The organism is Paenibacillus wynnii (assembly GCF_030812855.1).
In the GTDB taxonomy this organism is placed as follows: domain Bacteria; phylum Bacillota; class Bacilli; order Paenibacillales; family Paenibacillaceae; genus Paenibacillus_AQ; species Paenibacillus_AQ wynnii_A.
Genome location: NZ_JAUSTK010000023.1, coordinates 1 through 57,671, shown reverse-complemented (window position 1 = coordinate 57,671; position 57,671 = coordinate 1). Strand labels below are relative to the sequence as shown.

The window sequence follows — 57,671 nt, the reverse complement described above, 5'->3', positions numbered from 1 at the left end:
TGGAGCTCAGCTGCTTGAGAAGCCGCATGGCGGCAAAGGTATTTTGTTAGGCGGAGTCCCCGGTGTAAGGCCGGCTGAGGTGGTAATTGTTGGCGGGGGAATTGTAGGGACAAATGCAGCCAAAATTGCCCTTGGTATGGGTGCGCAGGTTACCGTGTTGGATTCGAAGGCGAGCCGCTTGCGTGAATTGGATGATATTTTCGGCGGACGCTTAATTACAATCATGTCGGATTCCTACCACATTGAACAAGCGGTTCGGAAGGCAGATCTGCTTATAGGTGCGGTACTGATCCCGGGAGCTCGTGCACCCAAATTGGTGAAGGAGTACATGGTTAAACAGATGGCAGAAGGGTCTGTCATTGTCGATGTTGCTATTGATCAAGGAGGTTCGATTGAGACGATTGATAGAATTACAACTCATGCTAATCCCACTTATGTTAAGCATGGTGTCATACACTATGCTGTTGCTAATATGCCAGGAGCGGTAGCTCGTACTTCGGCACTTGCACTGACCAATGTAACTATGCCATATGCGCTGCTAATTGCTAACCTTGGTATTGTAAAAGCATCCGTACAGAATGCTTCGCTGTTCAGGGGGATAAATGTAGCTGCTGGACACGTAACGAATCTTGCGGTAGCAGAGAGCCTTGGATATGAATTCGCTGATGGTGTAGAGGTGCTGAAAAACTAATTTTAAAAATTATGCTTGCAAGTTTCTTTAAGGTTTGATATACTCATTTTTGTTGTGAAAAGAACATATTTTCATAGTGTATGGCCCGTTGGTCAAGGGGTTAAGACACCTCCCTTTCACGGAGGTAACATGGGTTCGAATCCCATACGGGTCACCATATGCGGTAGTGGTGGAATGGCAGACACGCTATCTTGAGGGGGTAGTGAGCGTATGCTCGTGGAGGTTCGAGTCCTCTCTACCGCATAACACGAAGAGGTAAGGAATCCTTTGCTTAGCAGAGGGCACCTTACCTTTTTTTATTGTCTAAATTTCTAATTCTTAAGAATGTTCTTCAAAGCGCCAGCATATTGGGGATAGAGCTGCCGTATACAATCCGGGCAGATATCATGTGTGAACTGCAAAGACAGCTTCTGCTGCAAGTACTGCTCAATCCTGAGCCACTCCTCTTTATTGTTGCGAATCGATTTACAAGAGGCACAGATGGGAATGAGCCGGAGTTTGTACGGAGGCTTGTGTATGGAGCGAAAGCTTCTGGATGGCTGTATATGACGTTCTTTTAAAACAGGGCCTAGATCCTTCAATGAGATGATAAGGCTGCTGATTGCCGAAGTCAGGTCTGTCATAAGAGGAAAGGCTTCCAACCCTAAAGTTCTACCGCTATTCTTAAAGGTACTTACAGCAGTGAATTTAGTGCTAAATACCAGGCGTTCTCCTTGAAAAATACTTTGTAAGGATTCTAGCAACGTTAGCCATTGATGCTGGTCGGTAATGAACTCCTGAAATAACTCATAGCAATTGGCCCCGACATACTCTCTGCGTGGAGATAAACCGTGTTCTTTACTGTACGTAATCCAACTACTGCTTACAAACTGAATCACTCCATATCTGTCGATAACCCATGTATTCTGAGGCAGAGCTTCTAGCGAATGCGTGATAGAAGATGATACGCTTTCTGACAAAGGTTATCGCTCCTTGAGATCTTTCAGGATGGAAGGCTTAAGACAGTGGCAGGTTGAGCAGTTCCTCGATCTGCCGCCGAAACCGTTCAGCTTTGCGTGTTCCGTGAATCAGATTAGAGAGACGATAGGGCGGGATTCCGTGGATCTGGCAGAAATCCTTCTGGTTCACACACATTTCTGTAAGGCGTTGTTTAATTGCCCAGCCATAGGGGGTTATGGGACTTTTGCTATTCACCGGACTCACCTCTTATCGACTTTCCAGCCCTATGATATAATGAAGTAAGACATAGTATTAGTTAATTATATACTTTTTTACGTCATATTTCAATAAAATATACCTTAAATAAGTATTTCTATGAGTTTGGAAGGCGGTTTTGTGAATGCAATCCATATACGAGCGTATAGAGTATTTGATCAAACAAAAGGGACTTACCAAGAAGTCATTTTGCGAGCAGTTAAATATCAGTACAGGCAACATGGGGGATTGGAAAAGAGGCAAGTCTACCCCGGGAACCCATAAGCTGATTGAGATCGGGGCTTTTTTTCATGTTAGTCTGGATTGGCTCATCCTGGGCAAAAATGCCCCCGAAATCGTTCGCGAAAGTGCAGAGATTTATTTTTTTGAGCAAATACGGCAATTGGATTGCCAAACGGATGAACTTCTCCCAAGTGAGAAGGAGTTTATTAAGGAGTATATTGCCTTTACCGAATTCCGTAAGCTTAAAGCGGCGGACGACAATTCCTAAATCTGCATCTTTACTTTTAGTCGGAGTAGTTTTATAATAATGAATGTTGGCCTCAAACAATTTTTATGTCTTTACTCACCGCGCGGTAGTGGTGGAATGGCAGACACGCTATCTTGAGGGGGTAGTGGGTGTATACCCGTGGAGGTTCGAGTCCTCTCTACCGCATAATGTTTATTCGAAGAAAACCCTTGCTATGCAAGGGTTTTTTTTGTTGCTCTTTTAACGTAACAAGTTGTTGTCCCACTTTGGTTAGAGGCATTTGTTGACGATTTGTTGACCGAAATTGTTGCTCAATTTGTTCGTTTTCTAGGATAGCCTTGAAGGTTACGCTAGGAAGAAAAACCGGGAAAAGGAGGTTGTGGTTGGGCGGTTTGGGCTGGATATAGGCGGGGAGGAGCGAACGCAGCGGGAGATCGCCGTAATATATAAGGAAGTATATGAGATCCATAATCAACTGCTACATATTAATGAAAAAAGAGAAAAGCATCAGGGTCCATATCAGAACCAAATAAATTATTTTAAGAGACAGTTTTTCTTTACAGAAGATATAGTTCAGCGGATTTTTGTATTAAATCAGCTCATAAAAATACATGAGAAGAGAAGGCATATGATTAGCGGGTCATTTTATAAAAACCTAAAAAAGTCATCTCGCAGTAAATAAAGGAATAATCACTCGAATAACAATAATAATTGACAAAAGCTTCTAGTGAAAATATATTATACTGTAAGTAATCGTTTACTCCAATAAACACGGTGGGAAACACAATTGAGGTATCGAGATGCTTAATGCGAAATGAGACAGGTGTAATTTAGATGACTGGAAAAAAGAATGTCAGTATTAAAGACGTGGCTTTAAGGGCTAATGTATCTACAGCTACTGTTTCACATGTCATCAACGGGACGCGTTTTGTGTCCAATGAGACGAAACAGAAGGTGCATTTTGCAATGAATGAGTTGAACTTCCGAATCAATTCGGTAGCCCGCTCTCTTCGTAGCCGCAAGTCGTATATTATTGCGTTTCTTGCACCGATCCTTGCTTCAGAAACTTCTAATTTTTACTTTATGTCGGTAGCAGCCGGAGTTCAAAGCGTATTGAAACAAAGGGGCTATCATCTTGTCTTGAGTGACTCCAGTGACAATATTGAAGTAGAAAACAAAGAAATCAGTATGTTTGATTCACAGATGATTGACGGACTGATCGTGGCTCCGGCCAGTAGGGATTGTGATTATGAACTTTTGTTCGGAGATTATCCAGTGGTTTATATTGATAGGGTCCCTAATGATTGTGAACGAGATTCCGTACTCATTGATAACAAAACTGCGACTAAGGAAGCAATACAAAAAATTCTAGACAAAGGGCACCAAAGAATTGCTTTTTTATCCGGTCCCCTTTCGGTAACAACAACGATTGAAAGGTATGAGGGTTATTCTGAAACGTTAATGAGCGCAGGTCTTAATTTGGATGATTCGTTGATTTGTTTTGGAGATGTAAGCTTTGAGAGCGGATACAGAAACATGGGGGATTTGCTGGAGAGGAATCCAACAGCTATTTTTGTGACGGATAATGTGATGGCAATGGGCGCAATGGCGTATTTGCAAGACCATTCAATTCGTATACCGGACCAGTTAGCCGTTGTTGGATTCGATGATTTTCTGTGGACACGGGTCACTCATCCGCCGTTAACCGTTATCCAACAGCCTTCATTCCAGCTTGGTGTAAAAACTGCTGAAGTGATATTACAGAGAATTGAGGACGGGACTTCCGGAAAACAGGAGTATCGCTTAAATGCCAATATAATAGTCAGACAATCGCTCTGACTTTTTTTTTTATAAAAGTAATCGATTACCTAACAGATTAATTATTTCGCTATAATGAGATTTTCTACACGCAATTCCTTCTTAGGGAAAAGAGTTTGTTGAAATAGGTTGTAAGCGTTATCATTTTCTGTATTGTTTACTGGAATTAAACCTGAGAGGTCTTTAGCCGTTTACTCCGACCCATTCTTTGCTGTCCTCCCAGACATGCCACGTCACCACTTTCGGTGATTAAGGGACTGCGTGCATTGGCCCAACAGCGGGCAACTTTTACACTGTTCGGGATCAGAAGCCTACCGTCTGTCACCCTTACGGTCTGTGTTCGGTAATTAAATCCCCTGTCTGTTTTTCATTTCATAAGCCGAATTTCGAGCTATCGGAAGAAGAGCTTCAAGGAAAGAAAATTAATTGACAACGCTGTCAAAAACAAATATTATAATTATATAAAAACGATTACGTAAACGATTACCCGTCTTTGGAATAAGGGTTTTGGCAAGTGTGTTTTATTTTAGACAAGCTCTTATATTTTAAATAATCGGTGCACATGTCAACTGTACAATTAGAAGCAGGGGAGCTTACAAAGTTATATAAAGAGCTCAAATCTATTACGTAAACGTTTACCTAGAGAGATGGAGGGAAATACATGCTTGGGAAAATGAAAAAGAATTATGAATTATACCTATTGATTTTGCTCCCAGTAGCCTATTTTACAATTTTTAAATATTGGCCTATGTATGGGGTGCAAATCGCCTTTAAAGATTTTGTAGCTTCCAAAGGGGTCTGGGGCAGTGAATGGGTAGGGCTAGAACATTTTCAACGCTTTTTTGAATCATACAATTTTAAGCAAATCGTAGGAAATACTGTATTGCTTAGCTTGCTCAATTTGGCCATAGCTTTTCCCTTCCCTATTATTGTAGCCATTATGTTGAATCAATTAAGACAGCAGAAGATGAAAAAGTTCATTCAAACTGCGATTTATGCCCCATATTTTATTTCAACCGTCGTGTTGGTCGGGATGCTGTTCATCTTCCTATCCCCAAACAGCGGCTTGATAAATCATATAGTAACCGCCTTCGGCGGCGATCCGATTATGTTCATGGGAGAAGAGAAATGGTTCAGACCTCTGTACATATTCTCTTCCGTTTGGCAGGAAACTGGATTTGCGTCAGTTATATATTTGGCTGCACTAGCAGGAATCGACCCCCATTTGCATGAAGCGGCCGTTATGGATGGTGCTTCCAAGTTGCATCGAATTCGTCATATTGATTTACCGGGCATTGCACCTACCATTATTGTTTTGTTCATCATGGCTGTTGGCAATCTAATGAACGTTGGGTTTGAAAAGGCGTTTCTTATGCAGACTGATTTGAATGTCGCTACATCAGAGATTATCCCGACTTACGTATACAAGGTGGGGATTCAGCGAGCGGAATACAGCTTTTCGGCTGCAATCGGACTGTTTAACTCCGTGATAAACCTAATACTACTGGTCATTGTGAATAAAACAACCAAGAAAATAAGCGGCAAGGGCTTGTTTTAGGTGTGAAGAACGCCTGTTAAGAGGAGGAGAGAAACCATGTTAAAGAGAAAAACCAAATCAGATCTAGCATTTGATATTGTCAATTATTTGTTTCTAGGCTGCTTCACCTTAATGATTCTGTATCCCTTATATTTTATAGTGATCGCTTCTATCAGTGACCCAAACAGGATTTATTCCGGTGATGTATGGTTACTGCCGCAAAATATAACCTTTGACGGATATAAAAGAATTTTCAGCGACATTTCAATATGGAACGGTTATAAGAATTCCATTCTCTACGCAGCTCTGAATGGATTAGTCAGCACAGCTCTCGTCATCATGGCGGCTTATCCCCTTTCGAGGAAAGATTTTTATGGCAGAAATGTAATTATGACCTTTTTTATCATCACGATGTTCTTCAATGGCGGTATTATTCCTACTTATCTGGTTGTAAAAGACTTGCATTTGATGAACTCGATGTGGGCAGTCATTCTCCCTGGTGCAATGGATGCATTCCTGATTATTATTGCAAAAACCTTTTTCGAGGAATTGCCTGAAGAGTTGAGAGAGGCAGCCGCCATTGATGGAGCGAGGAACCTTAGATATTTATGGAGTATTGTCCTTCCTTTATCTAAGCCGATTATTGCAGTTCTTGTCCTCTTCGCTGTCGTACGCCAATGGAACGGTTTCTTCGATGCCCTAATCTACTTGAGTGATAGTGATAAGTTTCCGTTGCAACTGGTTCTTCGAAACATCCTAATCCAAAGCCAACCATCCGGAAATATGCTTATGGATATTGATAACATGCTGGCCAAACAGCGAGTGACGGAATTGATCAAGTTCGGAGTTATTATCGTTTCCGCAGTTCCACTGTTAGCCTTATACCCGTTCTTACAAAGATATTTTGTCAAAGGAGTAATGGTGGGTTCGGTGAAAGGGTGAGACCTAGCTTGTTAGATCGTCATAAAGGAGGTGTTGTGGGACTGAATCAGTATGGGACTAGTTAATCCCCGATTAAAAAGTATAAAATAAGCAAATTTAACAGGGAGGTTAAGAAGAATGAACAGAAAAGCTGCGGGTCTATTGGCAGTAATGATGACCGTTTCCGTGTTTGCTACGGCATGTAACAGTAACAATGAAAGCAACAATGTAAGCAACAATGGCAATACAGGTACGAAAACAGAGAATAGTGGAAATCAAGTGGATGAAAGTGCATCCATTCAGTTTCCACTAAAAGAAAAAACCACCTTAAAGGTGGTTGCCCGTAGAGCTCCGCTGGCGCCAAGCGATTATAACGAAATGACCATGGCTAAAAAACTTGAAGAAATGTCAAATGTTCATATCGAATGGAATACAATTGTCGAGACAGATTACAACGAGAAGAAGAATCTGCTCATAGCAAGTGGCGACTTGCCTGAAATGTTCTACGGAGCGACGTTCACAGATACAGAGCTGATGAAATACGGTCAGGACGAGACCATTATACCTCTAAATGATCTGATTGACAAACACATGCCTAACTTGAAAGCTTTATTTGAAAAGAGACCGGATATCAAAGCCGAAGTTACTGCCCCTGACGGCAATATTTATTCTCTTCCGGCAGGTGAGGAGTTAGGCACCGGTCAAGAAGAGATTGGTGCTAACCCGGATTTCTTGTATATAAATGAGGATTGGCTGAAAAAGCTGGATCTGAAAATGCCAACCACTCTTCAAGAATATCATGATGTATTGCTTGCCTTTAAAACCAAAGATCCGAATGGCAACGGAAAAGCAGATGAAATTCCCTTATCCTTCGTAAATGCATTCTGGACGGGTGATATCGGTTATCTGTTCGGAGCTTTCGGTATACCAGACAAAACCTATCAACCCGGTAACAACGCATATGCTGAACATTTAAATGTGGACAATGGTAAGGTTTCCTACTCTGCTATTCAAGATGGATTTAAAGATGCTGTAAACGAGATCGCGAAATGGGTGGAAGAGGGGCTTGTTGATACGGAATCCTTCACTCAAGAATATACGCAATATTATGCGAAAGGGAAGACAGAGCAGGAAACCCTTGGTTCTTTTCTCTGGTGGGATCGTACAGACGTAGTAGGTCCTGAACGTGACAAACATTATCCGATCGTCCCTCCTTTTAAAGATATGGTTGTCAAATGGAACAGTGGTTCCGCACTTAATAGAGGGGGATCGGTTATTACAAAAGAAGCAAAGAATCCTGCATTGATTGCTGCGTGGCTGGATTTGATATACAAACCGGAAACCACTGCGGAAGTACGTTGGGGCCCTATTGGCGAATGGTTTGAGAAATCTGCCGATGGAAAATTGAAACAGAAATCGGATATCAGTAATCCAGGGGAATTCCGTCAAACCGTATCACTAGGTGGAGGGGGAGTATTCACTGGTGAAGACTTCCAGAATATTGCGCCTCCGGAAGCACGGGCACAACAAAGAATGGATGATATCAAAAACATTTTTGTACCACAAATGCAGAAAGAGAAATACCCGAATATCTTCTTTACAGAAGAAGAGTTGAAGACTATTGATAAGCTGAAACCTGAGATACAAACATACACTAACTCCATGCGCGCTAAATTCATGTTAAAAGGGGTCTCTGACTCCGAGTGGAGCGATTACCTGGCCTCGCTTAAAGATATGGGCTTGGATGATTTGATGAAGATATACCAAGATGGGTATGACCGTTATCTCGCAGCTCGGAAATAAAATGTTATAGGTAAGGCATGTAGCAAGCCTGAATGAGATGCCTTCACTCAGGCTTGCTATATATGTTTTCGGATTAGAATCGTATATATAAATGATAGACTAGGAGTGGAAAAACATATGGTTGATATTACAGCAATAGGAGAAGTACTAATAGATTTTACTCCTGCAGGCATGTCTGAGAAGGGGGAGCAGCTATTTGAATGCAATCCCGGTGGAGCCCCTGCGAATGTGGTTGTTGTGTTGTCTAAACTTGGGAAATCCACGGCATTTATCGGCAAAGTCGGTGAAGACCAATTTGGAGAATATCTTACTCAGATTTTGCTTGAAAATGGTGTTAATACAAAGGGTTTAGTGAAGGAAAGTCATGCCAATACAACGCTGGCTTTTGTCCATCTTAAAGAAGATGGCGACCGTTCATTCAGCTTCTATCGTAACCCTGGTGCCGATATGCTTTTAGAAATTGATGATATTGACCCGGAACAGATCAAAGATACAAAAATCTTTCATTTCGGCTCCGTATCAATGACTCATGAGCCTTCTGCAAGTGCAACCCTAAAAGCGTGCATCCAGGCGAAAGAGAATGGAGCTCTCATTTCATTTGACCCTAATCTGAGACCTGCCCTTTGGGAGGATTTGGAGCAGGCGAAAATCAAGATTAAAGAAGGGCTTGTTCTTGCGGATATTGTCAAAATTTCCGAAGAGGAACTTCAGTTTATTACGGGCCTCACTGATTTGGAAGAGGGTAGCCGTCAAATTCAGACCCAATTCAAGGTGAAAGTGATCCTGGTGACCAAGGCTGAAAAAGGTTGCTTTGTTCGGTTCGGGTCCGGCTCCAAATGGGCGGATGTGCCCGGTTTCAAAGTGCATACCGTGGATACCACCGGAGCTGGAGATGCATTCCTTGGCGGTTTCCTCTATCAGCTGATTGAGAGAGGGTGTAGCATCGAGCGGATCAGGGATGAGGACTGGATCCCTATTGTTAGCTTTGCTAACGCAGTAGGTGCTTTGGTAACGACACGAAAAGGAGCCATTCCGGCAATTCCAACCTATCAGCAGGTTATTAAATTAGTTCAGTCAACAGGCGTGGATTTGTCCAAAGAATCCTACAGACCTCAATTCCATTACTCTCCACCAGCTATGTGGATGAATGATCCAAACGGTATGGTCTACTTTGAAGGAGAATACCATCTGTTGTATCAGCACCATCCCGAAAGCACCATATGGGGTCCTATGCACTGGGGACATGCAGTGAGCAAGGATTTGGTGAACTGGGAAACACTTCCCGTAGCCTTGTCACCGGATCATAATGGTGCCATCTTCTCCGGTAGTGCAGTTGTGGATTGGAAGAATACTAGCGGATTATTTGATGGCGGGTCCGGCTTGGTTGCTATATTCACCCATGCGGATATATACCCGGATTCAGACAGACCGAGACAGCGCCAAAGCTTGGCGTACAGTAAGGATAAAGGCAGAAGTTGGACGCTCTACTCGGGAAATCCCATCCTGTCCGATATCGAAATCACCGACTTTCGTGATCCCAAAATCTTCTGGATGGAGGAAGATGGTGTCTGGGTTATGGCTCTTGCGTGTGGTGACCATATCCGCTTTTATCGTTCTGCTAACTTAAAGGATTGGGATTTCGCCAGTGAATTCGGGAAGTCGGATGGTTCACACTACGGTGTGTGGGAATGCCCGGATCTATTTGAGTTACCAATTGATGGATCCAATCAGAAAAAATGGGTATTGATCGTAAGTATCGGAGACAATCCGGATTATCCTGAAGGCTCCAAAACCCAATATTTCATTGGAAGCTTTGATGGCTGGAAATTTGTAAATGAGAATACTCCTGATACGGTGCTGTGGTTGGATGAGGGACGGGATAATTACGCGGCAGTGTCTTGGTCGGATATCCCGGAGGAAGACGGACGGCGCGTAATCATCGGATGGATGAGCAACTGGAAGTATGCCAACTATACACCTACTAGTTCTTGGCGAGGTGCCATGACTCTCCCCCGCGTGTTGTCCTTGACCAACCGAAACGGGAGTGTGGTTCTTACACAAATGCCTGTTCAGGAAATAGAGAAACTGCGCAAAGAGTCTATCTCTTGGAGTGATGTAGCGGTTACACAGGAGTCCCCGTTTATTCACAAGACTAACGATGATCTGCTGGAGATTGAGATCGACATCGATATCCGCTCCGGAGACGAAGTTCATATCAAATTGAGGTCCTCCGGGCAGAGTGAGACGATTATCGGTTATGACCCTGAGCGCGAGTGGTTGTTTATCGACCGATCGAAGTCGGGTCTGACTGATTTTAACTCGTCATTTGCATGCAAGCATGGTGCCAGAGTAGTTCCTGAGAATGGGAGCATCAAGCTGCGTATCTGGCTGGATCGCAGTGTGGTTGAAGTGTTTGCGAATGAAGGACTGGTAGCGCTGACAGATCAAATTTTCCCTGATAAACCGATCGACAATGTCTGGATAAATACAGAAACAGGGAGGGCTGAGCTTAATTCGCTTCATATCCATACTCTTCATTCTATTCATATGCCCGAGTGCAACACAGAGCAGATAGCAAGGAGGGTTAATGTATGAGTGGAGTAAGCGATAATCACGGGCTAATGATGTACTGGGCCTTTGATGAAGGGGCTGGAGCAAGCGCTCTCGAGAGCATATCCCAAATCAAGGATGACATTCAGTATGTGTTTAACCAAGCGGAGTTTACCGAACCTTGTCCTCCCCAGTGGAGACAAGGAGCAATGGGAACCGGACTTCTGTTCGATGGTTACTCGACTTATATTGCCCATCCGTTCAATGAAGGAGATTCAAATGGCGAACCGCAACCTCTTTCTGCGTTAAGTATCGGGATATGGGTTGCACCTCGCTCCTATGAATGGGGGGGAGGAAACAAGCTGGCCGCCCTTGTGAACCGCTACAACGTGGACCGCAAGGAGGGTTATCTGCTGGGCATGTTCCGTCACGGCTCCTGGTCCTTCCAAGTCGGACTAGAGGGAGGGGAATGGAAAGAGCTTTGGTCTCCTGAAGGCTATGCACTGCCCAAGAATGAATGGTCATACGTAAACGCTGTTTTCGACGGGAATCAAGGTGAAATCAAGCTGTATTTGAACGGCAGTGAAATCGCTTCGGCTGAGCTGCCCCGCGGTTCTCGCCTGGTTGAAGCTGCTGACACGGATGTGCTCATAGGAAAGAATAACCATGGTGCCCTGCTAGCTGAAGTGTTCAGTCTTCAAATGTTCAGTGGTATGCTCGATGAGCTTAAGATTTATAATGTAGCCCTAAGCGCGGAAGAGGTAGCCGCTTCTTATCGGCAAGTGCTGAATTCCCGCGGAGGAGTGCACCCGCAATTAAAGTACGATGATATCAAGCTCGACAGAACGCCTCTGCTGCTGGATCGGCACAGACCGCAGTATCATGTCAGCCCGCCGGCCCATTGGATGAACGAACCCCATGCGCCTATCTATTTTGACGGGCAATATCACTTGTTCTATCAGCATAACCCGCTTGGACCGTTCTTTCATCAGATCCATTGGGGACATTGGGTAAGTAAGGATTTGGTGCATTGGCGTGATTTGCCCGTGGCCTTGGCACCCGAGAAAGATCAATTATCACCCGACGGGGTTTGGTCGGGAAGCGCCACCTATGATGCAAATGGTCTACCTGTTTTGTTCTTTACAGCTGCCAATGATAGTGCTTCACCGAATCAGAGCGTGGCGCTTGCTCGAAGTACCTATTCATGGGATAAAAACCCGGATCTTGTTCAATGGGTTAAACATCCGGAACCGCTCATTGTGCAGAAGAAGGGGATCGGTGCATTCGGCGATTTCCGGGATCCTTTTGTATGGAAAGATAATGAAGGTTGGTATGCCTTGGTTGGATCTGGAATCGAAGGCAGAGGTGGGGCAGCATTGGCGTTTGCCTCGCAGGATATGCTGAACTGGACATACAAAGGGTCATTCTTTGAGGCGGATATTCAACAGTATCCTTATCTTGGACCTATTTGGGAACTCCCTGTATTTCTTCCTCTGGGCAGTGACAAGCAAGGTGTGAAAAAGTATCTCCTGCTGGTCAGTCCTGTGGGAGCAGGAGCGGATGTCGAGGTGTTCTATTGGATCGGACAGCTTAATAAGCAGGATCTTTCGTTTCTTCCAGATCAAGAGGAGCCCCAATTGATAGATGTTGGAGATTTCCACTTTACCGGTCCAAGCGGAATGGTTGATCCGATGACGGGCAGAAACATCGTCTTTACAATCGCGCAGGGCGACCGTACATCTGAGCTGGAATACCAATCGGGTTGGGCCCATAACGGCGGCTTGCCGCTAAGTGTGTACTTGAGGGAAGATGGAAGGCTTGGAATCGAGCCGATTCAGGAGCTTCAATTATTGCGCGGCGAGAAGCGGTTATGGATGCAGGACAAGTCATTGGCTGAAGCTAATGTACTTCTCAAGGATGTCCAAGGCGACATGCTTGAGATTCAAGTAGAAATTGAGCCAAGCAGTGCTACTCAGTTCGGAATTAAAGTCCGTAAAACACCGGATGGGGAAGAAGAAACTCTGCTGTATTATGATCTTAATCAGACTATGCTCTTGGCTGATCGGACAAAGACGACACAACATCCGGGTGAGAAATGTAGCGGGGTTCAAGGCGGTAAGCTGGAACTGTCGGGGGAGAATCTGAAGCTGCATATCTATTTAGATCGCTCTATGATCGAAGTCTATGCCAACGGATTAAAGAGCCTTACGACCCGTGCGTATCCGAGCCGTAAGGATGCTCTAGGACTCGAGATCTGGGGGAATGGGGAACTGCTGGTTAAATCCATGGAAATTTGGGAAATGAAGTCCATTTGGTAACAGGAGCGCCTAGGCGCTCCTCACCATTTGTATAGTATCAAACCTTTAAGTCATTATGCCTTTATTGAAGCGCTTTAATGTGGGCTACTCTGCTTCGAAATTCGGAGGGGGAGGTCTTACCCAAAGTCTTGTCCTTGATCTAGCATAATATCCGTGTGAATGCGATCATGCCTGGGAATTTGCTGAGCTCGCCCATGTTCCAGAGCCTCCTGCCTCAATATGCCAAGAAATTGGGTATCTATCTATATTATTAACGGGCTGTTCTATGGAATCTTGAAAAAGATCCAGGAACAGCCTTTTTTGATATGTTACTCCAACCCACCTGTGTGAAGTTAGCGAGGATGTAGTGATTAAGCGGACTGTATAGCCCTTATTTTAGCTCTGGTGATCAGTTGAAAACCTATGCGGACTGAGGTTCTGCTATTCGTTGGGAAACACTCGTTTTTGGTGAATTTCAGTTACAATAACGCCTTCTCAGTCCGGATAGATCGAAAATTAGTGTTTTAGAGTAAATAGCGTCCGCTGTGTCCACTTCGAGGTAAATGTAAAAGGCGTGTGCTATAATCACAGTTATCTAGCAAATTTGGAGGGGACGTAAATGTTACTTAGCATGATACTGGTTGGAATAGTTGCAGCTATACATATCTATATTCTATATCTGGAAATGTTCGTATGGGCTACACCCAAAGGGATGAAGGCTTTCGGTACAACTGAACAAGTAGCTAAGGATTCCAAATCGCTGGCCTTTAATCAAGGCTTATATAATGGATTTCTTGCTGCCGGATTAATCTGGGGCCTGGTCTATCCTGATGAAACTGTGGGTCAACACATTCAATTATTTTTCCTGGGATGTGTGGTAATTGCGGGGATTGTAGGAAGCTTAACTGCCAAGAAATCCATAATCTATATTCAAGCCTTACCTGCTTTTCTTGCTATAATCGCTGTCTTATTCCAATGGTAAGTTAATTTAAGATATGTCCGTAAAAAAAGGATACTCACCCGCCAGTTCAAAAGCTGTTGGGGTGGAGTATCCTTTTTAAAATTGGATCTATTCCAGCAATTTAGCGATGTCGGCTTCAATCTGATCCGGAGTTGTTTGTGGTGAATAACGCTTTATTACACGTCCTTCGCGATCGACCAGAAATTTAGTGAAGTTCCACTTGATGCTTTTGGATCCCAGAATACCGGGGGCTTCCTTGGACAGGTACTTGAATAAAGGATGGGCTTCGTCACCTTTTACATCAATCTTTTCATACATAGGGAAGGTTACTCCATAATTGATCTCACAGAACTCGGCGATATCTTCACCTTCACCCGGCTCTTGTCCGGCGAACTGATTGCTGGGGAAACCCAGTACTTCAAATCCGCGGTCTTTAAATTTCTCGTACACCTCTTGAAGGCCTTTATATTGAGGGGTAAATCCGCATTTGCTGGCTGTATTCACGACTAGTAGTACTTTATCTTTATACTTGGATAACGATTCCTCTTGCCCGCGAAGGGTGATGGCTTCGAACTCATAGATACTCATGAATAATACCTCCCGAACATATATTTATAACAATTTAATTGTACACTATTAATGGTGATAGTCAAACCTCTAGGAACGGGTAGAGAAGGACTTTCATGGCAATAATGGCTAAAAAGAGACAAGATATTCAGAAAGAACTGCAAATAGAGGGCTATAGAGACTGTGTTGGTTGACATCCCCCTTAAAATTCTTTAATATGTCTAGGTATCTGTATATGTCAGTGTGTTCTATTTAACAAACAAAAATTTAAATAATGGGTGATGAAGATGTCTTACAGACCGAATATTACGAATGTTACCAAAGCGAGCAGCAATGATAAGGATGGGTTATTCGAATTCATTATCAAGCTTGCTGATGGAACGGAGTGCCGTGCGTTTTATAATCGGTTTCCGGAATGGAAAATGACGAACATCAGCCGCCTGCTTAAAACACCATGCCCAATTTGCCGCAAAGATTTCATCTGCAAATGCATGGAAGCATTCACTCCTGACTTCGAAGGACAAATGATCGGGGATCAATGGATTGAAAAGGCAATTGCCGAGTAACACATGAACGGAACATGATGCGCGGGAGTTTTCCCGCGTTTTTGTTTTGCCCATTTATTTGGATATACTAATCGTATTATGAAAGGGCGTGGGACTAATGAGCGAAGAACGAAGCCAGGAAGGGTTGCCGGTGGATACGGTAGAGGTAAATTTTACAGCAGGGAAATCCATTGTGCTGATTGACGGTGTATGCCATTTGTGCCAAGGGTTGGTTCGGTTCATAATTCCACGAGACCCTAAGGGCAGGTTCATGTTCGCCTCCCTGCAGAGTGAAATCGCTCAGAATCTGATTCATAAGCATGGCATAGTCTTGGAGCGTGGGCAATTAAGTACGGTTGTATTGCTGGAGAACGGGGTCTACTATACCCAGTCCGTTGCAGTGCTCCGCATAGCCCGTAGGCTGCGATTTCCTTGGTCTGCTGCATATGGGTTCATATTCGTGCCGCCCCCACTGCGTAACGTATTGTACCGTTATGTAGCAAGGAATCGTTACCGCTGGTTCGGGCGTGACGAACAGTGTCTTATTCCCACACCAGATATCCGGCGGAGATTCCTGTAGTGGGGTCTTTTTTTTAGGGATCAACGATCACCTCTGGATGAAACCCGTCTTCTTGGGCGTAATCCTCTACTCTCCAAATGCCTATGGCCTTATCTTGGCTTTTATCTTCTATTTCTTTGAACAAATCTACGTATCGCACATTAGGTGGATAGATATAAGCGACTCGTGCCAGTCCCTGTTTCAGTAAAGCCTCCTGCAGCATAATGCCATCAACGTATACATATGCGAGTAATCGCGAATATTTATCCCGTTCCGGTCCGTCATCGAATTCAAGCTCCAGCATCTCGGCATCTTGTATCATCTTCGCTGTATAGCTTTTGGCATCCTGTGCATAGGGCTCCTTCCCATAAACAGAATGGGACATCTCAGGTGTATCTATCAGCAGCAGTCTCACTTTCTCCTGTTTCCCGTTATAGTTAACAGTCAAGGTATCTCCATCAACCGTACGTATGAGCTGAACTTGGGTTCTATTGGATTTGGTTTCTTGCGGGGATAGCTGACATCCTGCGGCGGTAAAGAGTAATAGGAGCAGCAGCACAGCTTTTAAGGATAATCTATGGATCATATTTCTTTCCCTCCTTATCGTAGATTATAGCTTGATTGCTGCACTAAAGTTTATAAAATCGCTATATAATTGAACTTTAAAACTAAAAAAGAGGAAAGGAGTGACGGAAGGGAATTTTGGAACTGGAGGAGCGACAGCGACCGCCTTTGTCTACGGATTTCTACCGCGAAGAGCGGTATCATTCAAAGAAATCTGTAGACAACAGCGGCCGGAAGTCCAAACATTCACCGCAGTGCGACTAATTCCTTATTCAAAAAACTTAAGTTCAATTTATATGTGAAAAAATAATCATTGATAGCTATCTGTATATATGCTACTATAGCTGTAAATTAAAGGAATAGTAACGGAAGCACCGTTCTATAACCGTTTCACGCGGTTATTGGCGGTGCTTTTTTGCTGTCTTTTTTAGGGGAAGGAGGAGTTCCATGGCCGTAAGAATTGTACTTGCTGTGCGGGAAAGTCAGTATATTGAACCCTTGCTGCATTATGTTCGTCACAGCGAGTACGGGGACAGGCTGCATATTACAGCTTTTAGCCGGATGGATGCTTTTATGGAATACATGAGAGAAGAGGAGGTGCCGGACGCCGTAGTAGGAGATCCAGCTTTTATTGAAGCTTGGTTGGTAGAGGGCAGAGTTGCAGTTCCATGGGCCGTACTTAGCGAGGAAGGGGGGATGATCGGGAAAATTAGCAAGGGCTTATCCGCTGGACAAGTTATCGCCAAGTATCAAGCACTTCCGTCGCTGCTAACCTCTATGCTGCAGCTATGTGAAGTGGAGCGGATACGGACATGCACTACGGTTGAGGGGGAGACCCTTCTGCTTGGGATCGTATCCGGCAGCGGGAGCAGCGGAAAAACAGTGATCGCCTTAAATATAGTGAAGCAGCTAAGTGATCTTGGTTTGTCAGTCTTTTACCTCAATCTGGAGAGTGTGGACAGCAGCAGCCTATATCTCCGTTCGACTAGGGACAATATACCGGGGTTAGAAAGACTGCTCTACGAAATCCAAGCCAACAGAGACTCGGAGGCAGGGATTCAAGGCGAAATACAGAGTTATGCCATACGCCATGAGAACCCGCGGTGTGACGCTTTTAAACCGGTAAGCAATGTAAAGGAAATGCTTCAAATGAACAAGAGGGACGCCTTAGATCTAATGGAGCTTCTAGCGTCCGGGAGACGGTATGACGTTGTAATCATCGATACGGGAAGTATCGGTGAAGAGCGTACGGAGGCTGTTATTGAAAAATGCGGCGTTCTGCTGTGGGTGCTTAGAGATGATGATGTCAGTATACATAAGGCTGGGAAGTGGTTGTCCCATTACACCGCCCCACATGGAGGTATGCCGCCGGGTTTGATCGACAGGAGCAGGTTTGTTATGAATTGCTTTTCGGAGGTGTCCGATGAAAGACCACCACTCGATGGCATACCGTTAGACAGCATCCTGCCGTATATATCGTCTTGGAATCAGCCGTATCGCAGCGAACTGTATCTGAATTCCCCCTACTTTCAGCAGGAAATTCTTCAGCTGTGCAGGAGAATGATAGGGCCTATGCTGCCGCACACATTTGCTATGGAGAACCGCTATGAATGAAGAAATGTTCAGGAAGCTTCGCAATGATATCCGCGAAGGGCTTAATGTTACTTCTACAGTGGATAACCGTGAACTTCTAACTTACATCGAAAGGACAACCTTTGAAAGGGAAAGTCTTCGTTATCTCACGGCTCAGGAGAAGCTTGAACTTGTTAAAAGATTATTCGATTCTTTCCGGGGATTAGATATATTGCAGCCGCTGGTCGATAATCCGGCCATCACTGAAATTATGATTAACAGTCACCGCGATATTTTCATAGAGGAAGAAGGGCAGATTCGCCGGCTTCCTTTGGCTTTTGAATCGGCAAGCAGGCTGGAGGATATTATCCAGAGTGTAGTATCCGGTGTTAACAGAGTGGTGAATGAATCTTCTCCCATAGTGGATGCAAGGCTGAAGGACGGTTCCCGGGTTAACATCGTTTTGCCTCCCGTTGCGCTAAAAGGTCCCGCGATGACCATCCGAAAATTTCCGGAGTCACCGATGACCATGGATGATCTGGTACGCCGTGATGCGCTGAGTCCAGAGGCAGCAGAGCTTCTGCAGATTTTGGTTGCTGCCAAATATAACATTTTTATAAGCGGGGGTACGGGCTCAGGCAAAACCACTTTTCTGAACGCATTGTCCCAATTCATACCGCCTCAGGAACGTGTCATTACTATAGAAGATTCAGCAGAGCTGCAAATTGTAACAGTGCCTAATCTGGTCTCTCTGGAGACACGGAACGTTAACACTGAGGGAAAGGGGGAGATCACAATCAGGGACCTGATTCGTTCATCCCTGCGGATGAGGCCCAATCGAATTGTGGTTGGGGAGGTTCGCGGCGCGGAGTGCCTCGATATGCTGCAGGCGATGAATACAGGACATGATGGGTCGTTGTCAACGGGTCATTCGAACAGTTCACGAGATATGGTCAGCCGTCTGGAGACAATGGTCCTCAGTGGAGCAGATCTACCTATCGCTGTGGTACGGCAGCAGATTGGGTCAGCAATTGATATTTTCGTACATTTATCGAGACTGAGAGATCGGACGCGCCGGGTGTTGGAAATCAGTGAGGTTGCCGGTTTGAAGGACGGAGAAGTGTTGCTAAATCCCTTATACGAATTTCAGGAGACGGGAGAGCATAGCGGACGGGTACAGGGAGGACTGATGCCTACCGGAAACCCGTTGCTGCATACGGATAAGCTTCGTATGTCCGGTATTCATGCGTATCCTTTATCTCACTTAAGGGCTCCGGCCAGGAATGAGGTGGCGGTTGACTAAGATGGACCCAGCTCAATTACTGCCGAACTATACTGTCTATGAACTAACCTTGTTGCAAAAAGTCACAGCCTTAGGTATGGGTGGAGTAATGCTGTTTGGGGTTGGATATCTCTTTTATCATCATTGGATCTTATCGCTTGCGCTGGTTCCATTTGCTGGTTATGCTCCCCGGCTATTAAGAAATTACTTAATGATAAGGCGGCGTGCGGCATTGAATCTGCATTTCAAGCAGACATTGTTTTCCTTGTCCTCCTCGTTGTCCGCCGGAAGATCAGTGGAGAATGCTTTTCGGGAGGCTGTACAGGATCTGCTTATGCTGGACCCCGAAGGCGGCAGCGATATGATAGCCGAGCTGAATATTATTTGTGCCCGGCTGGAGTATGCGCAGCCTGTAGAGGAAGCGCTGCACGACTTCAGCAGAAGAGCAGGAATGGAGGACATTGAACGGTTCGCTGATGTATTCACCGTCTGCAAACGGACCGGGGGAGATTTAGTTGAAGTCGTACGCCGTACCTCAAGCGTTATCAGTGAGAAGCTGGATATTCAGCAGGAAATAGCCGTAACTGTTGCACAGAAGAAATTCGAGGCTAAGGCGCTACTGGTTTCTCCGCTTGCCATGGTGATGTTCATGAGCCTAACAGCTGGTGATTACATGGAGCCCATGTATACAGGAGCTGGTATTGCAATATCAACGTTGGCATTGGCGGCGTTGTTTCTATGTTATCTCTGGATATCCAAGATCATGGACATTCCGCTCTGATGGGGGGCAAACAATGCGTGGGATCTGTGGTGCAGTCATCCTGATTTTGGCGGCTGCATGGTTCATACTTCGTTTGAAATGTGGCAGAAGGTACGTTAATTTGAGGGGCTTGCCTATGGAAGGGATTCGGCTTCGCAAGTTGGGGGAACCGCTGCTCTTGCTAGTTGAGGCGAGTCGGATCACAAGCTATTTTCCTTCAGTGATATTCAGAATCCAACGCTCCATTCAAAAAAGCCAAGGCGCACGGCAGGGTACAGAACGTACTTTGCTCTTCTTGGGAGAGATGCTGAGCTACAGTTGGCTGCTGCTAACAGCTGGTTGCACGCTGTCATTGATTACCGGGGAGCGTATTGGAGTAGTATTGGGTACGTTTCTGGCAGGGGCGCTTCCCATGGCACTGGTGAGTGATCTGCATAAAAAGGTAAAGCTCCGAGAGCAGCTGATTACGCTAGAGCTACCAGAACTGTTGAATAGTATTGTACTACTAGTAGGTGCAGGAGAGACGGTGCAGAGAGCTCTGGTCCGATGTTCAGCTAGCCGAAAAGGGGATATAAGCCACCCGTTATACCGTGAACTGGCGACTATGATCAGTGAATGGGAGAGCGGCTATTCCTTCCAGCAGGCTTTTGAAAATTTTAGCAAGCGGTGTGCGGTACAGGAGGTGGCTCTTTTCACTACAACGGTATTGCTTAATTATCGCAGGGGCGGGGGAGATTTTGCTTTATCCCTGCGTGACTTGTCCCGAATGTTATGGGAGAGAAGAAAGGCGATTAGCCGAACACACGGTGAGCAGGCTTCCGCAAAGCTGGTTTTTCCGATGGTGGTTATCTTTCTGGTTGTAATTGTATTGGTGGGAACACCGGCATTCATGATGTTAAATATGTAGGAGGATGAGACTATGATGTCAACGTTACGGGGATATGCAATGGGATTTTGGAGAGATGAAGAAGGGCTGGGCACCTTGGAAATGATCTTAATCATCGCTGTATTAATAACTGTCGTCTTGGTGTTCAAAGAAGAGATTGTCAAGGTAGTCAAAAGTCTGATCTCCACAGCCGGAGAGAAAAGTCAGGAAGTATTTGAGTAATTTGTGGAAAGAAGATGGCAGCTTTACGATCGAAGCTTCACTTCTCCTGCCAATTATTATGTTTATAACGATGCTGCTGCTATTCTTCTGCCTCTACAGTTATCAGAAATCGATGCTGCTTCAGGTGGCTTCTGCCACTGCTGAACGTGGAGCCTATACTTGGGACAACAGTCACAAAGAGACTACGGGTTCCTTTGCAGCGGGTCAATATGATTCTCTTTACTGGCGTATAGGTGAAGATAACTTGCTGGGTACGCTATTTGGAGCAGGAAGAGGAAGTGTGACGGTATTGCTGCCTGACAAGACTGAAGGCTCTGCAGAAGATCTACCGAAAGTGAAGCTAGGGCAATCGGCTGCGAAGGTTTCGGTTAATATGCCGGGAGAAATAAAGTATACCTTTGGCCTTACCGGCCGAAAAGTAAGCCTAAAGCTTCAACACCTGCTGGACCTTCCTGGACTGGATAAAATATTAGCAGATGGAGGTATTCCGGCAGTTGAAGCTCAATCATTGATAGCTGAGCCAGTTGAGTTCATCCGTACAATTGATCTGATGCGCTACTATGGTGCTAAGTTTCAGGGACGATCTGAAGATGGAAACTCAGGAGCAGCAATGAAACAAAAAGATGCCTCTGAAATGGTAGGCAAACTCAAGAAATGAAGTTCGGAGGCTGGTATGAAGACATTAACACCCCGTCCATCTATTCATCACGTACGTTCCCGGCGGCGTTGGCGGCGGGGAAGACACACAGAGGGTTCAGTTTCTGTATTTCTAATTATGGTTCTGGCCTTTGTATTCCTGTTTGCAGCAGTACTGATTGATTATGCACGCATTGCTGCCGCTAACACGCAAGGAGAACGGCTGGCCCGGGCCGGTATTCGATCTGTAATGTCATCGTATGATATTAAGCTCAAAGAAGACTATGGGTTGTTTGCTTATGGGGATAGCGATGGGAAGCAGTTATTAGCCAGGGTATTAAGTGACAATTTGCGCAAGAGCGGACGAGGAGATGAGTTCAATCTCCTATCTCAGGCTCTGGAATCGTCCTCCTTGGAGTGGGACCGTCCTTTAGGTGAATATGCTATTTTTCGCCGCCAAATTAATGAAGAAATGAAGTATAAGGCTCCGATTGATTTCACGCTGGAATTGGCCGGAAAGTTCAAGCCGGTATCTTCTGCTATGGGGGAGGCCTCAAGAACGATTGATATGTACGGCAATCTTCAGCCGCTGTATGACCAACGTGAAGATGCATTGGATTTAATGCTGGAGCGTCGCAGTCAAGCCGCCGAAAGCGTAAAAGTAATGCTTGAGTTAATCATAAGTCCACCAGGTTCGACCTCAATCCCCTATCAAGGCGTTGGTGGTGTCTCTAATGCAGCGAATATTGTTGGACAATATCGCGATTTCGTTTATAAAGCCTATGCCGACATGGATCTCGAGGAGGATGAGGAACCCAAATACAGGGACAAAATCTCTAATTATTTATCGCAATCCTATGAAGTTACATCCCGGATTCAGGATGCACTAATTACTTTCCGAGAGACTCATTCGAGGTTAATGGAGGAATCGCGCACCGCACTCATTGAGGCTTTGAGACTAAATGACAGTATGAAAGCTGTAATAGAGCAGTCAAGAAATGATAATACGCGCCCTGGGTATACATCTGCTGAAACCTGGGATATTCCCGGGAACTTAGAGGGAACAAACGACACTGCAGTACCCAATCTGCGCGAACAAGGGGATAGCTTGCTCCTCTCTGTCTCTGAACTCAGTAGCTTGGAAACAGGGATATCAGTGCAGGATCGTGCTTATCAATCGGTTCTGCAAGAGGTATCTGGGTTACCGGCAGCTCTTGGGAGCGCCTCAGGTCTGGACGCGGATCTTTCGTGGTTAACAGGTTCTGTGCTAGGGGCCTCGAGAGTGACCTACACATATGTTCAGGAGTATGGGAATGAGGGTGTCCTTATTTCAAGTGAAAAGGCAGCTATTGAAAGTCACCGTACCTCGGATAAATTGCGTAAGGAGACGGAGAAACAGAGCAAGGTCAAATTACGCGAGGCCATGGATGTTATAACGAAGATTCGCGATTTGGGCCAACAAGCGGGAGACTCCCTAAAGCGTTATGATACACTCCGGCAATATTATGATGAGAATATCAGCTTTAATGCAGGTTTGAATCAGAGTTTGCCTGAAGAGGAAAAGGCTTCTACCAATCCTTACTCGGCTGGAAGTGAAGCTATGGACGACATGGATGGAATATATGAAGCGATGGGCAGCGTCTTAGACGGGGCAAGGGATCGACTTTTTCAAAATGAATATTCCGCCCTTTATTTTGAGCATTTTGATGTTTCCGGACTCACGTCTTTAACGGGAGACGGACAAGGGAACAGTATTCAACAGCTGTCAGATCAGATGGACCCCCATCAGCAAGAGCTGGAATACATTTTATACGGATTCCATAATCCCGCAGGCAATGTAGCAGCAGCATATAGTGAAATATTTGCGATGAGGCTTGCGGTGCGGACTATGGAAGGATTTATTGAGAAGGCGACTCTGGGGAACCCATTGGCAATTACGGCTGCGGCACTGTTATACGGACTTAGTAAAGCTATTGAAGACATGGTTCTTCTGTGTAACAAGGGTTCAATCCCGCTATCCAAATATGTACCGGCTGAGCTTACCTACCGTGATTATCTCAGGCTGTTCCTGTTGCTACACGGTGGTGGAGAAGCACAGCTGTCCCGCATGCTGGCTCTTATCCGCTTGAATACAGGGATTAATCCTGCGGAGAAATTTACCTATGCTTCAGCAGAGATTAAGCTGGGAATGCGATTATGGTTTTTGCCCGGTGTAATCAAAGCACTGGATTATACTGCCGGTCTTGCAGGTGATGTGCAGAAGAATACCTATTACAAGGGAATACGGGCGGATTTTTCTTATTAGTGGAAGGGTAGTGGGCTGATGAGGTACAGATGCCGTATAGGGATAGCGGTGAAGAACGAGGGCAGTATGGTTGTTGAAGCTGCAATGGTAATGCCCATCTTTCTGCTGTTTGTTCTATTTCTGATTTTTATAATTCAGATGACCTTGTATTCCACGGCCCTGCAAAGCACTGTCTCCGATACTGTCAAGGTAGTATCTACACATATGTATCCCGCTGCTTTGGCTGCCCAGAAGGCAGAAACTCCCAGTTCTCCAGAATCTGTAGGAGAGACTGCTTCTCTGCCAAACACGAATTGGAGTATTCCCCGTTTGTCACTTATGGATTGGAGTGAGAAGTATGCCGCCTCATTGCCCTCACCATTAGACGATTGGGTCAGAGGTGCAGTACAGAAGGGGGAGGGTCCATTGCAGGAACTGCAAGCGGAGGCTTCACAAAGCGTTTTGGATTTGGCCGTAAAGCCCTTGCTTAAGCCTTATCTGGCGGCAGATATTCTCGAATACCAAAGAATCCATGTAACCAACGTGATCGTTCCAGAGATAAAGGATAATACACGTCCTTATTTCGGGCTGCAGGTTAGCTATGAGTTGCCGATGAAGGTGCCTTTTCTGAACCAGAGAATTGTGCTGGAGGCCAGTGCGGTAGAAAGGCTTTGGATTGGGGATACGGGTGAATACGGTAATGGAGGAGCCGCAGACGATCAGGGCGAACAGGATGCAATTATTATTCTGGAGAAGCCCAATCCTGGGGTTGCTAACAAACAAGGCAAGATCCGTGCGAAAATCAAACCCAATGCTTCCGCAAACTTAACGATTTTCTATAAAAGTGGTAAAAGCAGTGCGAAATATTTGGGCTGGAAGCAAGCGGACAGTGAGGGATATATCGAGTGGGAGTGGAAAATCGGGGTGAATACGACGCCAGGGTCGTGGCCTTTTACCATTCAGACTGATGACGGCCAATTTATTGAAGTCACCTTTGTTGTTGTGAAATAGAAGAGAGGGCAAAGAAGGAGTGAAGCTATGACGGAGTGGGCATTTTGGGGCTGCACACCATTTTTGGCAGCAGCTTTAATTACAGATATACGTTCAATGAGAATACCGAACTGGATTACAGTGCCGGCATTCTTTACGGGACTGGTGCTTCAAGCGTTTGTGCAGGGTTGGCAAGGATTCTTATTTGCAATTTGCGGTGCTGCGGCGGGGTTTGCTCTATTACTTATTATGCATTTCATGGGTGCGGTTGGGGCAGGCGACGTCAAGCTGTTTGCGGGTATTGGAGCCTGGACGGGGATGTTGTTCACTGCACAGGTTATTATGTACTCGGTTTTTATCGGAGCCTTAATTGGTTGGATCATTGTGTTATATCGTCGCGAAACAGGAACTCGATTACGAAATAGCTTTAGCAGAATTACCGGTTTTTTTGTATTGCATGACTTGAACTTTCTAAAAGGAAAGGGAAAAGAACAGCTGCGTTTTCCCTTTATGCTGGCTGTCATTCCCGGTTCGGTGTGTACGTATCTATATTTTTAAAATAGGGGTGATTGCTGTTGTTTGGATTGACCTGTGATTTTATACAACGGGATGGCATATGTATGGTGCTTGATGAGCCCGATGGATTGTCAGTGGGCAAGCTCAATAAAGTACAGACCCGGATGATGGTAAATACGAAAATTCCCAATCACTTAAAGTTATATCTCAAGGAAATTGATTTGAGAGTTACGCTGGAATACGCAGTCACCGGCAAGAAGATGCTCTCACATCTTTTGAAAAGTGAAAGGTTATCTATGAATGCCTTCTTCGGGCTTCTCTTGCAAGTGGCTCAGGGTATGGAGGAAGGGAGGCTGTATATGCTGGACCCGATGATGTACGCCTTGCACGAGGATTATATTTTTATAGAGGGGTCGCTGCAAAACGGCAAGGTGTACTTGGCCTATATTCCATTGGATAATCCTGCTGCAACACATAAGCCCGGGGAGAGCATGCGATCCTTGATTATGGTGCTAATGGCCTCAATCACTGAGCTAAGGGGAACCGGAGTGCAAAGGCTTCTACAGTATTGCGGGGAGGAAGGCTTCTCATCGGGCGGACTTAAGGCACTGCTTGCCGAACTGCTGACGGAAGGCGGGGAATCTGTAAAAGTAAATCCCATCTCCACCGTGGAACGGGGAGCAACAATAACTGCTGAACCTTTGGAGGAACAGACGATCTCCAATCGCTTTGCCGGGTGGACAGGCGGGTACCCCAGTTTTAAAAATATGGAAGAAGATAGTCTTATCAACAAGTCCGACAGCGGAAACTACGAGCCCACTACTACGACATCCAGCTCGAAAATATACATTGTACTGGGTTGTCTATTGGGAGACGCACTGTTATGGAAATTTCTATATCTCGACAAGCCGAACTCACTGACATTTATTATTTGCGGAGCGGTGAGCATTGTATTAGCTGTTATTAGTGGTATGGCTTGGCTAGATAGATTGCGTCTAGGAGGGAGTAACGGTGAAGCAGATGAAGATGAGGAAGCGGAGATAAGGATGCCAATGACTGGTCTTAAACTAGGTGATGGAGAGCGGAGATTTAGCAGGCCTTCGCTGAATAGCAGTGGGCCGAGTGCAATGCCCAAGCATGATCCTGAACCTAGAGCAGCCTCTCGCAGCGGCCCGAGTCCTGTTAATTTTCTAGCCGATGTAGAGGCCTCAGACAAGCATCAGCTAACCATGGCACCCGCGCAAGTGGCTGCATCCATCCCAATGCCGATTCCACCAACCGCTCTGTTATCCAGAGAGAAGCCTAAGGTGAAAGAACAAGGGTTAGGGAACGCGCAGCACCAAGTGCCATATTTGGAGAGGTACGACGATGAGGGAGACGGTCTTCGGGAAAGAATTGAGCTTAATCGCCCCAGCTTCATTATCGGCCGCTCCACAGAAGTAGCACAATATATTGAAAGGTCAGAAGGAGCTTCACGCGTACATGCGGAAATCTCCCGAAGTACAGGCGGGTACATACTTAAGGATCTTGATTCACGAAACGGTACCTTTTTTCAAGGAGAGCCCATGATTCCGTATAAGGAATATCAGCTTGCAGAAGGGGATGTATTTACCATTGTGAAAGGCAATTATATGTTCCGATCTGCATGATATTTTAACTGCTCCATAGCACCTTGAAGCTTAGGGAATGCATAGGTGAACCCATGACTTAATGCCTTTTGCGGCAGAACACGTTGTCCCTTTAACAAAATCTCAGAAAGCTCGCCAAGTGCTGTCTTGAGTAAGAAAGAGGGCAGAGGAAACCAATGCGGACGATGGTACACTTTTGCGATTGTTTTTCCAAATTCATCATTAGTGACAGGCTCCGGGGCAGTTGCATTCACTGGACCGAATATCTCACGGTTAGCAATACAGAAGTCAATCAAGGTTATGATGTCAGTGAGATGAATCCAGGGTACCCACTGGCGGCCACTGCCGATTTTACCTCCAAAACCAAGTAGGTAGGGCAGCTTCATTTTGGGGAAAGCTCCGCTCTTGTTGCCAAGAACGACTCCGGTACGCAGTTTAACTAGTCGAACACCTTTGTAGGAACGGTCTGCCGATTCTTCCCAATCTCTTACCACTTCCGAAGGGAAATCCATTACACGGGCTGGTGAGGATTCATCAAAGGTGTCCTTCTCGGAAGTGCCATAAATGGCAACCGCAGAGGCTTGTATAACAACGGATGGTTTATGCTCAAGAGACTCGATGAGTTTAGCGGCTGCGGTAACGGTTTCAAGTCGTGATTGTCTAATCGCTTGTTTTCCTTTCGAACTCCAACGCTGGCTGAGTGAAGCTCCGGCGAGGTTAACCAAGGCATCGCAACCTTCGACGGGATTGGGATTTGAGGCTAGATGATCCCAGGTCACGTAATGAAGCAGCGGGTTATTCGAGGGTGTGTCCGGTAGTTTCCTTCCGATAACCACAACCTCGTGTCCAGCCTGAAGCCAGTATTTAGTAAGAGCACTGCCGATAAATCCGGTTCCTCCGCAAATTGCATATTTCAACCTGGAGTCCTCCTTTGGACTATACTTACTTCATCAAATGGCGGTAAGGAGAGTAATCAATGCCGTTCTTTTCAAGGAAGCTGACCAGAAAGCGATTATCACGTCTTGGTGTGGCAACAATGTAGCCCTTAATACAGTGATCGCGTGTTACTTCCGGCGCATGGGTCTCCACTGCAATCTTGCCTATTTCGGCAGCAATGGAGTGCTTGGCGATATCGCGGAACGGTGAGGGTACAGGTTGAACCAACTGATCCAGAAAGGCTTTGGATTCAACGCTCCATAGAGGTCTGCTGCGTTCTACCCAGTAATTTTGCCAATCTAACTTTGATTTTCCGTCAGCCTTAGGGAGCACCTTCAGAAATTTACGGAACATAAAGTAACCACCTATGCACATGGTGCCCAGCAGTAAAAACGTCCAAAATGCGATGGAGTTCATAAACCAGTTGCTCGGTGATACGGATAATAAGCTCAGTTCTAATTTAATAGACATGTATAATTCACCTCGACAATGATTATTGTCACAAATTATCTTTGACCTAAATTATAACGTATTTATATAGTTTTGCGTAGCGGAAAAGGGGATACCCCGGCTTGCCTAGATTTATTTTCTTAATCACGTTAGAATAAGGTTTAATTCGTGAAAGAAAGAGGGAAGTCGCATGCTGAAAATAGGTTCTCATGTGTCCTGCTCACCTAAGGGATTGCTGAGCGCGGTGAATGAGGCAAACGAGTACGGCTCCAGCACATTTATGTTCTATACCGGAGCGCCGCAAAATACACGCCGTAAGCCAATTGATGACTTGTATCCTATAGAAGGAAAATTAGCTATGGAAAGTAGCGGCATCGAAGAAACCATCGTTCATGCTCCATACATTATTAATTTGGGCTCTTATAAGGAAAGCATATATAAGCTGGCCGTTGATTTCCTTAAGGAGGAGATCCGTCGTACGCATGCGTTTGGAGTTAAACACATTGTGTTGCATCCCGGAGCATTTACGGATAAGGATGCGGAATACGGTATTCAACGGATTGCTGACGGACTTAATGAGGTCTTAGGCGGAACGAATGAAACTGAGGTTCATATTGCTCTGGAGACCATGGCTGGAAAGGGTACAGAAATGGGCCGCAGCTTCGAGGAAATCGCCTCTATGATCGAGAAAGTAGAGCATAAGGAGCGGATATCCATTTGTCTCGACACCTGCCATATTCATGATGCCGGGTATGATATCGTGAACAATCTGGATGGAGTGCTGGAGCATTTTGACCAAACGATAGGATTGGATCGTATCGGAGTGGTGCATGTTAACGACAGCAAAAATCCTTGCGGGGCGGGTAAAGACCGTCATACGCCGGTAGGTTCAGGTTGGATTGGATTTGAAGCCCTTAATAAGGTGGTAAATCATCCAGCACTAGCAGGTCGGCCATTCATACTGGAGACACCTTGGATCGGTAAAGATGCAAAAACTCAACGCCCAATGTACGAGGTGGAAATTGCTCTGCTGCGGGGAAATGTGGAAGAGCGCTTTGGTCCGGAATTCGTAGCGGATGTTCAAAAACTGCGCAGCTTCTTTGCAGAGCTTGAGCTTGATCACCGTCAATATGTTCTTGATATCTGGACGGTGCTGAAAAACGATGCCAAGGCTAAAAAAGAAGATCCGCGCGAACCGCTTGAGCGACTATACGATTATGTAACTGCTGCTGAGCTTTTCCCAGACTTAAGTGAGGAAGCAATCAATCATCGCTTGATTGCTTGGTTGGCAGGAACTGTATAGAATCAAGCGATTCGAATACCTATAGATAGCGTAAGTAGATGAGAGGATGGAATAGAAGTCATGGAATTACATGTTAAGAGAGAGAGTTCCTCAGGGGATAAACTGAATCCAAACCGAGCGCGTATGCTTATCTCCTGCCCGGACGGGCCTGGTATTGTTGCGGCGGTCTCACAATTCCTGTACGAAAATGGTGCTAACATTGTACAGTCGGACCAGTATACTATGGATCCCGAAGGTGGGATGTTCTTTATGAGAGTAGAGTTTGACCTGCCTGAGCTGGAGGAGCGTCTGGAAGAGCTGCGTAATTTGTTCAGTTCAATAGCTGAACGTTTCAGCATGGATTGGCAAATTTTCAATGTGAGCCACAAGAAGAAGCTGGCTATCTTTGTTTCCAAAGAAGACCATTGCCTGGTTGAATTGCTGTGGCAGTGGCAAGCTGGAGACCTGGATGCTGAAATTGCCCTGGTAGTCAGCAATCACACCGATATGAAGGCCTACGTAGAATCTTTTGGTATTCCTTTTCATCATATCCCAGTTACTGCAGACACTAAGGTAGAAGCTGAGGAGCGGCAACTTGAAGTGATCGGCAATCATATCGACGTCATTATATTGGCACGTTATATGCAGATCATTTCCCCGTCGTTTATCGAGCATTACCGTCACCGGATTATCAATATTCATCATTCCTTCCTTCCGGCATTTGTTGGAGGTAAACCTTACGCCCAGGCTTACAAGCGTGGTGTGAAAATTATCGGAGCAACCGCCCACTACGTTACAGAGGAATTGGACGGAGGCCCGATTATTGAGCAGGACGTTCAGCGTGTAAGTCATAGCGATGATGTAACCGAACTGAAGAGAATTGGACGAACTATCGAGCGTGTAGTATTAGCGCGGGCCGTAAAATGGCATATCGAGGATCGTATTCTCGTTCACCACAATAAGACTGTTGTTTTTAACTAATCTTTATAGATAGTATATCGGTGAAAAGAAACCGGGAAGAATCTCATTCTTTTCACCGAGTTTCATCACCCCACAGATCATACTCATCAACTCCCCACTAATCTAATAACCCCTTACGCATAACAGGTAAAAAAGCATTTTACCAGCATTTTGGATAACTACGCCAAAGTGCATTTTGTCATGCGCAAAATTTCTCGAATAGGATCAAAATTCAAAGGAGGCGGCGGGTTGTCTTATCAGCGGGGTCACCTGTTAAAGCGTAATTATTTATTTGCTTTTCTTATTCTACTTGTCGGCTTCGGCGGTCTTCTAGGCTATGATCTCTACTTCAAGCCATATGTGCTCTCGCAAACAGTGGTGAAGGTCAAAGTGGAGGAGGGGAAGATCCTGCCCAAAAACTATGAACTACAGGGATCCGATCTCTATTTGGATACAGTGCAGACAAAGGATATTCCATATGCAGTGATTACAGAGATATCACAGGTCGAGCATAAGGTTACGAATGTAAATCTCACCAACGGCAGTATCTTAACAGAAGCCTTAATTGATGTGAATGAATTAGAGCCCACCCGGGATGAAGGGGTTTTTCCTATTCCGAAGGAGGCTATCTATGGCATTAATGGATCTTTACGCAGCAGGGATCAGGTAGATATTTATCTGGTTAAAGAAGAAAAGCAAAAGAATAACACTCAAGGTGAGGTCGATCCTCCAGTTTCAAGGGATTCCGTGCCACTTAATCAGCCTGGGCAGCAGGCTTTTCTCACCGGCGTAACCGTCAATTACGTCCGTACAGAGGATAACAATGATGTCTTGGACACGGAGCACGGGAATAACAATAATCGGCTGACCTCTACCGGGAAGGTTGCCTCACCCGAGCTTAAACTGAAGAAAAGTGAAGGTGAGCGGCTGAAAGGCTATTTGGAACAGGGCTTTAAGCTTTGGATTGTACGAGTGGAATAGGAAGGAGGGAGCAGCAAATGAAAATATTTTGTCTAGGCATGGATCAGTTGACTATAAACGATATTAAAAATGCCGGATATACCGTTGTAACCCAAACTGTGTTGCCCGATCCGCTGCAGACTGAGGGTCACATATTTATCGTAACTAGTGATATAACTCCGGTTTCAGAGCTAGGTGAACTCCGCACCAGATATAAGAACACCACCCTGATCTATATGTTTTTGAACAAGGGAGTGAAGGGATATCAGGCAGTACATATGCTTTGCGAAACCCTGAGCATCTACTTCTTACCACCGCGAACTACGGCAGCAGGAATTATTGAGAAAATTCAATTTATTGTAGAAGAGGAGGGAGAAGCAAGCAGCAATTGGATCGGTTTTTTCGGTTCTGGTCCAGGTATTGGCTGTACGACTGCTGCCAAGCTGTTCGCAAGGCGAATTGCGGCAACGGGTCAGAGAGTGATTTTACTGGGGCTCGACCTTTATGACCCGGGTTATGACCGAAAAGCTGTAATTAGTCTCGACAGACTGCGGCCGAGGATTACAGGAAAGATGCTGAACGACGATGATTTTGAAGCTTTCATTAAACAGGAGGGATATTTATATCTGCCGGGCAATTATGACTTTCTAAGCGCTCAGGATTATCAGGAGGATGAAATACAGTATTTGTTGGCTAAAGCGGGTGAGAATGCCGATGTGGTTATTGCTGATTTCGGTTCTATACCCGAAAGCGCCGCTTGGTACGTAGGTATGCAAAGTTCCGCTCTGCGCATGATGGTTACTCATCCGAAGCACCAATACAGATTGGAACCTCTTCTCGAGCTGGCAGGTCAGCTGGATCTGCATGCGCATGATTTTAACTTTATAATCAATCGCTGCAATGTGGAGGAAATGCTCTCCCCGAAAAATATGGCGCTCCGACTCGGCAGTGAGATTTTACTGGAAATCCCGTATTATCCGCCCTTTCAGGACAGTCTTCCTATGGGCAAAAAAGAACTTCAGCTCGTCGACGGAAAGGTTCAATCCCTCCTCGTAGCCTTGGGTTTAGTACCGGAAGCGAGAAAGAAGGCGGGTTTTCTGTGAACATGCATGAAAGGCCGATAATGCCAGTGGATTCAGCGCCTCAGCATTCGCCATTCTCTCTTAAACAAAGCATGCAGCGAAACCGAAAACCCGGTAACGAGGATTTCAATATTTTCCTGCAGCAAATGAAAAGAGACATGAATGTTGGTCTTGAACGGGAGGACGAGTACTATTTCGAGCTTAATGCCAAGGCACTGATAGGAGATCCTCAGGCAGTCAGTTTTTTTATGAATGAAATTGAGAAGTACTTACGAAAAACACCGTTTACCGGAAGAGTTCCAGAAGCTTATCAAACTGCGGCAGAGGCGCTTTTTCATGAGTGGAAGGGCTTTGGCCCGGCTTACCGTTGGTTTACAGACCGCGCATACAGCGAATCTACGGGGCTGCAAATGATTGGACGGCAAATCTTTTATAACCATAGGGGCAAATTTGTTGTTTACCCTTACGAAATGCCCTCACTGGATCGGGTTGAACAATTAAAAAGATCCTTGCTCAAAAGCGATCAAAACAAAAAGCTGAATAAAGATAATCCTTCCGTGGAGTTCAAAATGGATGATCCCCTTTGGCCCGGCCGCTTCATACGACTTGCGATTTGGGTTTCCCCCCGGGTTTGGGAGGGGTTTACGACGATTTCGCTAAGGAGGCAGGTGGTAGAGTTTCTAGATCTGGAAGATCAGGCGGGGACCGAATGTATACCGGCAGAGGCAGTGGAATTAATCAGGTCGCTATCAGGTACCTTTCGCAATACGATCATAGCGGGTGCTGTCGGCTCGGGGAAAACAACCTTTGCTAATACCATTGTTGGCGAGCAACTGCTCGGATCTACATCCTGCATGGGTGTCGTCATGATCGAAAAGCATCCCGAGTCGATTCTACCCTATCAGATTAAAGGGCACCGTATTATCCCCATTCAAGCGAGCAACGAAGAGTTGATGGAGGTGGGTGTGGAGTCACTGCGGCATGATCCGAATATTCTTTATATGACCGAGATGCGCTATAACGAATGGGAGTTTTATTTATGGAGCGGAGAAAAAGGTTATGACGGCATTACCGGAACTTTTCATACTGTAGATTCGGAGGATATACCTTATCAAGGCGCGTTTGCGGTTTCTACCCGGATTGGCGGAAGTCTGAAAGGGCATCTCGTCTCCGCATTGAAAGCCTGTGAGCTGGTTTTTATTTTGGAGAGTGTTCAGGAGGGGAAGAAGCGGCTTACTCGGATATCCGAGGTGTTTTATGATGAGGAACGCAATTCAGTGTTTGCGAACGACCTCATGCGCTGGGAGGCTGATCAATCGGGGTGGACATATAATGACAAGCTGACCCAAGAGCTTTTAACAAAAATGAACAAAAAGGATGCCGCTACTGCCAGAGTGCTACAACGGGAACTTGAACAACTTGCAAAAGTAAAACCGATGAAGTTTCCCATGAAGGAAAGCTTGAAATCACGGATTGTTCTCAACGAATAGGCGGTGAAACCTTGGAACTTTTATTTTATATGCTTCGTTTTATCCTTCATTTGTTGATTGTTCGCGGATTATGGCTGCTGGTTAAGCCACTGGTAGAACGAAATTTAAGGCATGTCGGTCATAAGGTCGATTTCAGAATCAGCCTGGGGATGCGTGGTTTTGGCAAAAAAGTAAACAAGAGCAATAAGGGGTTATGGATCTACCGACATTTCGATAACCTGTTGTATTTTGCAGACCGAAGGTATGAGCCGGGAATAAGCGTAATCCGCTTCCTTTTACGAACAGGAATTTTGTTTATCGCTGTCTTTATGTCGGGTCTGCTAACGCTCAGCGAACTGCCGGGACATTTGAGCTTTCAAAATCCTTTTTTGGAGGGGATGAATTTTAATGAAGGAGTTTCAACCGAGAGGGCGTGGCGTTTTCCATTTTTTATAGCTGGTATTGCAGCGAGTCTTCCCTATTTTCGAATGAGATACATCTACGCGCAGAGGAAGGTACGGGGCAGCTACGATCTGCTGGATGTCGTTAAAATCTCTACCAAGTTTACGCATCTGCCGGTGGATGCTCTTCTTACAAAAACAGCTGATTTTTTAACTACAAATAATGTCCTGAAAGTACCTCTGAAACTATTAGGGAACGCATTTGCTAATTATAGCAATGAAAGAGAGCTTTATGAGGAAGCGGGACGATTCTCAAGAACCATTGGGACAACCTTTGCCGTTGAATTCTTATCAGACTTGCTTTATTCAGAGAAGGAGGGGACGGTTTATTTGAAAAACTCGCTAATGATGTTGAACCGTTCAATGGAACAGCAGCGAGAGACTATTCTGACAGTTAAAGCGGGAAGCAGAGATGCCATCAGTCTCGGGTTGTACGGTAATCTTGTAGTGCTGGTATCTTCGGTCGGAACCTTTATCTACATGCTTAAGCCTGATGTGTATTTCCGGTTACAGTTTCAGACTTCGGTTGGTCTAACGTTTCTGGCAGTGATTGTCGCGGGATTATTTGTCTCTTTTATTATCAGTACCATTCTTGCCAAACCCAAATTGGACTACCATTAAGGTGATGAACTATGGATAGATGGTTAGTGTTAATCGCTGTATTCGGTGTCGTCTACTTAGCAATACTTGTGTTCGTCAGCAGCAGCACTAAGCAAGAACGATACCTGCAACGGTTAGAGCTTAGGTGGAACAACTTCGGCAACCGCAAGGGCAATGAACGTCTTCAGCAATTGCTGCATAATGGCGGGTTATCGATTTCCGCGCGAAAAGTTACGATGTTCCGTTACACCGCAGCACTTTTTTATTTAACTATGCAAGTCTTGGGCGACTATATTCACCACGATGTATTTTCAGGATATGATGTCCTCGTCACTTGTCTAATCCTCATAATTACCAGTCCTTCGCGGTTTCTTCCGTTTGGCTGGCTGTTGGCCTGGCTTCATCAAAAAACAAAAATTCAAAAAGACGGCGAGCTGATATCCTTCATCCGTCTATATGAGAATAATCGTCTTCGCAGGGACGGGTATATGCAATTTGGTGCATTCTGTGCAGGAACCGCCGCGCATTTTCAGTACATTCGTCAGGATTTGTACGAGCTGTCGGAGGGGGCCATAGATGAAGGGGTGGAACGGGCAATTGAAGCTTTTTGCGCTAAATTCCCTGAGAATCATGCTTTTATCAATGATATTAGGTCGATCTTACTTGCAACAGAAGGGATGGATGATGATGTGGAGGCGGCGCGGTATTTGCGTGAACAAGGCAAGATTATATCTAAAATATCAAGTGATCAGTACTTGAAAAAATGGTCCTTTATTGGGGATATCTCTTCTATTATCACTGTGATCCCGTCTATTGCTACCTTTTTGATGATCGTTTCATTGGCGATGCAGTACATTATGTTGATCAAGGGGAATTTTAACGGAATTGCTTTATTTCAATAAAATTATGTCATATTCAAACAACTTATAAAATTATAAAATAAAAGGGAGATTTTAACAATGAAGAAGGACGCTATTTCTACAGGTTTGTTTATTGCTATAGGATTTCTGTGTGTTGCCATTGTAATTGCCATTTTGGTTCCGGTAGTTCGAGATGTGATAGGTGATGCGGATGATAATAAACCTGCGATCCCGGCAGTAAGTATGGTTGAGACTGTAGGTTCACCGCTATGAAAAAGGACTCTATCTCTGTCGCTATGTTCTTAGCCATTGGTTTTGTCATTGCCGGGATCTTTATCTCGGCAGCAACGAATATTATCGGCAGCAGTCAAGATGATGTTATCACGCATACCAAGCAAATAGAGCAGTATTAGGAGAGGGGCATATTCTTTGAAGGCGACCGTCCTCCGGGCTTTGTTCATGTGGCTTGTTCTTTTTATTATTCTGCAGCCTATCTTTACCTACATAGATTATTTGCTAGATTTGCAGATCAAAGCCAACACGTCCTACCTTACCCAAAAAGCAGCTACAGAGGGGATGGTCACCGCTGCCATGAGGAATGAAGTCACCTCAAATCTGAAGGCTATCGGGTTCTCCGAAGACTCCATCGAAATCACCAGCAGTACCGAGATTATCCAGGAACGAAAAAAAAGACTGGATGTATATATCAAAGCGCCGCGTGTTCATCTTTTTCCGTATAACTTTTCAACCGTATCGCAGCCCGTTAACTACTATGGACATGGCTCCATTATGAGTGAATATCTGGATTGAACAGCCAGAGGGAGTTAACTTAGGAGTGTGAAGCTTAATGGACTATATAGTAAAACTTGCGTTTGTTCTGTTGATCTTCATCTATACATGGTTTTTTCAGGTACAAAATCAAGAATGGGATATAGAAAGGGGGTTGCTTAAAGATGCCAATAACATGGCGGTACACGATGCTGTTCAAGAAATAAATGAAATCGAACGCTCACAAGGCCGCTTAATTATTGAACCCGTCATTGCGTATGAGACATTTCAAGAAACACTCCAACTTAACCTGGGACTGGATGATGACTTAACCCCTAAATCCGGCAGTCGGCTTCACGACAAGGTAACAATTGTGAAATTCGTCATTATAGACGAGTCTTCGGGTGTATCCTTTCCTTTTTTATATGAAGATGCACAATACGGAATTACAAAATACATACAGGGACCGTCCGTTATCTCCGTTATAGAAACGAAACATCCCGTTCTTATTAGCAGGACCAAAACCCAAGAAGCGATTCGTGTACCAGCCATTCAGGAATATAAGTACGATAAGTAAAATGATAATACTAAAGGGAGAGATTCACATGAAAAAAACAATTGTAAAAACAGTGATGGCGGCATCCATGTTGTTCAGTATGGTTTTAGGGCAAGGAGAGGGAACTGTAGCAGTAGCAGCTACTTCAGCAACTACAAAAGCTCCGGTAATGACGGATAATTTGTTCAAATATGGATTGAAAAAGGATGTTGAGCTTCCGGTTACTGTTACGGCTGGGGGGCTTAGTTATACGCTGGAGAAGATTATGATTTATGATATTAAGTCTGCAACGGCTCAAGAGTTGATTAAGAAATATGGGTATAATAACTATGGAAAATATTTTGTTTGGACAAAAATTACAATTGAAAATAAAGGAAAGACAGTAATTGAAGAAAGCGCAAAAGATCCCAATCCTAAATGGTCTATTGGGGTAGGTGATGGTGGAGTTCTTTTGCAAGACATGCCTTTAGTTAATGTTCGTAAAAAGAACAGCAAGGAAGCATTATGGGATTATACCCTAAAACCAGGAGAAAAATTAACCACGTACCAAGGGTTCTTAAATACAGGATCGTTCAATCATATTGTAATTTGGTTAGATGTAAAGGGAAGTTCGGCAGAAAAATATATTGTAAATCGTAAAGAGTAGGTAGAAGAAATGAAAAAAAAATTTGTTCTACTTTTTCTTAGTTTTTTGCTAATAGTCCCGTTTTTCACTTGCTCTGCCGCACAGGCAACGGATACAAAATCAGCAACCATAGGTATACCTACCTCAATTGGTTTAACCGGGGTAGATAATAGCGCAAAGGCTTTTTATCTGGATTTACCCAGCGGCGTAAGTAGTTCTGCAATTAAGACAGGAACACTTAAATATTCGGGTGCGAATACTCTCGTGGGGAATATTACTCTTGAAAATGGGAAGATAAAAGTTACTCTTAAAGGCAACGGAAGTACGCAAACGATAAGTAATGTTCAGGGATTTAGCGGAGAGTTTAAAAAACCTTTTAAGACCACACCGGGTAATTCTATCTGGCTGTATTCGAATGGACGTCGCTGGCAGATTAATGAATACAAGGCATTAACGGACACCATGGACTCCTATGACTTAAATGCAGATGACAACATAACTCCATCTGCTAACCCACCATTAAGGCTAATTACTACCAAATCTAATCTCTCAGCAGAAGGACTTATTTGGTATAACAACTCTTCAAGAGTGATTATAGATCCAGATTCAATCATTCAATCCACAGTGAAACCATTGGAATTTTCTAGTGATCTGTATATAAGAACTCCAAATATAAAAACTGTCCAATTTAAAGATAATCGAATTATTGTAGATTATATGATTCCTAGAGCTAGCAATGATAAGAATAGTTTTCGCACAGTATGGAAAACCGAACCCGATGATGGCAAGCACGATTTGTCTGGACATGCAGAAGGTCGTCGCTATCAAATCACGGAATATTATTATTATCTGGCAGACGCCAAGCTAACAACCTACAACTACGCAGGCAACATCACCTTCGACTATAACCTCCCTACCGACGCAGAACTCAACGGAACGGTAAGCGTTCTAACTCCCAATCCAAACCCAACTAAATATGCTGACAAGGATGTACCTGTACAATTATCGCTCCGAGGCGAATTATTAAGATATACCAACACATCGAATATCTCCGAATGGGTGTTTTATGCCAAGGAGAAGGGTAAGGGTGATACGCTTCAAACTAAGAAGGACTATAGCAAGACATTAAATACGAATAAGGTGTTTGATTTCACCATTCCTAAATCAAGGGTGACATCAGATAACTATAAACAAGAGTATGAACTGACTGTCATTGTAAGATTCAGCAATCCGGTAACGACCCAAAGCGGTACCATTACATACCTGCAGCAACCCTTATCGGCAATGGTAGAGGTCTATAAAAATCATTCCTCAGTAATCTACCCAAGTACCCCGCCAGCGCCGGCACCAAAGGGAGAACCACCGGTAGCAGTTTTAATGGTTCCTCCAGTTGTCAAAGCAGGGGAGGATGTTGTTGCTAGAGGTGGAGGTTCGTATGATCCGGATGGGGAAATCAAGAACTATTTCTTTGAAGCACCAGGATCTATTAGTCTACCGACACCTACGGAATCAACATCAACGTTCTGGTATCCTGTCGAGAGCATTGGAGAGAACACGGTCGGACTAACCGTAGTAGATAATGATATGATGACCGGCAGCACTGGAGGATTTATAAATGTAGTTCACCCTACTCCGGATGCCAAGATTGAAATCACAGGGACGAAAAAACAAAATCGAAAAGTAATCCTAACCAGTAAAAGTACAAGCCCTTTTTACTACCCATTAGATCAAAGCAAAACAATAATCACCATTGAGGCCATGTCTGGAGGAACGAATGCAGATATTAAATATGCCGGAACGTTAAGTGGGATAACGGCCAATCCCGTACTTTTTAAAAAGCCCGGTATTTATAGGGCAAGCATTTATGTGGAGAACACGCTAGGTTACAGCGCAACAGATGTCGTGACTTTTGAGATTGTTCCGGACGAACCACCCGTTGTTTATTTTTCAATGCAAGGTAGGGCATTCCGCGACCCTTTAAATGGGAACCAAGCGGTCATATCGATAGATGATATGTCCTATTCTCCAGACGGGGATATCATAGATCAACGGTTATGGGAATATCGGTACGACTCCGATAATGATGGCAACTTTGAAGAGGAAGCATGGGTTATTTTCAGTAATGAGAATAAAGACCGACTAACTCTTACAGTAACCGAGGTAGGTAAATATGAGATTCGCCATACTGCTTATGAAACCTTTGGTCAGCCTACGATTGATGCCTTTATCACTTCAGCGGATCGAAAGTATGCAGATTCTAGCGGCCAGAACACCATCGAAAAAATAGTAGATGTTAAAAATCGAGCGCCACAGGCTGATTGGTCATGGTAGAGAAAGGGGACAGAATGAAAAGAAAAGTATATAGCTTCATCAAACTTACGATCTGTTTTACACTGCTCTTACCGATTTTGGTGTGTGGAGGTTCGCAGAAAGTAGAGGCCGGCACAGATCCTAATATAATAGAATATGCGGGTTATGAAATGCCAGCCTATGATGGATATGCGCCGTATGTCATTGATCCATATCAACCTAGTTTAAGTGATGATAATTACTGGTCAAAAATTTACACTCATCGAGATGCAGTTTCTGTAACTAACATAAAATATAACAAACTAACCAAAAGGATTAGTTACGATATCAGTCAAATTCAAACTATGGCAGATACCTATAGAGGGAGCGATACCTACGATAACTATCCTGATTATGTGAATGATGACTATGAATGGAATTCGAATTTAGTATATGGCGGGCTTATTCATGGTCTCGCGGCAGATGGGGCTATGCGCACCAATCATACTGCCGGAACCTATTTCGATCTTGATACCTATAGCTTAAGCAGTTTTACACACTCTTTCGCCCAAAAGACAATCGCTCCTGCAAGTATTAGCCTGTCATTGTTAAATGGATGGATTCAAGATTACGATATTCTAGATCCTAAATTTCTAGAGATTGTTATTGGTTGGTCTTCATATACGAGACATAATGATGTTTGGGTATCTAATCGCGTCATGGAATCCCATATGATTCCACTAATCGTTAACAGTGCGCCACAGTTATCATTGGTTTCTCAGGACAACATGGTACTGATTAACGAAACTGGACTTAGTACATTAAATGTAGAAGGGTTTGCTCAAGATCCCGATAATGACGATTTAGAGGTGATTGTAGAAGTGCCGAATGTGTTTTATCGCAAGATTAAAGTCACCGGCACGAAATCACCTAAGTACTTTTCAGTGCCTATAGATGTAATCAATGATTCGATCCCTCCGGGGAGCTATCAAGTCAAGGTGAAGGTTGTAGACCCGTATAAATATAGGGCAGAGGCACCTCCACTAAACTTTACGGTCCAGAATCGGTTGAAGAGAAATGCCTTTGTCCTTATTAATTCACCAATTACCAGCCCAACGGTTTATACGGATTCAGAGGGCGATCCGAAATATGCTGAACGGTACAAATATGAACATGATCCAGCTTTTTTTGATAACAGCATGGGACTCATTTCGGACTCGGGTCAATGGAGAAGTGGGGCCTATGCTTCTTTCCCTTACACGGGCCAATATGTGGCTACGGTACAGTTCAAGGATAACCCCAAAACCAATAACCAGTTTGATAGTTACCGCTTGTGGAGTAGAGACAATTTATCCTCTTTAGCTTTTCAGGTTCACCGTAAGCCCATTGCAATCTTCGCTGCCAAAATCGTAAACGGTAATCTGCAGCTCACGGATAGCTCGTACGATTTGGATCACATTAGCCGAAATGATAAGGGGCTTAGTGTTTGGCAATGGCAGTATAAACTTACAGCTGATGAGTTTTGGACAGAGGGCCAACCCCCTGCGCAACTGCCTAAAGTTGAAAACTATGATATACGACTGCGGGTGAGGGATATAGACGGTGAAAATGGGAATGGGGTTTGGAGTGACTGGTGCCTGCGTACCGTGGGCAAATCTGCAGCGAATCTTCCACCGGTCGCCTTATTTACCGCCGATCCCAACATCGTCTCCTATAAAAAGACCACATTAATAACGGACAAGTCCTTTGATCCCAATAATGACCCCTTGGATATTTATGAGTGGATCGTCCGAAAGAGTGGAGCGATCATTTGGAGTTATTCAGGCACACCGACTTTACCGCCGAGCATAACCGGATATGGCGTTGGGAGTTATGAAATCACTCTAAGGGTACATGATAATCTGGGATTATGGTCCGAACCTTACACTCAAAATGTTAATGTAGTCAATCATCCACCGATTGCGGCCTTTGAAATGCCTACCGAAGTTTACCGAGATACCTTGATTACACTGCAGAATAAAACACGGAATCCGGATGAGGATGGGGATGCATTAACGTTTGGATGGAACGCACATATTGACGGAGGGACTTATCGATATGTGGGTGGCAATGAAAACCAGAGCTTAACGGTTAGGGATATACTAAGCAAATACGGGATTTCACAGCAGCAGGCAATCTCGAATGGTTGGGAAATGCGCTTAGAAGCTTGGGACGGGACTTATAACTCTTTCGCTACAAAGTCATTTTCGGTAATTAACCACGTTCCGACAGCTCAAATTACGGGGCCGGTCAACGTATACCAGTACGATAGCAAGACCTATACCTCGACCGATACGGATGACGACTCTGCAGATCAGAGCAGTCTACGGTATTACTGGAACGTGACGGACAGCAAAGGGGATATCAAAACCTACTCCACCCCAAACATTATAGTGAATTTTGATGAACCGGGGAAGTATATACTTCAGCACTGGGCAGTAGACCAGATTGGTGATAAATCGAACATAGCGGTATTGAATGTAACAGCAGAGGAGAACCTGAGACCTTCGATGACGATCACCTCCCCTGCAGGAACCATTGACAGTCCAACGGTATTACTCTCGGATCCACTAATGAAATGGGCATATTCCGATCCGGAAAACGATGCTCAGGAGAAGTATCGGTTCGAGTTTTTCACGATGGATAGCCTATTGGCCCAGACGATTGAGAACATCGACACGGATGGGACATGCCGGCAATATCAAACACCAGATCTAACCTTTGAACGGTTTGTGTATTATACGGTTAACGGTCGTGCGGCCTCACGGGGCCAGTGGTCCGAGGTGTCAAACGAGAAGGCTTTTATCATCGATACGCCTCCCGTTCCTGGCTTTACCCTAAATCAGAGTTCGGGGCATCGAAATGAGGACTTTATCATCACCGGCACGGCTACTGATGCAGATATCATAAAAGGGGATAGTATTACCTACAAATATTACCTGAAGCCCTTTGGGGGAACGGAAGCACTTCTCAGCGCATCGAGTGATTTTGTTAAGCAGTTTACGACCCATGGATCTTTCACGATTAGACAGGTTGTAACCGATTCGCTTGGGATTTCTAGTGAAACCTCACGGAGTATCACCGTAAGTAATCAGATTCCAACAGTGAACATCACTTATCCGGGTAGCAGTAACTCTGCAAGCCCTACGGTAGCCAGTACACTTACACCTATTCTCCAATGGACTTACCAGGATGGAGACAGCGATTTGCAGCAGCGCTTCAAGGTGAGGGTCATTGATTTGGCGACAAATAATATCGTTGCACAGTCAGGTGAAACCGTATCTTCAGCCAAGCAATGGACCGTTACAGGTGGGACGATTGTAGAGAACAAAAAATATGCGGTGGAAGTTGAGGTGTTTGACGGCTACGAATGGAGCAGCATATCACCTCGCAAATATTTTATGGTAAATTTACTGACCATCCAGGGTGGTGTCAAACATACTACGGAGTGGAATGATAACCGTATCGGTTACAACTTGAAAAAGAGCGGCAATCCAGACAACCCAAGAGACTACAATGTGTTTTGGGCAGGTGAGCGGTTTATCCTGCAGGCGGATACAACGGGGTTACCAGACACCGTAGAGGTAACGATGCCGGGCGGTTACCATACGCAACTTAGCGCTACTAGTGGTGCCAAGACCTTATGGACGGGTGAACTGTATGATCCCTCTTTCGAGAATCTGCCGAATGGCCCGATTACTTTTACCTTTACTGCGCAAAATGAATTCAATACAAAAGTAGACACAGTTACTGTAACGATTTCGGAAGAATGGTCGGAGTATTTTAGAAGTCACAGAACAAAATAGGTTCATCTTTCATAGAACGGTAATTAAAAAGACGACTATACATTTGGTTTTCGAATGTAAGTCGTCTTTTTAGTAGATTATCGATCCCTCAGCTTATGACTCTAAGGTCAAGGATGGTTACACAACCCCTTCAACCCGTTCCTCCGCGCCTCTTATGATCCGTGCTGTAGCTGTCGCTCCCGAGACCGGAACGGAGTTATGTACAGCAGATGGACGGGCTGAAATACTAGGTGCTCCGCGTAAATAATAGGATAGCTTGCCGCTGTAAATTTTATGAGGGCATAACGAAAGGGCGAAATCTTCAGGAGTCACGAAGCACGAGGGCTTATTGACCGGATGAAACTCTGTATTTTCAAATAGGGATGCTACAAAATGAGAGCAAAAATAAGCGTCTTCCCGATCGATTTTAACGTTAAGCAGCACGCCTACTAAACCTAATAGATGATACTTATAACGTTCCTGATTCTCCATCATCCCTGTAACATGGTTGTGCATCGTATCATATTCCTCGCGGCTTACCCGCAGACGATAGATGGCACAGTCCGCTCCATTATAGAAGGGGTCAACAAAATTCTCTTGAATCAAACCAGCAATGAACGGATTATGCATCTTTTTCCGACCAAAGCTATACACTTCCCGCAATTCGCTGTCAAAAGCAATCGAAGCATGATTCAGATCGGCCTTTGTGAACCATCTGATTACACCGCTGAAGGCGGTACCCGTTCCGGTGAGCACGATAAAGATATCCTTTTTTGGTGTCATGAACGAATTCCTTTCTCCTATACAAGGTAAGATACCGGTAAATTTATTTATTAATAATTCTATCTTACTGTATATTCCAGTTTTATAAAACAAACTTTAGTCGCAACTAAAAACTAGACTTAAGGCTAAGTCCAAACCCGCCCTTTGCCCGTATACATTGACGTATATAATTGTATTGAAAATGCTAAACATAGAGTGTTGGAATATGGAGTTTTCAAAAACAATTGGAAATGCTTCCACACAAGTGATACAATAAGAATATCAAAATGACATTCTTGATATTTTAGAGGAGGATATTTGAAAATGAGTGAACAAAGTCAAGCGATCCAAAAGGAAGAAAACTCTACAATTGATAACCTGGCAATTACTACGATCCGTACGTTGGCAATTGATGCCATCGAGAAAGCAAACTCCGGACATCCGGGTATGCCAATGGGTTCCGCACCTATGGGATACCAACTATTCGCTAAAACAATGAAACATAATCCGAACCATCCAACATGGGTAAACCGTGACCGTTTTGTATTGTCTGCAGGACACGGCTCTATGCTACTATACAGCTTGCTGCACCTAAGCGGCTATGATCTTCCAATGGAAGAGTTGAAACAATTCCGTCAATGGGGCAGCCTTACACCAGGTCATCCGGAAGTTGGGCATACAGCAGGTGTTGATGCTACTACGGGTCCACTTGGACAAGGTATTGCTATGGCTGTAGGTATGGCAATGGCTGAAGCTCAATTGGGGGCTACTTATAACAAGGATGAGCATCGTGTAGTTGATCATTATACTTATGCAATTTGCGGCGATGGAGACCTTATGGAAGGAATCTCTTCTGAAGCTGCTTCGCTGGCTGGACACTTGAAACTGGGTAAGCTGGTAGTTCTGTACGATTCGAATGATATTTCACTGGATGGTAAGCTGAACCTGTCCTTCTCTGAGAATGTAGCTAAGCGTTTTGAGGCATACGGCTGGCAAGTGCTGCGCGTAGAAGACGGTAACGATCTTCCAGCAATCGAGAAGGCTATTGCTGAAGCACAAGCAGACAGCAGCAAGCCAACATTGATCGAGGTTAAGACTGTTATTGGTTACGGAAGCCCGAACAAGCAAGGTAAAGGCGGCCACGGCGGTACTCACGGTTCCCCGCTGGGTGCTGATGAAGCTAAGCTGACAAAGGACTTCTACAAATGGGTATATGAAGAAGATTTCTATGTACCTGATGATGTTCGTACCCGTTTTGCTCAAGTCAAAGAAAGTGGCATTGCAGCGAACAAACAATGGGACGAGCAATTTGCAGCTTACAAAAAAGCTTATCCAGAGCTGGCTGCCCAATTTGAAACAGTAACGAATGGCGATCTTCCAGAAGGTTGGGATGCAAAGCTTCCTATGTATACCACTGAAGATAAAGCCGTATCTACACGTATTGCTTCCGGTAATGCGCTGAACGGTCTGGCAGCGGGAGTTCCTCAGCTTGTAGGCGGATCTGCTGACCTTGAAAGCTCCACAATGACTCACCTGAACGGCTTGACTTCATTTACCTCAGAATCCTATGACGGTCGTAACATTTACTTCGGTGTACGTGAATTTGGTATGGCTGCAGCGATGAACGGAATTGCCCTGCACAGCGGACTGAAAGTATTCGGCGGTACGTTCTTCGTATTTACGGATTACTTGCGTCCTGCGATTCGTTTGGCATCTATTATGAAGCTTCCTGTAACGTATGTACTGACTCACGATAGTATTGCTGTTGGTGAAGATGGCCCTACTCATGAGCCGATCGAACAACTGGCTTCGCTTCGTATCATCCCGGGTCTTACGGTTATTCGTCCGGCTGATGCTAACGAGACTTCTGCGGCATGGGCTTATGCATTGGAAAACAAAGCTAACCCGGTAGCACTGGTATTAACTCGTCAAAACCTGCCGATTCTGCCAGGAACCGTAGAAGGCGTGCGCGATAACATCAAACGCGGCGGTTATGTTGTCTCTGATGCGAAGAACGGTAAACCACAAGCACAAATCATTGCTACGGGTTCTGAAGTACAGCTTGCTGTGAAAGCTCAAGCCGCTTTGGCCGAAGAAGGCATTGAAGTACGTGTAATCAGCTTGCCGAGCTGGGATTTGTTCGAAAAACAGGATAAGGCTTACCGTGATTCCGTGATCCTTCCTGAAGTTAAAGCTCGTCTTGCTATAGAAATGGCTCAAACCTTTGGTTGGGAGCGTTACACAGGAGACCAAGGCGACATTCTGGGTATCACTACCTTCGGTGCTTCTGCACCTGGCGATACTGTTATCAAAGAATACGGCTTTACCGTGGAGAATGTTGTCAGCCGTGTGAAGGCTCTGCTATAATCGACAGAATACTCACAAGGGGGAGAACATATAATGAGTCAGTTTAACAACGCAACGGTTGAAAAAGCAGCAAACGTGTACTATGGGGGAAAAGTGACAAGCCGTACAGTCATTTTGCAGGATGGCACCAAAGTGACATTAGGAATTATGCTGCCGGGTGTGTATGAATTCGGTACAGAAGGTCCTGAGATCATGGAGATTCTGTCTGGCGATCTAAAAGTGCTGCTTCCCGGCTCTGAGATTTGGCAGGAGATTAAAGAAGCAACGACATTTAATGTTCCTGGCAACTCCAAGTTTGCGCTGGAAGTATTCGAAGTAACTGATTATTGTTGTTCATACCCTGTTCTGTAATATATTCATTTGAAGAAGTCCCACGTTATCGTTATCGTGGGGCTTTTTTTCATACCCTGAAAGTCAAAGATCATGAGTTTGCAACATTCCCGAGTTTGATTCCGTTACATGATAGAAGGAATAACGCCGTAAGGGGGCCAAGTCGTGAGAATGGTGATTGCAGTTTTAATGGTCTGCTTTTTTATTACAGGATGCAGGAATGATGAAATGAAAATTTCATCTGCGCAGATTATAGATTCATTCGCAAGCCAAGAAATTAAATTACAAAAGCAAACGGAAACGAATCCAAATTCTGTGTTTTCTAGAGCCTATAATGATGTCACTCCTGAAGAATATTTAATCGATGAGAATCAATCCATCAGTTTATATATTTATTCATCTAGCAAAGAGGCTATAAAGGGTTTAAAGGATTTTGAATTTCACACAGAAGCAGCAGATGTTGTGCCACACCGAATAGTTCAGGTAGCCAACGTATTGCTTTTTCATATCGCCGACGACGCAAATCAAGATGATCGTGTTCATTTGGTTATGGAGAGTTTACAGATTGAGAAGTGATATAGTCTTAGAATAGGTTGAAAATAAAGACCGTCCCTAGGGCTCAAATGAGCATACCCCTGTCAAGTAGACAGATGAAAAAAGCTAAGCAGCCAGCGCGTGCCGATACTCAATCGGCGCGCGCTGTTTAAGTTTAGACTGAAATCGCTGGTAGTTATAAAAATAGATATATTCCTCGACGGCTTGATGGATCTCTGCTTCTGATTTACACTGATGAAGGTACAACTTCTCTGTCTTGAGATGCGAAAAAAAGGATTCGATGCATGCGTTATCTAGGCAGGTTGCTTTGCGAGAGTGGCTGCCTTTGACGCCGAATGCCTCTAATAGTGTGTTGTACGCCTGAGACGTATATTGGAAGCCTTGATCCGAATGGAGTACGGCTTCCGAGACGTCTCTTTTTCGTGTCCACTGCTCCACCGTATCCAGAACCAGGTTTACATCGTTACGGTTGGAAATTTTCCAAGCGACAATCTCATTGTTAAAAAGATCCTGAATCGCAGACAGGTAGTAAAAATGGGTGCCATCTGAAATGTAGGTAATATCGGTGACGAGCTTCTGCTGAGGGCCAATAGCATGAAACTGGCGCTTCAGTCGGTTAGGATACACCACGGAAGGTGTATAGTTGGAGCGATTTCGTTTCTTTCGAATCACCGATTGGATTGCCAGTTCTTTCATGAGTCGCCATACTTTTTTATGGTTGACGAGGTATCCTGCTTCCCACAGGGCTGTTCGCATTCGGGGGTATCCGAATTCTGGATGCGCCAAGTGAATGGCGACCATGTGCTCTTTCATTTCGTGATCTCGCCTGTGCACTTCATTTCGCAGATGCCTTGTGGATCGCCACTTATAGTAACTGGCTCTAGGTAGCCCTGCAATAGCTAATAGACGTGTGACACCGTGTAGGTCACGCAGTTCCTCAATGGCTTGGTACTTGACCTGTTGTTTCAATTTCTCTCCTTTACTAGATTTGGATACCGCTTTTTTAGGTAGTCCACCTGTGCTTTCAAGTAATCCCGCTCTTCTTCAATGCTAGCAAATGTTGTACGAGGGCGTCCTTTCATGGGACTAAATGAGCCCTTACGTGTATCGAACGCTTCTCCATCTCGATGCTTTCTTACCCACATTTTCAGTTGGGTACTACTACGAATACCCAACCTTTCTGCTACTACATTATAGCTGGCTGATCCCTCAATTCCCTGACCGCCGCCATCTTGAATTCTTCCGTATACTGTTGAAATACTTGTCCTTTTCTGGCCATAAAAATATCCCCTCCAAGTTGACTCGTTCCTAATAATAATAACATTAGGCTTTTTACGAGTGTCTACTTGAAGGGGATAATACCACAAATGAGCATAGGGACGGTCTTTTGGATTATACACATGTCAAACTCATAATGCGAAAATTCGATATAACACCAAATACAAAATTGCTCCTGAAGCACTGCCTGCGCTCGAAATCCTGCACAAAATACAATAAAATTGCTCCTGAAGCACTGCCTGCGCTCGAAATCCTGCACAAAGTACAACAATTCCGCTCCTGAAGCACCGTCTGCGACTGAAATCCTGCACAAAGTACAACAATACTGCTACTGAAGCATCCTTTGCGCTCGAAATCCTGCACCTACAGGCACTGATGTTTATACGGTTTTTATCTGGTGAGAATTGTTTATGAAACTGACTCATACGGATATCATTGTCGTCTAATGAGTGCTCGTAAGCTTAGTCTTTCTTTCCAGCAGCTTGTTCGCCCATCTTCTGGCCGATCCATGCCTCATAGCATTTAACCACAGCGGAGAGATCCTCGTCGCCGTAGCCTTGGTTGAACCCGGCTTGGAACATGCTCTTTGCCAAGCCCAGCATTGGGGATGGAACGCTTGTGGAATCGCTAAGCGCGGAAGCAAGCTTCAGATCCTTAAGCATGAGAGCCAAGGAGAACTGGTTGGTGAAGTCGTTCTCGATGATTTTGCGGCCCTTGAGTTCAGCTTGTTTGCTTCCTGCGGAACCGTTCATCACTAACTCCAGGAACTTGTCCGCCGGCACACCGGATTTAACGGCTATAGCGAAGCCCTCCGCTAGAGCAACGTTGTGGATGCCAACCATGGCATTGTGTGCCAGTTTTGCTGCTGCACCGCTGCCATTCTCGCCCATGTGCAGAAGCTTTTTGCCCAAGGTGTCGAAGATGTCCCGGTTAGATTCAATAACGTCTGCGCTGCCACCGACCATGAATACCAGAGTGCCTTCTATTGCGGCAGGCTTGCTGCCGGTTACAGGGGCATCAAGGAATTGGCCTCCATGTTCTGTCACTGCAGCAGCAATCTCACGTACCAACCCAGTAGAGATGGTACTTGAATCAATAACTACAGCCCCATGTTTCAATGCCCCCAGAATACCGTCCTGACCGTAAAATACTTCACGGATAGAATCATCGTTGCTAATCATGGTAATAATAACGTCCTTGCCTTCTGCAGCTGCATGTGGTGTAGAGGCAGTTTGTGCGCCTTCATTGACAAGAGGTTCACACTTGGAAGCCGTGCGGTTGTACACGGTAACTTGATATCCTTCACGCAGAAGGTTAGAGGCCATAGGCGCTCCCATTGTTCCGAGTCCGATAAAGCCGATTTGTTTCATTACATTTCCACCTTCGCCTTAGGGTCTCATTAGAACTGTAGTAGCTTCTAAAGTCATACGTTCTTTTCATTTTAACACGGGCTTATAGCATGTTCCACAGTACAGAATCCATATGTATTCGTAACGCTTCCACAAAAGCCTCAAAAACATAAGGCTGGAGTCCTTGATGTGCCCTAAGACCTTGCCAGTCCCGCGAAATTAAAGTATCCTATTATAAAGTTCTTACAAACCGTGTCAAACTAAAGAGACATACAGGAGGTTACCATTACCGTGTCCAAAAAGATTAATTTTGACTACAGTAAAGCCCTTGATTTCATCAACCAGCAGGAAATTGACTTTCTTGCAGCGCCGGTTAAACTAGCCCATGAGCAACTACATAACGCTACCGGAGCGGGTTCAGACTACCTAGGTTGGATCGATCTGCCAAATGCCTATGACAAAAGCGAGTTCGCTCGTATTCAGGCCGCAGCCAAGAAGATTCAAGGAGATTCGGATGTACTGATCGTTATCGGTATCGGCGGTTCCTACTTGGGAGCACGCGCAGCTATCGAAGCACTCTCACACTCCTTCTACAATAACCTGTCTAAGGACAGCCGCAAGACACCGGAAGTTTATTTCGCCGGTAACAACATCAGCTCGACGTACATCACACATTTGCTTGACCTTGTAAAAGGTAAAGACTTCTCTGTGAATGTTATCTCCAAATCCGGAACAACAACCGAACCGGCTATCGCATTCCGTATCTTCCGCGCTGAGCTGGAGAAGAAATATGGTAAAGAGGAAGCCCGCAAACGTATTTATGCTACTACAGATAAGGAAAAAGGCGCTCTCAAGAAGCTGGCTAATGAAGAAGGCTACGAGTCATTTATTATCCCTGATGATGTAGGTGGACGTTATTCCGTGCTGACACCGGTAGGATTACTGCCGATCGCTACAGCAGGTATTAACATTGAAGAAATGATGCAAGGTGCAGCCGCAGCTGCTGATGAATTTAATAATCCGGATGTTGCGACTAACCAAGCCTATCAATATGCAGCAGTTCGTAATGCTCTATACCGTAAAGGCAAGGCCATTGAAATTCTGGTCAACTACGAGCCATCCCTTCACTTTGTATCCGAATGGTGGAAACAGCTTTTCGGCGAAAGCGAAGGCAAGGATTTCAAAGGAATCTATCCTTCTTCCGTTGATTTCTCTACGGACCTGCACTCCATGGGACAATTCATTCAAGAAGGCAGCCGTAACATTTTCGAGACGGTTATCCAAGTGGCTAATGTAGAGCATCATGTAACAATTGAGAGTGATCCTGATGATCTTGACGGTTTGAACTTCTTGACTGGAAAGACCATGGATTTTGTAAATAAAAAGGCTTTCCAAGGTACGATGCTTGCACATACTGACGGACAAGTGCCGAACCTGATTGTAACTATTCCGGATCAAACTCCATATACTTTCGGATACATGGTATACTTCTTTGAAATAGCTTGCGGAATCAGCGGATACTTGCTTGGAGTGAATCCGTTCGATCAACCGGGTGTAGAAGCCTATAAGAAGAACATGTTCGCATTGCTGGGCAAACCAGGCTACGAGAAAGAAAAAGCCGAATTGGAAGCCAGACTTACAGAATAGTACTCACCTAGAGATTTATCATAGCAATGCAATTTAACAGAGGAGCAGTCCATAGGTAATTCATACCCTGGGCTGCTCCTAATATATATCAAGAGTTCAAGCCATCATGCACATATAAGGAATGGAATGAAATGCTGGAACAATATCGGACGGTGCGTTCTTCCGGCTCCTTGGAAGTCGTAATCCGTAAATCACGCTTCATTGGTCATGTTATGCCGGTGGAGAACGAAGATGAAGCAGTGTCTTTTATTGAGGACATCAAGAAGAAGCATTGGAACGCCACACATAACTGCTCTGCCTATACGATCGGTGAAAGAGACGAGATTCAGAGACAGTCAGACGACGGTGAACCGAGTGGAACGGCCGGTAAACCGATTTTGGAGGTAATCCGCAACCAGGGAGTTAAAAATGTTGTAATTGTAGTCACCCGCTATTTCGGAGGCATTATGCTGGGAGCAGGAGGATTGATCCGGGCTTATACGGATGGCGCTGTGTTGGCGCTGGAAGCCGGAGAAGTAATCACCCGTGTACTGCGGCGAGAGGTGTTCGTAGAAATCGACTACACTTGGCTAGGCAAAGTGGAGAACGAGCTTAGAGGACGAGGGGTTAAGACAGGCGAGACTTTATTTACCGATAAAGTAACACTTACATGTCTGCCTCGGAATGATGAAGGTGACCCATTTATGGCATGGATAACAGACTTGACCCAGGGTCAGGCTCGTGTAACGGAGGGCCAGCGGCTTTACTACAGCGAAGGGGAATAAGATAATGGCAAGAAGAGCAGTGGAACAGGAGTTGTCGAGGGAAAGGATATTGGAGTCGGCTAGGCATCTGTTCATTACCAAAGGGTACCGGGCCATTTCAATGCGCAGTATCGGACAGCATTTGGGATACAGCCACGGCTCCTTGTACTATCATTTCAAGGAAAAAGCAGAATTATTCTACGCTATTGTTGTCGAGGATTTCAATCATGTAGCCAACCTGTTATCCCAAGCTATGAACAAACCTCCCGAAGAAGGTATGACTCGGGTGGAACAGCTGCTCATGGAGTTTATTAGATTCGGAATTGATCATCCGTATCAATACGAGATCATGTTCATGATTCGCGATGAAGAGCTGCTGGCATACTGTCGAGCGGAACAGGGACGCTGCTTTGAACTATTTTCAAGTATAGTACGCCGCCATATGAAGGAAGAAGGATATGTAGCTGAGGATTGGCAGAATGTACCGTTGACGTTGTTTTTATCTGCCCATGGATTTATTTCCTATTATATTCAGGATAAGGTCTCATTCGAGGATGTAAGACCAGCTGCTGTATCTCATATAAAAGTACTATGCCGCAGTCTATAGCTTGATGTTTTTTTTAGCCTATTCCGCTTTAGAGCGTTGCATTGGTATAACTTCGCATGGTGAAAGTGAAAGTTGCTATAATTTGTATAGAGGGCCGCTCTAAGTGAATATCTAGAGCGGCCCTAAATATGTCTTAACCTTCTATAATTTTTATATAACACTGGCGCCGACGGGGTCCATCGAATTCGCAAAAGTAAATACCCTGCCAGCGTCCGAGCAGCAGCTCCCCTTCATGGATGATCAAGCTTTGAGAAGGACCGCTGGTGATGGATTTCAAATGGGAGGCCGTATTGCCTTCAGCATGACGATACTTTGGGTGCTCCCAAGGATAGACTTCATCTAATTTCATAAGTACATCATGCTTCACATCAGGATCCGCATTTTCATTAATGGCAATCCCTGCGGTAGTATGTGGACAATAGACAACAACAATTCCGCTTTGAACTCCGCTTTTTTTTACATAGGAGACAACTTCTCGGGTGATATCACGCATTTCATCCCTTTTACTGGTGGAAATCTCAATGGTGTGCAGCATATTTTTCTCCTCTTTTCTGATATTGAATGATGGACTAAGGATAAGTTAGGCGCATAGATTACTACGTATAATATATTTTACCCAAAAACAACTCGAAAGTAATTGACGGTTATAAGCTGCTTTTGGTAAAGTAGTGATTATATTAAACCAAGTATATTAATAGGAATAATCTATGAAAGTAGTTGAAAAGAATACCGACCGGTTTGCCGGAGGTGGGGGGTCATAATCGTTGAATTCATTACTCAGACACAAAGGATGGACCTGGGGATTCCGTACTACAATCCTGTTATATTTTGTAGTATTAATCGTATTGCCAATTCTCGGTGTTTACTACAACTCTTTTTCACTCGGGTTCCGCAGCTTCTTCGAGAGTGTTACTGACCCAATTGCTTGGAAATCGGTATTATTGACACTGAAGCTGGCTATTATTGCTACTCTTATTAATGTGTTTGCGGGGACTATGATCGCCTGGGTGCTTATTCGGTACAAATTCCCCGGAAAATCGATCTTGAACAGCTTGGTTGATTTGCCGTTCGCTTTGCCCACGGCTGTAGGCGGACTAATGATATTGCTGCTGCTCGGACCCGGAAGTTTTATTGGGAAAGCGGCAGAGGCACTGGGCTTCGAGATTGTTTTTCACCAACCTGCTATTGTGATTGCCATGATCTTTGTAACTTTTCCGTTTGTAATACGCGCGGTACAACCGCTGCTAGAAGAACTCGATCCCTCTGAAGAGGAAGCGGCTTATACTATGGGAGCTAAAGGCAGCCGGGTCTTCCGTAAGGTCATACTGCCCTCCATGTTGCCAGGTATGATTAGTGGAGGAATGCTGGCCTTCTCGCGTGCACTGGCTGAGTTCGGTGCTGTCGTCCTTGTAGCCGGGAATATCCCGGGCCGTACGCTTGTATCCTCCGTTTTTATATTTGGAGAGGTAGAGAGTGATAACCCGGTTGGAGCTGCTGCTGTCTCTGTCATCCTCTTGACCTTGTCTTTTCTCATCCTATGGCTGATTAATATGGTGCAGATGCGGGGGAGAAGATCATGAGGAGATTATGGATCGCCCTTACTTACCTTGTCTTTTTTCTACTTATCATTGCACCACTCAGTAAGATGACTACTGGAGCTTTTAGTAATGGTTTTGATGGATTCTGGAATGCCTTAACCCGTCCGGAAGCGCTGCATGCGTTAATGATGACCGGACTTGTTGTTATAGTTGTTACACTGCTCAATACCCTGTTTGGAATTATGATGGCTCTATATCTCGTTCGGGCCACTTGGATAGGACGCCGCCTTAAGGGGCTGCTAAATAGTATTGTCGATCTTCCTTATGCGGTATCTCCTGTAATCGGGGGGTTGATGATTGTTCTGTTACTGGGTCCGGATAGCCCGCTCGGAGTCCTGTTTGAGGAAATCGGAGTAAAGATCGTCTATGCCTTTCCTGGTATGGTAATTGCTACCCTGTTCGTTACGTTTCCACTGATGGTGCGTGAGGTGATGCCGGTACTTCAGGAGATCGGCTCTCAACAAGAGGAGGCGGCTTCAACGCTAGGTGCCTATGGCTGGACTACCTTTTGGAAGGTAACTTGGCCATCGATTCGCTGGGCTGTGATGTACGGCGTTATTTTAACTGTCGCCCGTTCTTTGGGAGAGTTCGGTGCTGTGCTCGTGGTCTCAGGCAATATTATGAACAAAACCCAAACGGCAACTACGCTGGTATATCAAGATGTGGAGAATTTTAATGTAGCTGCTGCGGGTGGTGTAGCGCTTGTACTGGCTGCTTTCTCAGTAGGATTGCTTCTGTTAATGGAATGGACGAAGAGACGAAAGGGAGTGCACTGATATGCATGTTGAAGTGCGGGGGTTGAACAAGCATTTTGGAGATTTTCATGCGGTCAAGGACGTTAATTTCGGAATCACCAAAGGTCATTTAATTGGTTTGCTCGGCCCCAGTGGCGGAGGCAAAACCTCTATCCTGCGCATGCTGGCTGGGCTTGAGACACCGGATAGCGGAGATATTATTTTTCATGGTCAGACGGTAAACAGCCTCCCTCCTCAGGAGCGGGGGATCGGCTTCGTATTCCAGAACTATGCACTATTCAAACATATGACTGTATATGAGAACATCGCATTCGGCTTGAAGGTTAAAAAAGCGAGCAAGACAGCCATTCGTGACCGGGTAGCCGAACTGGTGGAGTTAACGGGTTTAAAAGGCTTCGAAAGCCGCTATCCTCACCAACTGTCGGGCGGGCAACGTCAGCGGGTTGCGTTCGCACGGGCTCTTGCACCTGAGCCCCAACTGCTGCTTCTGGATGAGCCGTTCGCTGCTATTGATGCCAAGATCCGGCAAGAGCTGCGTTCCTGGCTTCGTGAGCTGATTGAGCGCGTGGGAATAACCTCAATCTTTGTAACCCATGACCAAGACGAAGCGATTGAAGTGGCGGACGAAATTATGATCATTAATCAAGGGCGTCTGGAGCAAAAAGGTACACCTTGGGATATTTATAAAGAGCCGAAGACACCGTTTGTGGCAACCTTCATTGGCGAATCTACCCTGATTGAGAGTGCCTCTGAGCTAAAAGGCTTCGAAGGTGCTGGAGGGGGCAAGCCCACCAAAGCACTCATCCGTCCGGAGTATATAGAAGTAGGCAGTCTGCATGAATTCAAAATGGCCTCGGCTACCGAGCAAGGCACTGTAAAACACCTGCATTTCCGCGGCAGTGAATGGCTGGTAGAGGTAGAAGTGAACGGCAATAAGCTGGTCACCTACCGATCCTTGGAGAAAGAAACCCTGCAAGTGGGTCAGGGCATCTCCGTACTGGTGCACCGGGCTTATCTGTTCAATGACAATCGTAGCTGGATTCAGGAAAACCGCCTCAAAGAAGATCCAATGCCTGTGTTTATTTAATAAAAAACTAAAGTTTAACAGTGCGGTGTCGGAGTGACGAAGGGGAAGTTTGGAGCTGTAGAAGCGTTAGCGTTCGCCTGAAAGCTTTCCGTATGGAAAGCTAGCTTCGAAAGCAGCGTGCCCAGCTAAGCACGCAACCTCTAGCCGGTGAAAGTCCGGTCGCGGGAGGGGCCAAGCCCCCGCGTAGCTAGGATGCCT

53 protein-coding genes, 3 tRNA genes and 2 pseudogenes (1 of these 58 running past the window's edge) are annotated in these 57,671 nt (G+C 45.0%); 48 read left to right on the top strand and 10 right to left on the bottom strand.

Annotated features, from left to right (window positions below; all coding sequences use genetic code 11):
* From ald to J2T20_RS18925, 3 genes are all read left to right on the top strand, one after another.
* Positions 1–691, top strand: partial view of an alanine dehydrogenase gene (gene ald, locus J2T20_RS18935; RefSeq protein ID WP_307590901.1) — the 3' portion only. It extends 431 nt beyond the left edge of the window; the window shows 691 of its 1,122 coding nt (coding positions 432–1,122); its start codon lies beyond the left edge, outside the window; the stop codon is at positions 689–691.
* Positions 692–773: 82 nt separating this feature from the next.
* Positions 774–848 (top strand) — tRNA-Glu (locus J2T20_RS18930).
* 3 nt (positions 849–851) lie between these two features.
* Positions 852–934 (top strand) — tRNA-Leu (locus J2T20_RS18925).
* A 68-nt stretch (positions 935–1,002) separates the two neighbouring features.
* Here the strand turns inward: J2T20_RS18925 and J2T20_RS18920 are convergent.
* Both J2T20_RS18920 and J2T20_RS18915 read right to left on the bottom strand, forming a co-directional pair.
* Positions 1,003–1,650 carry a hypothetical protein gene (locus tag J2T20_RS18920; protein WP_307590900.1) on the bottom strand — a complete coding sequence of 216 codons (648 nt, stop codon included), beginning with the start codon at positions 1,648–1,650 and terminating at the stop codon, positions 1,003–1,005.
* Positions 1,651–1,687: 37 nt separating this feature from the next.
* Complete coding sequence (locus tag J2T20_RS18915; protein WP_307590899.1) at positions 1,688–1,885, bottom strand: XRE family transcriptional regulator; 198 nt, start codon at positions 1,883–1,885, stop codon at positions 1,688–1,690.
* Positions 1,886–2,030: 145 nt separating this feature from the next.
* Between J2T20_RS18915 and J2T20_RS18910 the strand changes: the two genes are divergently transcribed.
* From J2T20_RS18910 to J2T20_RS18860, 10 genes and pseudogenes are all read left to right on the top strand, one after another.
* A complete protein-coding gene (locus tag J2T20_RS18910; RefSeq protein ID WP_307590898.1) occupies positions 2,031–2,396 on the top strand; it encodes a helix-turn-helix domain-containing protein in 366 nt (121 codons plus the stop codon).
* An 82-nt stretch (positions 2,397–2,478) separates the two neighbouring features.
* Positions 2,479–2,561: transfer RNA gene (locus J2T20_RS18905), tRNA-Leu, on the top strand.
* Positions 2,562–2,739: 178 nt separating this feature from the next.
* Positions 2,740–2,814 (top strand): annotated as a pseudogene (locus tag J2T20_RS18900) (RNA polymerase subunit sigma-70); the annotation flags it as partial.
* 395 nt (positions 2,815–3,209) lie between these two features.
* Positions 3,210–4,214, top strand: a complete 1,005-nt coding sequence (locus tag J2T20_RS18895; protein WP_307590897.1) for a LacI family DNA-binding transcriptional regulator — start codon at positions 3,210–3,212, stop codon at positions 4,212–4,214.
* Between the two features lie 640 nt (positions 4,215–4,854).
* Positions 4,855–5,751 carry an ABC transporter permease gene (locus J2T20_RS18885; RefSeq protein WP_307590896.1) on the top strand — a complete coding sequence of 299 codons (897 nt, stop codon included), beginning with the start codon at positions 4,855–4,857 and terminating at the stop codon, positions 5,749–5,751.
* Positions 5,752–5,787: 36 nt separating this feature from the next.
* Positions 5,788–6,672 carry a carbohydrate ABC transporter permease gene (locus J2T20_RS18880; RefSeq protein ID WP_307590895.1) on the top strand — a complete coding sequence of 295 codons (885 nt, stop codon included), beginning with the start codon at positions 5,788–5,790 and terminating at the stop codon, positions 6,670–6,672.
* A 117-nt stretch (positions 6,673–6,789) separates the two neighbouring features.
* The gene (locus tag J2T20_RS18875; protein ID WP_307590894.1) at positions 6,790–8,454 is read left to right on the top strand and encodes an extracellular solute-binding protein; all 1,665 of its coding nucleotides are present in this window, start codon (positions 6,790–6,792) and stop codon (positions 8,452–8,454) included.
* Between the two features lie 117 nt (positions 8,455–8,571).
* The gene (locus J2T20_RS18870) at positions 8,572–11,049 is read left to right on the top strand and encodes a PfkB family carbohydrate kinase (RefSeq protein WP_307590893.1); all 2,478 of its coding nucleotides are present in this window, start codon (positions 8,572–8,574) and stop codon (positions 11,047–11,049) included.
* Positions 11,046–13,322: a GH32 C-terminal domain-containing protein gene (locus J2T20_RS18865; RefSeq protein WP_307590892.1), complete on the top strand. Its 2,277-nt coding sequence runs from the start codon at positions 11,046–11,048 to the stop codon at positions 13,320–13,322. The genes J2T20_RS18870 and J2T20_RS18865 overlap by 4 nt, the downstream gene beginning before the upstream one ends.
* A 598-nt stretch (positions 13,323–13,920) precedes the next feature.
* Positions 13,921–14,283 carry a DUF1304 domain-containing protein gene (locus J2T20_RS18860; protein ID WP_307590891.1) on the top strand — a complete coding sequence of 121 codons (363 nt, stop codon included), beginning with the start codon at positions 13,921–13,923 and terminating at the stop codon, positions 14,281–14,283.
* An 87-nt stretch (positions 14,284–14,370) separates the two neighbouring features.
* Here the strand turns inward: J2T20_RS18860 and J2T20_RS18855 are convergent, their stop codons facing one another.
* A complete protein-coding gene (locus J2T20_RS18855; protein ID WP_307590890.1) occupies positions 14,371–14,850 on the bottom strand; it encodes a glutathione peroxidase in 480 nt (159 codons plus the stop codon).
* Positions 14,851–15,116: 266 nt separating this feature from the next.
* On the opposite strand from J2T20_RS18855, the gene J2T20_RS18850 reads away from it, so the two are divergent.
* Positions 15,117–15,395 (top strand): hypothetical protein, encoded by a 279-nt coding sequence (locus J2T20_RS18850; protein WP_307590889.1) that lies wholly within the window; start codon positions 15,117–15,119, stop codon positions 15,393–15,395.
* 97 nt (positions 15,396–15,492) lie between these two features.
* Positions 15,493–15,954 carry a thiol-disulfide oxidoreductase DCC family protein gene (locus tag J2T20_RS18845; RefSeq protein ID WP_307590888.1) on the top strand — a complete coding sequence of 154 codons (462 nt, stop codon included), beginning with the start codon at positions 15,493–15,495 and terminating at the stop codon, positions 15,952–15,954.
* Between the two features lie 13 nt (positions 15,955–15,967).
* On the opposite strand, the gene J2T20_RS18840 is transcribed toward J2T20_RS18845, so the two are convergent.
* Positions 15,968–16,519, bottom strand: coding sequence for a thermonuclease family protein (locus J2T20_RS18840; protein WP_307590887.1), 552 nt, complete (start codon positions 16,517–16,519; stop codon positions 15,968–15,970).
* 425 nt (positions 16,520–16,944) lie between these two features.
* Here J2T20_RS18840 and J2T20_RS18835 point away from each other — a divergent pair, with 425 nt between their 5' ends.
* From J2T20_RS18835 to J2T20_RS18790, 10 genes are all read left to right on the top strand, one after another.
* Positions 16,945–18,111, top strand: coding sequence for a hypothetical protein (locus tag J2T20_RS18835; protein WP_307590886.1), 1,167 nt, complete (start codon positions 16,945–16,947; stop codon positions 18,109–18,111).
* Complete coding sequence (locus J2T20_RS18830; protein ID WP_307590885.1) at positions 18,104–19,372, top strand: CpaF family protein; 1,269 nt, start codon at positions 18,104–18,106, stop codon at positions 19,370–19,372. Before J2T20_RS18835 ends, J2T20_RS18830 begins: the two co-directional genes overlap by 8 nt.
* Before the next feature lies 1 nt (position 19,373).
* A complete protein-coding gene (locus J2T20_RS18825) occupies positions 19,374–20,132 on the top strand; it encodes a type II secretion system F family protein (RefSeq protein WP_307590884.1) in 759 nt (252 codons plus the stop codon).
* 13 nt (positions 20,133–20,145) lie between these two features.
* Entirely contained in the window at positions 20,146–21,018 is an 873-nt protein-coding gene (locus J2T20_RS18820) for a type II secretion system F family protein (RefSeq protein WP_307590883.1), read from the top strand.
* 12 nt (positions 21,019–21,030) lie between these two features.
* A complete protein-coding gene (locus J2T20_RS18815) occupies positions 21,031–21,219 on the top strand; it encodes a Flp1 family type IVb pilin (protein WP_307590882.1) in 189 nt (62 codons plus the stop codon).
* 1 nt (position 21,220) lies between these two features.
* Positions 21,221–21,877 carry a TadE family protein gene (locus J2T20_RS18810; protein ID WP_307590881.1) on the top strand — a complete coding sequence of 219 codons (657 nt, stop codon included), beginning with the start codon at positions 21,221–21,223 and terminating at the stop codon, positions 21,875–21,877.
* 15 nt (positions 21,878–21,892) lie between these two features.
* Positions 21,893–24,160 carry a hypothetical protein gene (locus J2T20_RS18805; RefSeq protein ID WP_307590880.1) on the top strand — a complete coding sequence of 756 codons (2,268 nt, stop codon included), beginning with the start codon at positions 21,893–21,895 and terminating at the stop codon, positions 24,158–24,160.
* A gap of 18 nt (positions 24,161–24,178) precedes the next feature.
* Entirely contained in the window at positions 24,179–25,150 is a 972-nt protein-coding gene (locus J2T20_RS18800) for a TadE/TadG family type IV pilus assembly protein (RefSeq protein WP_307590879.1), read from the top strand.
* 27 nt (positions 25,151–25,177) lie between these two features.
* On the top strand, positions 25,178–25,687 hold the full coding sequence (locus J2T20_RS18795; RefSeq protein WP_307590878.1) for an A24 family peptidase: 510 nt from the start codon (positions 25,178–25,180) through the stop codon (positions 25,685–25,687).
* A 62-nt stretch (positions 25,688–25,749) separates the two neighbouring features.
* Positions 25,750–27,294 carry a DUF6382 domain-containing protein gene (locus J2T20_RS18790; RefSeq protein WP_307590877.1) on the top strand — a complete coding sequence of 515 codons (1,545 nt, stop codon included), beginning with the start codon at positions 25,750–25,752 and terminating at the stop codon, positions 27,292–27,294.
* Here the strand turns inward: J2T20_RS18790 and J2T20_RS18785 are convergent.
* Together J2T20_RS18785 and J2T20_RS18780 are read right to left on the bottom strand one after the other, a co-directional pair.
* Entirely contained in the window at positions 27,273–28,190 is a 918-nt protein-coding gene (locus tag J2T20_RS18785; RefSeq protein WP_307590876.1) for a TIGR01777 family oxidoreductase, read from the bottom strand. The genes J2T20_RS18790 and J2T20_RS18785 overlap by 22 nt on opposite strands.
* A 25-nt stretch (positions 28,191–28,215) precedes the next feature.
* Entirely contained in the window at positions 28,216–28,680 is a 465-nt protein-coding gene (locus J2T20_RS18780) for a DUF2621 domain-containing protein (RefSeq protein ID WP_307590875.1), read from the bottom strand.
* A gap of 169 nt (positions 28,681–28,849) precedes the next feature.
* Between J2T20_RS18780 and J2T20_RS18775 the strand changes: the two genes are divergently transcribed.
* The 14 genes from J2T20_RS18775 (at position 28,850) to J2T20_RS18710 (ending at position 44,416) form a co-directional block, all read left to right on the top strand.
* On the top strand, positions 28,850–29,962 hold the full coding sequence (locus J2T20_RS18775) for a deoxyribonuclease IV (RefSeq protein ID WP_307590874.1): 1,113 nt from the start codon (positions 28,850–28,852) through the stop codon (positions 29,960–29,962).
* A gap of 60 nt (positions 29,963–30,022) precedes the next feature.
* On the top strand, positions 30,023–30,922 hold the full coding sequence (gene purU / locus J2T20_RS18770) for a formyltetrahydrofolate deformylase (protein ID WP_307590873.1): 900 nt from the start codon (positions 30,023–30,025) through the stop codon (positions 30,920–30,922).
* 228 nt (positions 30,923–31,150) lie between these two features.
* On the top strand, positions 31,151–31,882 hold the full coding sequence (locus tag J2T20_RS18765) for a hypothetical protein (protein WP_307590872.1): 732 nt from the start codon (positions 31,151–31,153) through the stop codon (positions 31,880–31,882).
* 17 nt (positions 31,883–31,899) lie between these two features.
* Positions 31,900–32,964, top strand: a complete 1,065-nt coding sequence (locus tag J2T20_RS18760; protein WP_307590871.1) for a hypothetical protein — start codon at positions 31,900–31,902, stop codon at positions 32,962–32,964.
* A complete protein-coding gene (locus tag J2T20_RS18755; RefSeq protein WP_444939703.1) occupies positions 32,961–34,433 on the top strand; it encodes a hypothetical protein in 1,473 nt (490 codons plus the stop codon). Before J2T20_RS18760 ends, J2T20_RS18755 begins: the two co-directional genes overlap by 4 nt.
* A gap of 11 nt (positions 34,434–34,444) precedes the next feature.
* A complete protein-coding gene (locus J2T20_RS18750) occupies positions 34,445–35,494 on the top strand; it encodes a hypothetical protein (RefSeq protein ID WP_307590870.1) in 1,050 nt (349 codons plus the stop codon).
* An 11-nt stretch (positions 35,495–35,505) separates the two neighbouring features.
* Entirely contained in the window at positions 35,506–36,375 is an 870-nt protein-coding gene (locus J2T20_RS18745; RefSeq protein WP_307590869.1) for a hypothetical protein, read from the top strand.
* Between the two features lie 57 nt (positions 36,376–36,432).
* Positions 36,433–36,606 (top strand): hypothetical protein, encoded by a 174-nt coding sequence (locus tag J2T20_RS18740; RefSeq protein ID WP_307590868.1) that lies wholly within the window; start codon positions 36,433–36,435, stop codon positions 36,604–36,606.
* Positions 36,603–36,746: a hypothetical protein gene (locus tag J2T20_RS18735; RefSeq protein ID WP_307590867.1), complete on the top strand. Its 144-nt coding sequence runs from the start codon at positions 36,603–36,605 to the stop codon at positions 36,744–36,746. The genes J2T20_RS18740 and J2T20_RS18735 overlap by 4 nt, the downstream gene beginning before the upstream one ends.
* A 16-nt stretch (positions 36,747–36,762) precedes the next feature.
* Entirely contained in the window at positions 36,763–37,143 is a 381-nt protein-coding gene (locus J2T20_RS18730; RefSeq protein WP_307590866.1) for a hypothetical protein, read from the top strand.
* 37 nt (positions 37,144–37,180) lie between these two features.
* Complete coding sequence (locus J2T20_RS18725) at positions 37,181–37,678, top strand: hypothetical protein (RefSeq protein WP_307590865.1); 498 nt, start codon at positions 37,181–37,183, stop codon at positions 37,676–37,678.
* Between the two features lie 28 nt (positions 37,679–37,706).
* Positions 37,707–38,303, top strand: coding sequence for a hypothetical protein (locus tag J2T20_RS18720; RefSeq protein WP_307590864.1), 597 nt, complete (start codon positions 37,707–37,709; stop codon positions 38,301–38,303).
* Positions 38,304–38,312: 9 nt separating this feature from the next.
* The gene (locus tag J2T20_RS18715; RefSeq protein WP_307590863.1) at positions 38,313–40,613 is read left to right on the top strand and encodes a hypothetical protein; all 2,301 of its coding nucleotides are present in this window, start codon (positions 38,313–38,315) and stop codon (positions 40,611–40,613) included.
* A gap of 14 nt (positions 40,614–40,627) precedes the next feature.
* The gene (locus J2T20_RS18710; RefSeq protein ID WP_307590862.1) at positions 40,628–44,416 is read left to right on the top strand and encodes a hypothetical protein; all 3,789 of its coding nucleotides are present in this window, start codon (positions 40,628–40,630) and stop codon (positions 44,414–44,416) included.
* A 117-nt stretch (positions 44,417–44,533) separates the two neighbouring features.
* Here the strand turns inward: J2T20_RS18710 and J2T20_RS18705 are convergent, their stop codons facing one another.
* Entirely contained in the window at positions 44,534–45,178 is a 645-nt protein-coding gene (locus J2T20_RS18705) for a hypothetical protein (RefSeq protein ID WP_307590861.1), read from the bottom strand.
* Positions 45,179–45,481: 303 nt separating this feature from the next.
* Between J2T20_RS18705 and tkt the strand changes: the two genes are divergently transcribed.
* From tkt to J2T20_RS18690, 3 genes are all read left to right on the top strand, one after another.
* Positions 45,482–47,524 carry a transketolase gene (gene tkt, locus J2T20_RS18700; RefSeq protein ID WP_307590860.1) on the top strand — a complete coding sequence of 681 codons (2,043 nt, stop codon included), beginning with the start codon at positions 45,482–45,484 and terminating at the stop codon, positions 47,522–47,524.
* A gap of 33 nt (positions 47,525–47,557) precedes the next feature.
* Positions 47,558–47,875 (top strand): pyrimidine/purine nucleoside phosphorylase, encoded by a 318-nt coding sequence (gene ppnP / locus J2T20_RS18695; protein WP_307590859.1) that lies wholly within the window; start codon positions 47,558–47,560, stop codon positions 47,873–47,875.
* Positions 47,876–48,019: 144 nt separating this feature from the next.
* The gene (locus tag J2T20_RS18690) at positions 48,020–48,430 is read left to right on the top strand and encodes a hypothetical protein (protein WP_307590858.1); all 411 of its coding nucleotides are present in this window, start codon (positions 48,020–48,022) and stop codon (positions 48,428–48,430) included.
* An 84-nt stretch (positions 48,431–48,514) separates the two neighbouring features.
* On the opposite strand, the pseudogene J2T20_RS18685 reads toward J2T20_RS18690, so the two are convergent.
* Both J2T20_RS18685 and J2T20_RS18680 read right to left on the bottom strand, forming a co-directional pair.
* Positions 48,515–49,688: pseudogene (locus J2T20_RS18685) on the bottom strand (IS3 family transposase).
* Between the two features lie 460 nt (positions 49,689–50,148).
* Positions 50,149–51,057, bottom strand: a complete 909-nt coding sequence (locus J2T20_RS18680; RefSeq protein WP_307590857.1) for an NAD(P)-dependent oxidoreductase — start codon at positions 51,055–51,057, stop codon at positions 50,149–50,151.
* A 270-nt stretch (positions 51,058–51,327) separates the two neighbouring features.
* Here J2T20_RS18680 and J2T20_RS18675 point away from each other — a divergent pair, with 270 nt between their 5' ends.
* The 3 genes from J2T20_RS18675 (at position 51,328) to J2T20_RS18665 (ending at position 54,033) form a co-directional block, all read left to right on the top strand.
* Complete coding sequence (locus J2T20_RS18675; protein ID WP_307590856.1) at positions 51,328–52,683, top strand: glucose-6-phosphate isomerase; 1,356 nt, start codon at positions 51,328–51,330, stop codon at positions 52,681–52,683.
* Between the two features lie 131 nt (positions 52,684–52,814).
* The gene (locus J2T20_RS18670; protein ID WP_307590855.1) at positions 52,815–53,447 is read left to right on the top strand and encodes a YigZ family protein; all 633 of its coding nucleotides are present in this window, start codon (positions 52,815–52,817) and stop codon (positions 53,445–53,447) included.
* 4 nt (positions 53,448–53,451) lie between these two features.
* Positions 53,452–54,033: a TetR/AcrR family transcriptional regulator gene (locus tag J2T20_RS18665; protein WP_307590854.1), complete on the top strand. Its 582-nt coding sequence runs from the start codon at positions 53,452–53,454 to the stop codon at positions 54,031–54,033.
* Between the two features lie 133 nt (positions 54,034–54,166).
* Here the strand turns inward: J2T20_RS18665 and J2T20_RS18660 are convergent, their stop codons facing one another.
* Positions 54,167–54,568, bottom strand: a complete 402-nt coding sequence (locus J2T20_RS18660) for a secondary thiamine-phosphate synthase enzyme YjbQ (protein WP_307590853.1) — start codon at positions 54,566–54,568, stop codon at positions 54,167–54,169.
* 229 nt (positions 54,569–54,797) lie between these two features.
* Here J2T20_RS18660 and cysT point away from each other — a divergent pair, with 229 nt between their 5' ends.
* From cysT to J2T20_RS18645, 3 genes are read left to right on the top strand one after another with little or no spacing between them, the layout of a single operon-like run.
* A complete protein-coding gene (gene cysT / locus J2T20_RS18655; protein WP_307590852.1) occupies positions 54,798–55,613 on the top strand; it encodes a sulfate ABC transporter permease subunit CysT in 816 nt (271 codons plus the stop codon).
* Entirely contained in the window at positions 55,610–56,407 is a 798-nt protein-coding gene (locus tag J2T20_RS18650) for a sulfate ABC transporter permease (protein ID WP_307590851.1), read from the top strand. The genes cysT and J2T20_RS18650 overlap by 4 nt, the downstream gene beginning before the upstream one ends.
* A gap of 1 nt (position 56,408) precedes the next feature.
* Positions 56,409–57,473 carry a sulfate/molybdate ABC transporter ATP-binding protein gene (locus J2T20_RS18645; RefSeq protein WP_307590850.1) on the top strand — a complete coding sequence of 355 codons (1,065 nt, stop codon included), beginning with the start codon at positions 56,409–56,411 and terminating at the stop codon, positions 57,471–57,473.
* The last annotated feature ends 198 nt before the right edge of the window (positions 57,474–57,671 follow it).

What these genes read in the sequence shown, in the direction of transcription:
- J2T20_RS18820 (WP_307590883.1), top strand. Translation starts at nt 20,146, where the DNA reads ATGCGTGGGATCTGTGGTGCAGTCATCCTGATTTTGGCGGCTGCATGG.
- J2T20_RS18805 (WP_307590880.1), top strand. Translation starts at nt 21,893, where the DNA reads ATGAAGACATTAACACCCCGTCCATCTATTCATCACGTACGTTCCCGG.
- J2T20_RS18740 (WP_307590868.1), top strand. Translation starts at nt 36,433, where the DNA reads ATGAAGAAGGACGCTATTTCTACAGGTTTGTTTATTGCTATAGGATTT.
- J2T20_RS18830 (WP_307590885.1), top strand. Translation starts at nt 18,104, where the DNA reads ATGAATGAAGAAATGTTCAGGAAGCTTCGCAATGATATCCGCGAAGGG.
- J2T20_RS18875 (WP_307590894.1), top strand. Translation starts at nt 6,790, where the DNA reads ATGAACAGAAAAGCTGCGGGTCTATTGGCAGTAATGATGACCGTTTCC.
- tkt (WP_307590860.1), top strand. Translation starts at nt 45,482, where the DNA reads ATGAGTGAACAAAGTCAAGCGATCCAAAAGGAAGAAAACTCTACAATT.
- J2T20_RS18840 (WP_307590887.1), bottom strand. Translation starts at nt 16,519, where the DNA reads ATGATCCATAGATTATCCTTAAAAGCTGTGCTGCTGCTCCTATTACTC.
- J2T20_RS18885 (WP_307590896.1), top strand. Translation starts at nt 4,855, where the DNA reads ATGCTTGGGAAAATGAAAAAGAATTATGAATTATACCTATTGATTTTG.
- purU (WP_307590873.1), top strand. Translation starts at nt 30,023, where the DNA reads ATGGAATTACATGTTAAGAGAGAGAGTTCCTCAGGGGATAAACTGAAT.
- J2T20_RS18715 (WP_307590863.1), top strand. Translation starts at nt 38,313, where the DNA reads ATGAAAAAAAAATTTGTTCTACTTTTTCTTAGTTTTTTGCTAATAGTC.
- J2T20_RS18795 (WP_307590878.1), top strand. Translation starts at nt 25,178, where the DNA reads ATGACGGAGTGGGCATTTTGGGGCTGCACACCATTTTTGGCAGCAGCT.
- J2T20_RS18790 (WP_307590877.1), top strand. Translation starts at nt 25,750, where the DNA reads ATGGTGCTTGATGAGCCCGATGGATTGTCAGTGGGCAAGCTCAATAAA.
- J2T20_RS18815 (WP_307590882.1), top strand. Translation starts at nt 21,031, where the DNA reads ATGATGTCAACGTTACGGGGATATGCAATGGGATTTTGGAGAGATGAA.
- J2T20_RS18895 (WP_307590897.1), top strand. Translation starts at nt 3,210, where the DNA reads ATGACTGGAAAAAAGAATGTCAGTATTAAAGACGTGGCTTTAAGGGCT.
- J2T20_RS18680 (WP_307590857.1), bottom strand. Translation starts at nt 51,057, where the DNA reads ATGAAACAAATCGGCTTTATCGGACTCGGAACAATGGGAGCGCCTATG.
- J2T20_RS18800 (WP_307590879.1), top strand. Translation starts at nt 24,179, where the DNA reads ATGAGGTACAGATGCCGTATAGGGATAGCGGTGAAGAACGAGGGCAGT.
- J2T20_RS18665 (WP_307590854.1), top strand. Translation starts at nt 53,452, where the DNA reads ATGGCAAGAAGAGCAGTGGAACAGGAGTTGTCGAGGGAAAGGATATTG.
- J2T20_RS18910 (WP_307590898.1), top strand. Translation starts at nt 2,031, where the DNA reads ATGCAATCCATATACGAGCGTATAGAGTATTTGATCAAACAAAAGGGA.
- J2T20_RS18735 (WP_307590867.1), top strand. Translation starts at nt 36,603, where the DNA reads ATGAAAAAGGACTCTATCTCTGTCGCTATGTTCTTAGCCATTGGTTTT.
- J2T20_RS18760 (WP_307590871.1), top strand. Translation starts at nt 31,900, where the DNA reads ATGAAAATATTTTGTCTAGGCATGGATCAGTTGACTATAAACGATATT.
- J2T20_RS18645 (WP_307590850.1), top strand. Translation starts at nt 56,409, where the DNA reads ATGCATGTTGAAGTGCGGGGGTTGAACAAGCATTTTGGAGATTTTCAT.
- J2T20_RS18860 (WP_307590891.1), top strand. Translation starts at nt 13,921, where the DNA reads ATGTTACTTAGCATGATACTGGTTGGAATAGTTGCAGCTATACATATC.
- J2T20_RS18825 (WP_307590884.1), top strand. Translation starts at nt 19,374, where the DNA reads ATGGACCCAGCTCAATTACTGCCGAACTATACTGTCTATGAACTAACC.
- ppnP (WP_307590859.1), top strand. Translation starts at nt 47,558, where the DNA reads ATGAGTCAGTTTAACAACGCAACGGTTGAAAAAGCAGCAAACGTGTAC.
- J2T20_RS18775 (WP_307590874.1), top strand. Translation starts at nt 28,850, where the DNA reads ATGCTGAAAATAGGTTCTCATGTGTCCTGCTCACCTAAGGGATTGCTG.
- J2T20_RS18845 (WP_307590888.1), top strand. Translation starts at nt 15,493, where the DNA reads ATGAGCGAAGAACGAAGCCAGGAAGGGTTGCCGGTGGATACGGTAGAG.
- J2T20_RS18650 (WP_307590851.1), top strand. Translation starts at nt 55,610, where the DNA reads ATGAGGAGATTATGGATCGCCCTTACTTACCTTGTCTTTTTTCTACTT.
- J2T20_RS18870 (WP_307590893.1), top strand. Translation starts at nt 8,572, where the DNA reads ATGGTTGATATTACAGCAATAGGAGAAGTACTAATAGATTTTACTCCT.
- J2T20_RS18705 (WP_307590861.1), bottom strand. Translation starts at nt 45,178, where the DNA reads ATGACACCAAAAAAGGATATCTTTATCGTGCTCACCGGAACGGGTACC.
- J2T20_RS18835 (WP_307590886.1), top strand. Translation starts at nt 16,945, where the DNA reads ATGGCCGTAAGAATTGTACTTGCTGTGCGGGAAAGTCAGTATATTGAA.
- J2T20_RS18660 (WP_307590853.1), bottom strand. Translation starts at nt 54,568, where the DNA reads ATGCTGCACACCATTGAGATTTCCACCAGTAAAAGGGATGAAATGCGT.
- J2T20_RS18745 (WP_307590869.1), top strand. Translation starts at nt 35,506, where the DNA reads ATGGATAGATGGTTAGTGTTAATCGCTGTATTCGGTGTCGTCTACTTA.
- J2T20_RS18865 (WP_307590892.1), top strand. Translation starts at nt 11,046, where the DNA reads ATGAGTGGAGTAAGCGATAATCACGGGCTAATGATGTACTGGGCCTTT.
- J2T20_RS18670 (WP_307590855.1), top strand. Translation starts at nt 52,815, where the DNA reads ATGCTGGAACAATATCGGACGGTGCGTTCTTCCGGCTCCTTGGAAGTC.
- J2T20_RS18850 (WP_307590889.1), top strand. Translation starts at nt 15,117, where the DNA reads ATGTCTTACAGACCGAATATTACGAATGTTACCAAAGCGAGCAGCAAT.
- J2T20_RS18710 (WP_307590862.1), top strand. Translation starts at nt 40,628, where the DNA reads ATGAAAAGAAAAGTATATAGCTTCATCAAACTTACGATCTGTTTTACA.
- J2T20_RS18855 (WP_307590890.1), bottom strand. Translation starts at nt 14,850, where the DNA reads ATGAGTATCTATGAGTTCGAAGCCATCACCCTTCGCGGGCAAGAGGAA.
- J2T20_RS18780 (WP_307590875.1), bottom strand. Translation starts at nt 28,680, where the DNA reads ATGTCTATTAAATTAGAACTGAGCTTATTATCCGTATCACCGAGCAAC.
- J2T20_RS18725 (WP_307590865.1), top strand. Translation starts at nt 37,181, where the DNA reads ATGGACTATATAGTAAAACTTGCGTTTGTTCTGTTGATCTTCATCTAT.
- J2T20_RS18720 (WP_307590864.1), top strand. Translation starts at nt 37,707, where the DNA reads ATGAAAAAAACAATTGTAAAAACAGTGATGGCGGCATCCATGTTGTTC.
- J2T20_RS18880 (WP_307590895.1), top strand. Translation starts at nt 5,788, where the DNA reads ATGTTAAAGAGAAAAACCAAATCAGATCTAGCATTTGATATTGTCAAT.